Raw genomic sequence first — 43,957 nt, 5'->3', positions numbered from 1 at the left:
ACGCGGCGCAGACGAAAAGGGTCCTCATGGCTTCCGTACTCTCCCGCTCGGCGATCATCGCGCCGATGGACTTCAACCGCTGGCTGATGCCGCCGGCAGCACTGGCGATCCACCTGTGCATCGGCCAGGTCTACGCATTCAGCGTCTTCAAGATCCCGTTCATGTCGCGCTTCGACGCCGGTGAGATCTCGATCGGCTGGATCTTCTCGATCGCGATCCTCATGCTCGGCATCTCCTCGGCGATCTTCGGCACCTGGGTCGAGAAGGCCGGGCCCCGCGCCTCGATGGTCGCGGCCGGCTCCTGCTGGGTCGGCGGCTTCCTCATCGCCACCCTCGGCATCATGACCGGCCAGCTGTGGCTCGTCTACTTCGGCTACGGCTTCGTCGGCGGCATCGGACTGGGCATCGGCTACATCTCGCCGGTCTCGACGCTGATGAAGTGGTTCCCGGACCGCCCGGGCCTCGCCACGGGCCTGGCGATCATGGGCTTCGGCGGCGGTGCGCTCATCGCCAGCCCGATGTCGAACGCGCTCATGGCCTTCTACGGCGGCGGCTCCGAGCCGCAGAACCTCGTCGCCGGCCTCGCACCGACGTTCCTCACCCTCGCCGTCGTCTACGCCGTCGTCATCGCCGCCGGCGCCTACGTCATCCGCGTGCCGCACCCGGACTGGAAGCCCGAGGGATTCGACCCCTCGACGATCAAGGCGAAGCCCCTGCAGACGACGGGCAACGTCTCGGCGAAGAACGCGATCCGCACCCCGCAGTTCTGGCTGCTGTGGATCGTCCTCTTCCTCAACGTCACCGCCGGCATCGGCATCCTCGAGAACGCCGCCCCGATGATCCAGGCCTACTTCGGCATCACCGCGGCTGCGGCCGCCGGCTTCGTCGGCCTGCTCTCGATCGGCAACATGGCCGGTCGCTTCGTGTGGTCGACGACCTCGGACTACCTGGGCCGGAAGAACAACTACATGATCTACCTCGGCGGCGGTGCGCTCCTCTACCTCGTCGTCGCACTCTTCGGCGGCGGGTCGATCGTCCTCTTCGTCGTCGCCACCCTGCTCATCATCTCCTTCTACGGCGGCGGCTTCGCGACGATCCCCGCCTACCTCCGCGACCTCTTCGGCGTCTACCAGGTCGGTGCGATCCACGGTCGCCTGCTCACCGCCTGGTCGGCCGCCGGTGTGGCCGGACCGCTCATCGTCAACTCGGTCGTCGAGGCCGGTGACAAGGCCGGCAGGACCGGACCCGAGCTCTACACGCCGGGCATGTTCATCATGGTCGGGGCCCTGGCGATCGGCTTCGTCGCGAACCTCCTCGTCCGCCCGGTCAACGACAAGTACCTCGAACCGGAGTCGAGCGGCGCGAACCCGTCGACGGCAACCGCCCCGAAGAACGACTGACCGACTCAAGGAAGGAGACAGACTCATGAGCGCATCAGAATCGTGGTCATCGGTTCCCGCTGAGGGCTCCCCGCAGTCGCCCACCGGCGGCGCGTACAAGGTCATCGGCACCGGCCTCACCGTCGTCGTCGTCGGCGGCCTCGCCTGGGGGCTGACCCTCACCGTCATCAGGGCGGTCGCGATCTTCACCGGCTGACGCCGGGCCCGCACCGAACCGCACAGCACCGAACCACACAGCCCCACCTCACAGGCGGCCCCGCCCCGGATCCGGCATCCGCGGCGGGGCCGCTGTCGCATTCCGTGAGCCCATCGAGTGGACCCCCTTGCGAGCCATTAACTTAAGTGCTTAACTTAGTGCCATGGACCTCGCCTTCGAACTCCACGATCTCGTCCGCACCCTCGACCGGTCGGCCGAGCGGATCCTCGCGCCCGAGGGCCTCACCTACAACCAGTACGTCGCCCTCGTCATCCTCGGTCAGCATCCCGGCATCACCGGACGGACCCTGGCGACGGCGCTCGGCGTCACCGAGGCGGCCGGATCGGGCATCGTCAAGGCCCTCCTTCGCGCCGGCTTCGTCGACAACCAGGCAGCCAAGGGCTCGGGCAATCGACGCGAACTCCACCTCACCGAGGCGGGAGCGGCCAAGGCCGACCATTGCGGTCGCCTGCTCGGGACCTCCCTCGACGACAACGCCCGCGCGATCGGCCTCGATCCGCAGGACCTCGCGCGCACGATCCGCGACCTCCATGACGAGGTCCGCACCATCCGCCACCCCGACGGCTGACCGGCCGCGCCTCCCGCCGGCTGACCAGCTGCGCCTCCCGCACCCCGCCCCCACACCGATCCTCAGGAGCACCCATGGCACTGACCCTTGCCCTTCTCGCGCTCGTCTTCGGCCTCGCCCGCCTCGGCGTCTTCATCGCCCTGCACCTCGTGCCGAGCGACTACACGATCGTCGGCCATGCCGTCAGCGACTACGCGGTCGGTCCGACCAGGCGGCTGAGCAGCGTGATGACGTGGCTGACCGCGATCTTCTGGGCACTGCTCGCCGCCGCGGTGGCCACCGGCGTCCCCGACTGGCCGGACGCCACGGGCATCGTCGTCGCCCTCATCGTCCTCGCCGTGATCTTCGCCGTCCTCCCGTTCGCCCCGACGACCCTCGAGGGTGAGGCGCCGACGCTCATCGGCCGCCTCCACTACGTACTGGCGATCGCATGGTTCGCCATCAGCTACGCGTGCATGGGCAACTTCTCGCGCTTCTTCACCGCCGCCGGACCCGCGTGGCTCGGCACCGCACTCACCGTCATCGGCTGGATCGCGGCGCTCTCCCTGGCTATCAGCGTCCTCGTCCTCATCGTCACGGTCCTGCGGCCGAAGGTCTTCGGCATCTCCGAGCGGATCTTCATCCTCTCCGTCAGCGTCTTCTACTCCCTCGTCGCCGTCGGCCTCGCACTCCTGGCCGTGTGAGCCGAGGCGGGACCGCCCGGGACCGAGGCGTACACTCGACCCGTGCCGCTGACGAATCCCGGACCCGCCAGGCGCGGTCGCCCGCGCCTTCCCTGGGGCTCGATCCTGCGCAATCTCGCTCTCGCGCTCGTCATCCTCGCCGGGCTGTGGCTCGTCCTCAACGTCCACCTTCCCGGACCCGGTGACCTCCGGGAGGACATCGCCGAGGCGGGGGTCTGGGGCGCCGGCTTCTTCGTCCTGCTCTACACCGTCGTCGCGGCGACCCCGATCCCGGTGACGATCGTCGCCGTCGCCGGCGGCCTCGCGTTCGGCCTGCCGCTGGGCACGCTGCTGTCGATGATCGGCGTCGTCCTCGGCGGGTGGGCCGGATACTGGATCGCCCGGGTGCTCGGGCGGCAGACGGCTGCCAAGATGCTCGGCTCCCACGCCGAGGCGGTCGAATCCCAGCTCCACGGCGGTGGCCTCTACGCCGTCGCCACACTCCGGCTCATGCCGGGCTTCCCGTACTGGCCGGTCAACTACGGCAGCGGGGCGTTCGGGATCGACAATCGCACGTTCGTCATCGCCACCGTCATCTCATCCCTGCCCGGCCAGCTCTCCCTCGTCGCGATCGGGGCGTTCATCGGCGACCCGACGATCCCCAACGGCATCGCCGTGGGCGTGGCGTGGCTCCTCGTCGGGGGCCTGACGATCGTGTCCTTCCGGCGCTGGCGCGGCACCCGGCACCCCGACCCCGCGCCACCGCCCGAGGGACCGGACCCGGGCAGCGCCTCGCCGCAGTGACGGCTCAGCCGAAGTTCGGGGTGCGACGCTCCTGGAAGGCGCGGAATCCCTCGACGTAGTCCGGTGTCTGCCGGGCCGCTTCCTGCAGCTTCGCCTCGGCCTCGAGCACCTCGGCGATGCGCGGGCGGTCGTCGACGAGCTTCTGCACGAAGCTCTTCTCCATCGCATACGCCTCGGCGGGTCCGGCGACGATGCGCTGAAGCTTCTCAGCGACGAAGTCACTGAGCTCGGCCGCGGGCACCGCACGGGAGACGATCCCCGTGGCGGCCGCCTCGGCGCCGGTCATGAAGTCACCGGTGACGATGAGATCCATGGTCCGGTGGTAGCCGACGCGGTCGAGGAACACGTGGTGGGCGCCGGAGTCGAGCATCGCGCCGATCGCGGCGAACGGCGAGCCGAACTTCGCATCATCGGCAGCGTAGATGATGTCGGCGGCCGCGGCGATGCCGAAGCCGAGCCCGAGCGCGGCCCCCTGGACCTGCGCCACGACGGGGATCGGCAGGCGGCGGATCGCGCGGAACACCGGGGTGAACGACTCCTCGAGGAACGCATACGCATCGTCGGTGGCGACGTCGACGGCGGAGATGTCGCGTCCGGAGGAGAAGACCTTCCCCTCCCCGCGCAGCAGCAGGGCGCGCATGCCCGGCGTCGCCTCGGCGACCTTGCCGACGGCTGCGGCCAGCTCACCGAGGTTGTCGGCGCTCAGCGCATTGCGGGAGTCGGGTCCGTCGAGGACGATCTCGGCGAGCGGTCCGCGGACATTGAGTCTGATCTCGGTCATCGGCTGTTCCTCCAGGTCACCATTCGTAGAAGCCCTTGCCGGTCTTGCGTCCGAGCTCCCCGGCCGCGACCTTGTCGCGCAGCAGCTGGGGCGGGGCGAAGCGGGGTCCGAGTTCGCGTTCGAGGTGCTCGGCGATGCCGAGGCGCACGTCGAGGCCGACGATGTCCGTCGTCTTCAGCGGGCCCGCCGGATGCCGGTAGCCCAGCGTCATCGCGGTGTCGATGTCGGCGGCGCTCGCGACACCCTCCTCGACCATGCGGATCGCCTCGAGGGCGAGTGCCACGCCGAGGCGGGAGGAGGCGAACCCGGGCGAGTCGGTCACCGTGATCGGGGTCTTCCCGAGGGCCGCGACCCAGTTCGTCGCCGCGGCGACGAGTTCGGGTGAGGTCTGGGAGCCGACGACGATCTCGACGAGGTCGGACACGGGCACGGGATTGAAGAAGTGGAGGCCGATGAGCGCCTGCGGGCGCGGCAGGGCGGAGGCGAGCTCGTCGATCGACAGAGCGCTCGTGTTCGTGCCGATGCTCGCCGCCGGGGCGTACCTCGCGATCGCGGCGAGGATCGTGCGCTTGAGCTCGGCGTCCTCGGGCACGGCCTCGACGACGAGGAGCGCCTCGTCGAGGAGGGTCGGGTCGCGGACGACGTCGACCCGGCCGGGCACGGCGATGCCCTTGGCCTCGGACTTCGCGATCGAGGCGTCGACGCGCTCACGGGCCGCGGCCGCGGTGTCCTCGGTGCTCTCGATGACGATGACGCGGGCCCCGGCGGTGGCGAAGGCGTGAGCGATGCCCGCCCCCATCCGTCCTCCGCCGTAGACGCCGACAGTGTCGGGCACCTGGGCGCGGTCATTCGCCGAGGCGGTCGCCGGCACGGTCCCAGCGACTGCGGTTCCGGGTCCGGCGGGGGTCGTCGTCTCGTCGCTCACTCGTCTGCAGCCTCTCTCTTCGCCTGCTTCTTCGCGTCGCGGCGGGCGAGGAACGCATCCATCCGCGCGTACTTCTCGTCGGTTTCGAACAGCACCGCCTGGGCGATGTTGTCGATGAGGGGGTGGGCCTCACGGGGGGCGTGGAACGCCGACTTCGTCAGCCGCACGGCCAGGGGCGCGAAGCTCGCGATCCGCTCGGCGAGCGCCTCCCCGGCGACCTCGAGCTCATCGGGGTCGACGACGTCGTTGAGGAGACCGATGGCCCTGGCCTCATCGGCGTTGAGGGTGCGTCCGGCGAGGAGGATCTCCTTGGCCCGCGGCTCCCCGACGAGCTCCCGCAGGCGCCAGGCGGCACCGGCGGCGGCGAGGATGCCGAGGCCGGGTTCGGGGTTGCCGATCTTCGTGCTCGGGGTGCCGATGCGGAAGTCGGCGGCGAACGCGAGTTCGGCCCCGCCGCCGAGGGCGTAGCCGTCGACGAGCGCGATGACGGGCATCGGCAGGTCGAGGATGCGGCTGAAGATCTTCGAGTTGATCCCGGCCAGGGCGTCGTCGCGGCGGCGTTCGCGCAGCTGTCCGATGTCGGCCCCGGCGGCGAACGTCCCGCCGGTGCCGGTGAGGATCGCGACCTGCGGGTGTGCTTCGAGCTCGGCGCACACCTCGTGGAGGGCCTCGACCATCGTCAGGTCGATGGCGTTCTTCACCTCGGGGCGGTTGAGCCGGACGATCATCCGGTTCTCCCCGCGCTCGATGAGCAGCGGAGAGTCCCCGCCCGCGGCGGACTCTGCGCCCGTGTGCGCCGCGGACCCTTCGCCAGGGTGCGCCGTGGACCCTGCGCCCGCGCCGGTCGTCTCGCTCATGCGCGTTCCAGGAGGACGGCCGAGCCCTGCCCGACGCCCACGCACATCGTCGCGAGTCCGCGCTTCTCCTCGCCCTGCTCGAGGCGGTTGAGGAGGGTGAGGGTGATGCGGGTGCCCGAGGCGCCGAGCGGGTGGCCGAGCGCGATCGCCCCGCCGAACTCGTTGACGATCTCCGGGTTGAGGTGGAGGTCGCGGATGCAGGCGAGCGACTGGGAGGCGAAGGCCTCGTTGAGCTCGACGGCGTCGAGGTCGTCGACGCTCCAGCCGACGCGCGCAAGCGCCTTCTCCGAGGCGGGCACGGGACCGATGCCCATGATCTCCGGCGGCACTCCGGCGCTGGCGCCGGCGACGACGCGGGCGCGCGGGTCGAGGCCGTGCTTCTCCGCGTAGCGGTCGGAGACGAGGATCGTCACGGCCGCACCGTCGTTGAGCGACGACGAGTTGCCGGCGGTGATGACGCTGTCGGGGCCGTGCAGGGTGCGCAGCTTCGCGAGCTTCTCCGGGGTCGTGTCGGCGCGCGGGCCCTCATCGGCGGTGACGTCGCCTACGGGCATGATCTCCGGGTCGAACTTCCCCGCAGCCTGTGCCGCGAGCGCCTTCTGGTGGGAGGCGTAGGCGAAGGCGTCGAGCTCTTCGCGGGTGAGGTTCCAGCGCTGTGCGACGCGTTCGGCCGTCTCCGGCATCGACAGCGTCGTGTCCGCGTCGAACTGCGGGTTGGGGAAGCGCCAGCCGATCGACGTGTCGAAGGTCTTGCCGGGCTTCGCCCAGGCCCGCGAGGGCTTCTCGGTCACCCACGGGGCGCGGGTCATCGATTCGACACCGCCGGCCACGACGACGTCGGCATCGCCGGCGGCGATCATCGCCCGCCCCTGGATGATCGAGGTCAGGCCCGAGGCGCAGAGGCGGTTGACGGTGAAGCCGGGCACGGAGACGGGCAGTCCGGCGAGCAGCACGGCCATGCGGGCGACGTTGCGGTTGTCCTCACCGGCCTGGTTCGCGGCCCCCATGATCACCTCGTCGATGTCCGCCGGGTCGATCCCGGTGCGGTCGACGACGGCCTTGAGCGTCGTGGCGAGGAGATCGTCGGGCCGCTGATCAGCGAGCACTCCGCCGTAGCGGCCGATGGGGGTGCGCAGTCCGTCAAGGATGAAAGCCTCAGGCATGGTGCTCCTTATTCTCGGGTCAGACGTGATGATCGTAGCGCGGTGCCCGTCCGGACGTCCGGACGGGTCACTCTGCGGAATCGGGCTCAGGAGTCGAAGTCGATGGTGACGTCGTCGCTGACGGGGAACGTCTGGCAGGTGAGCACGAAGTTCGCGGCCACCTCGGCGTCCTCGAGGGCGTAGTTGCGGACCATGTCGACCTCACCGGCGCACACCTTGGCCCGGCAGGTTCCGCACACGCCGCCCTTGCATGCGAACGGCAGGTCCGACCGCGATTCCTGTGCGGAGTCGAGGATCGTCTTGCCCTGCGACATCGCCGAGGTGGTCCGTCGTCCGTCGAGGATGACCGTGACCTCGGAGGTCGCCCCCTCGAGGACCTTGTCGGCGTGGACGACCTCGGGTGGGGGCTCGTCGACGTAGAAGAGCTCGAAGTGGACCTTCTCCTTCGGCACCCCGAGTTCATCGAGGACAGCACGGGAGTCGCTGAGCATGCCGAAGGGCCCGCACAGCCACACGTGGTCGACGTCGTCGATGGGCACGAGCATGGTCAGCAGCTGCCGCAGCTTGTCGGCGTCGAGGCGGCCGGAGAAGAGGTCGACCTCGCGGGGTTCGCGGGAGAGGACGTGGACGAGGTCGAGCTGCTGGTTGCGCGCGTCCTTGAGGTCGGCGAGCTCCTCGGCGAACATCACGGTGTTCGTCGACCGGTTGCCGTAGAGCAGGGTCACCGACGCCTCGGGGTTCGCCAGCACGGTCGTGGCGATCGAGAGCATCGGGGTGATCCCGGAGCCGGCGGCGATGCACAGGTGCTTCCCGCCGAGGCTGGGATCGGCCTGGAAGCTGCCGCTGGGCGGTTGGACGTCGATCGTCTCACCGGGGCGGACGTCGCGCACGAGCCACCGGGAGAAGAGTCCGTCGGGGATCTCGCGCACGCCGATGCGCGGGGCGGTGCCCGCCGGGGCGCAGATCGAGTACGTGCGGCGGTGTTCGACGCCGTCGATGATCCGGCGCAGGGTGAGCGACTGGCCGGCGGCGAAGTCGAAGAGATCGGCGAGGTCGGCGGGCACGTCGAAGGTCACGGCCGCGGAGTCCTCGGTGAGGTGGTCGACGGAGGCGACCGTGAGCGGATGGAAGCCCGTGCGGTCACCGGACTGAGAGGCGGCGGAGGTCGGCGCGTTCGCACCGAGCGTGTCGGTCATCTCAGATCTCCTTGACGTGTTCGAAGGGTTCGAGGCAGGTGCGGCACTGGTACATCGCCTTGCACGCGGTGGGCCCGAACTCCGAGGTCAGTGCCACATCGTCGGATCCGCACAGGGTGCAGACGATGGCGCGGCGGGTCGGCATGAGGGTGAGGGCGACCGGACCCTGGCGACGGGGAGCCTGCCCGGGCGGGGAGATCCCGGCACCGGCGAGGGCGGCCCGTCCCTCCTCGGTGATCCAGTCGCTCGACCATGCAGGGGTGAGCGAGACGCGGATCTCCGCATCGGGGAAGCCGGCGTCCTGGAGTTCGCGCTGGAGGTCATCGCGCATCGTCGCCATCGCCGGGCAGCCCGAGTAGGTCGGGGTGATCGTCGCGACGACGTGATCGTCCTCGACGGTGACGTCCCGGAGCACGCCGAGGTCGACGAGCGTGAGCATCGGCATCTCCGGGTCGGTGACGCGAGCGGCGGCGGCACGGGCGCGGTCGACCGCCTCGGCGCCGTCGGTGAGCGGGGTCAGGGGCATCGCGGTCACCACTGCCCCTCCGGGTGGGCGCGAGCGACGACCTGCATCTCGGCGAGCATGCGCGAGAGCGCCTCGGTGTGGAGGCCGTCGCGGCCCTTCTTGCCGCGCACGCCGGCGAGCGCCCCGCGGTCGGGACGGTCGATGCCGGCGGCGGCGAAGACCTGGTCGAGGATGACCCCGGCCTCGTCCTCGACCGCGGCGGGGTCGACGCCGATGCCGGCCGCGGCGACGGCCGCTTCGGTCGGGTGCGTCTCGAAGAGCTCGGCCCACAGCGGCCAGAGGCCGGAGAGGGCGGCCAGCAGCCGGGTCCGGGACTCCTCGGTGCCGCGGGCCAGGGTGAGGACCCAGCGGGCGGAGAAGTCGCGGTGGTAGGACATCTCCTTGACGCCCTTGGCCGCGATCGCCGCGAGCACGGAGTCGCGGCTGTCCGTCAGGCGCTCGAAGATCGCCAGGCGCCAGGTCGAGTAGATGAGGATCTTCGCGACCGCCTCGGCGAAGTCACCGTTGGGCACCTCCGCGAGCCGGACGTTGCGGAAGGCCATGTCGTCGCGGAAGTAGGCGAGTCGGTCCTCGTCGGGCACCGGCGAGGAGGCCGGGAGCGCGGGCACGAGGCTCGGGTCGGCAGCGGCGGCGCGGGCGAGGAGGAGACGGGCCTGACCGAGGAGGTCGAGGGAGATGTTCGCGAGCGCGATGTCCTCCTCGAGGTCGGGGGCGTTCGAGCACCACTCGGAGATGCGCTGGGAGAAGACGAGGGCGTCGTCGCCGAGCATGAGGCAGTACGCGGCGAGCGCGGCCGGGTCGACGCCCTCGGGCACGGTCGTGTCGACGCCGGCCAGCGGGTCCTCGAAGTCGGTGCCGAAGGCCCAGTGGGCGTCGTTGACGAGCAGGCCGGAGTAAGCGCTCTCGTGCGAGTCGTGGTCGACGGTGGTGCCGGCCTCGTCGTGTTCGACGTGGACCTTGGGGGCGTTGGGTTCGTTCGTCATCTGCTCGTCACTCACATGTGCGGGACATCGTCGGGGATGTCGTAGAAGGTCGGGTGACGGTAGACCTTGTCGCCGCTGGGGGCGAACATCGGGTCCTTCTCGTCGGGGCTCGACGCGGTGATGTCGGCCGAGCGCACGACCCAGATGCTCACGCCTTCGTTGCGGCGGGTGTAGACGTCGCGGGCATGGCGGAGCGCGAGCTGGTCGTCGGGGGCGTGGAGGGAGCCGACGTGGACGTGGTTGAGGCCGCGCTTGCCGCGGACGAAGACCTCGTAGAGGGGCCATTCTCCGCGGGCGCTGGGGGTGTTCGCCGAGGTGGTGTCGGTCATTTCGCGGTCTCCTCGGTCATCGTGCCGGCGGCGGGGGTCTCAGTGCCGGACGGGGCTGAGGCGGCGGTCGCCTCGGCGGACTGCTCAGCGAAGGCGAGCGCGGCGTCGCGGACCCACTTGCCCTCGTCCCACGCGCGCTTGCGGTGGGCGATGCGCTGGTCGTTGCAGGGACCGTTGCCCTTGACGACGGACCAGAACTCGTCCCAGTCCGGCGTCGAGAAGTCGTAGTGGCCGCGCTCCTCGTTCCACTTGAGGTTCTCGTCGGGGAACGTCACGCCGAGGGCCTCGGCCTGCGGGATCGACATGTCGACGAACTTCTGGCGCAGCTCGTCGTTCGTGTGGGTCTTGATGCCCCACTCCATCGACTGCGCGGTGTTCGGGGAGTCGTCGTCGGGAGGTCCGAACATCATCAGCGCCGGCCACCAGAAGCGGTTGACAGATTCCTGGACCATCTCCCGCTGCTCGTCGGTGCCGCGCATCATCGTCATGAGCAGCTCGTAGCCCTGGCGCTGGTGGAAGGACTCCTCCTTGCACACGCGGATCATCGCGCGACCGTAGGGGCCGAAGGAGGTCCGGCACAGGGGCACCTGGTTGCAGATCGCGGCGCCGTCGACGAGCCAGCCGATCGTGCCGACATCGGTGTACGACAGGGTCGGGTAGTTGAAGATCGACGAGTACTTCTGCTTGCCGGCGATGAGCTTCTCGGTGAGCTCGTTGCGGCTGGCGCCGAGGGTCTCGGCGGCGGAGTAGAGGTAGAGGCCGTGGCCGGCTTCGTCCTGGACCTTGGCCAGCAGGATCGCCTTGCGGCGCAGCGAGGGGGCGCGGGTGATCCAGTTGCCCTCGGGCTGCATGCCGATGATCTCCGAGTGCGCGTGCTGCGCGACCTGCCGGATGAGCGTCTTGCGGTAGGCCTCGGGCATCCAGTCGCGCGGTTCGATGCGATCCTTGGCTTCGATCGTGTCGGCGAACTGCGCCTCGAGCTGTGCTTCAGTTGTCATGACCACTCCATCGGACCATTTACTGACCATTTGTTCTGTAAAGTTCTCCACCAGTGTGGCATACCCCACGCCCGCACGCAATAGGGCACCCTGCGCCCAGGATGCCCGCCGAGGTGGATCCCGCTCGATTCCGTGCCGAATATCGAGCGGGATCCACCTCGGGGAGCATGGGCAGCCGCCAGCAGTCGGCAAGTATTGCTGCTTTCCGGCCCTTCCTGTCGGACTACAGCTCTGACTCCGACTATTCCTGTGATCCACTACATCTGATTTGCCCGTGTCAATCCGCGGTGCAAAGATGACTTCGCATTAAATTGAAAGTGACGTGACAATGACCTGCGGAGGTACTGCCAGTGAACAGTCGTCGTAAAGCGATGAGAATCCTCGCTCGGCGGACTCGCAGGAAGGCGATCGATCTCCTCAGCAATGACCAGAAGCTGTGGTTGTCGGAGGTCCGTCACGGCGAGAAGGACTGGCAGCAGCGGATCCGCACCACGCTCCGGCCGAGTCTGGCGCATCAACCACAGGTCGTCGCCACCGAAGTCCACAACAGCGTCGCCGCTCAGCAGCGCAACCTCGATGCCGTGCGATCGGCCTTCAGAGCGGCCGGCGTCGACTTCGTCGAGCTTCCGCGGCGCGCGCGGGATCGCGCGCGGTTGGTCATTCCGCAGTCACAGACCCGGCACGCACTCGAGGCGCTCACCTCGCTGCGGGCATCGGAGGGCTGGACGCAGTACCGCCGATACTATTCGTGGGCGTCGGCGAGTCCGCGCAAACAGCGCCGCGACCCCTTCGCCGTGGCGACGATGATTCTCCACCGCCGCGTCGTCGCGCCGAACGGACGCGTGCTGAGCACCGGATTCGAAGGCGTCATCGTCGAAGCATGGACCGACCTCGGGCCCCGACGCCGACGCGTGGACGGGTCGACGCACATTCCGGGGACCCTGCACCGAGTGGCGAAGCAGCCGCGCACCCTCGTCGAATACTTCACTCCCGAGGTCTGGGCTGCGTCCCTGGCCAACGACAACCACACGATCCTGCCGGATGCCCCCGATCTCTACGGCGTTCCGGACCCCGTCGATCTCGTCTACACCTGGGTCGACGGCTCCGACCCCGAATGGCGAGCGAAGAAGCTGCGCGCCCAAGGCGACCTCAGCGAGGGACAGATCAACGAGACGGCGGTCTCGGAATCGCGCTTCGCCGATCGGCAGGAGCTTCTCTACTCACTGCGGTCGGTCGAGGCCTACGCGAGCTGGGTCAACCACATCTATCTCATCACCGACGCCCAGGTCCCTGACTGGCTCGACACCGATCACCCCAAGATCACGGTCATCGACCACAAGGACATCTTCTCCGACCAGGGCAACCTCCCGGTCTTCAATTCGCACGCGATCGAATCGCAGATGCACCACATTCCGGGGCTGAGCGAGAAGTACATCTACATGAATGACGACCTGTTCTTCATGCGCCCCACCAGCCCAGAGCTCTTCTTCACCGGCAACGGACTGTCCCGCTTCTTCCCGTCGACGGCCCCACTCGACCTCTCCGAGGCGAGCGCACGGGACATGCCGGTGCTGTCGGCGGCCAAACACGGGCGTGACTTCATGCTCAACGAGCACGGTCGGCGGGTCGGCAACAAGTTCAAGCACACACCCCACCCGCAGCTGAAGTCGGTGATGTCCGACTTCGAAGCCGAGTATCAACAGCTGTTCGACCATGTCGCCCAGTCGAAGTTCCGGCATCCCGATGACTACTCGATCTCCTCGGCGCTCTATCACTTCCACGCCTACGCACGGGGCAAGGCGATCGATTCGCCCATTCGCTACGCTTACATGGACATCTCGCGGCCCGACGCCGAGCTCTACATGCGTCGACTGCTGCGGCGGAGAAACCTCGATGTCCTCTGCCTCAATGACACGGATTCCACCCCTGAGGCCCAGGAGCACCTCGATGAGATCATGCACTGGTTCCTCTCGGAGAAGTTCCCGCTGCCGAGCTCATTCGAGAAGCAGAGTTCTCAGGCATCGGGGTCTCAGCAGCAGAGCTCCGTCGCGAACCAGTGACAGCGTCGTCCGTCAGCGATACTCGGGGTGCAGCCACCTCCTCGCTGACTTGACAGAGACGCCGATCACAACGATATTTATTGACCAGATGGTCGTTTATTCTCATGCCGCCGTGCGGCACCTCTGAGACGGCGACCCTGCCCGCGCCTCGCAGCGCAGCGACTCGAGGAGGAGCCCGACATGGCACATGCCGACATCGACGCGACGAACACCGCCCGCACCAACACGGCCGCTCCCCCGGCTCCGGCTGCCTCGGCGAGCACAGCCGGCTCACCCGAGCGCACCGCGCCCGGCATCGGCAATGAAGCGCACACGGGAGCGGCGGCGATGTACGCCAACGATCGCGCCTCCCAGCACCTCGGGATCACTCTCGACGATCACGGACCCGGATGGGCGCAGTGCTCGATGACGGTCACCGACATCATGGCCAACGGGCACGAGATCACCCATGGCGGCTACATCTTCCTCTTCGCCGACACGACGTTCGCGATGGCCTGCAACTACCCCGGATCGGTCACCGTCGCCTCGGGCGGAGACATCACCTTCCTCAAGCCCACCCGCGTCGGCGACGAACTCGTCGCCCACGGCCGCGAGGTCGTCCGGCAGGGCCGCTCCGGCATCTACGACGTCGAGGTCAAGCGCGGCGACGAGACGATCGCCGTCTACCGCGGCCGCTCCCGCACCCTTCCTGCCCCGAAGCCCGACGCCGCCCCCTGACCCTCACCCCGCGGACCGCGCTCACCCGGTGCCGCCCGCGACGCGCCGCCACCTCGGCGCTCCAGGACATCCACACGCCATTCGACACACCCGCCAGGAGACCACGATGACCGCCACCGCCAGCGACGCCGGTGAGACGATGAGCCTCGATGAGCTGCGCGCTCATCAGCTGGCCACCCTCACGACCACGGTGTCCACCGTCTACGAGAAGGTCCCCTTCTACCGGAAGGCCTTCGACGAGCTCGGCATCACTCCCGCGGACATCACCAGTCTCGACGACATCGCGAAGCTGCCGTTCACGAGCAAGCAGGACCTGCGGGAGAACTACCCGTTCGGGCTCTTCGCCGTCCCCCGCGACAACGTCGCCCGCATCCACGCCTCCTCGGGCACCACCGGACTGCCGACCGTCGTCGGATACACGCAGAACGACCTCGACGTGTGGAGCGACCTCATCCGCCGCTCGATCATCGGCGCCGGCGGACGCCCCGGCCAGATGCTCCACAACGCGTACGGATACGGACTCTTCACCGGCGGACTCGGCGTCCACGGGGCCGAACGCCACGGCTTCACCGTCGTCCCCATCTCCGGCGGACAGACCGAGCGCCAGGTCCAGCTCATCCAGGACTTCCAGCCCGACATCATCACCGCCACCCCGACCTACCTGCTCACGATCCTCGACGAATTCCACCGGCAGGGCATCGACCCGACCTCGACGAGCCTCAAGGTCGCGATCTGCGGCGCCGAACCGTGGACGGACGAGATGCGCCGCGAGATCGAGAAGTCCTTCGACATCGACGCCGTCGACATCTACGGCCTCTCCGAGGTCATGGGCCCCGGCGTCGCCTGCGAATCCGCGGTGACCAAGGACGGCCCGACGATCTGGGAGGACCACTTCTACCCCGAGATCGTCGACCCCTTCACCGGCGAGGTGCTGCCCGACGGCGAGGAGGGCGAACTCGTCTTCACCTCCCTGACGAAGGAGGCGCTGCCGATCATCCGCTACCGCACGCACGATCTCGCGAGCCTGCTGCCGGGCACCGCCCACCCGAACTTCCGCCGCATCTCCCGCATCACCGGCCGCTCCGACGACCTCATCATCATCCGCGGCGTCAACGTCTACCCCGCCAACGTCGAGTCCGTGCTCTTCGAGTTCGAGCACCTCAGCCCGCACTTCCAGCTCGTCCTCACCCGCCCGGGCCGGATGGACGAGGTGACCGTCGAGGTCGAGTGCCGCGAGGGCGTCGACGCGACCCAACGTGAGGGGCTCGGCAGCCGCGTGGCGCGGCGGATCAAGGAGCGCCTCGGCGTCTCCTCGACCGTCGACGTCAAGGATCCCGGGTCACTGCCGCGCTCGGTCGGCAAGCTCAAGCGCATCATCGACCGCCGCGAGAACATCCGCTGAGGCGGATGTGACCCGTGTCGCGGCAGCGGCCTCGCCTCGCTGATTAGACTGGTGCGCATGTCCAAGAGCCCGTCACCTGCACAGACTCAGCCGACCTCGGCTGAGGAGGCCGTCGTGCCTCCGGCTGCCCGCAGGGGTCCTGTCGATGAGGCCGCCGGCGGGGCTGGTGCCGGTGGGAGTGCCGCTGGCGGGGCTGGTGCCGGTGGCATCGTCGCCGAGGCGGCCACACAGTCGCGTCCGCGCCGTGGCCGTCCCGGCTACGACCGGGAGACGCTCATCAACAAGGCCACCGAGGTGTTCGTCCTCCGCGGCTACGACGGGACGTCGATGGACACCGTGGCCCGCGAGCTCGGGATCACGAAGTCGGCGATCTACCACCATGTGAAGTCGAAGGAGGAGCTGCTGCGGCTGGCGATCAACCGCGGCATCAGCGCCCTCGACTCGGCGGTCGAGACCGAGAGCCGGCGCACCGACACCGACGCCCTCGAGCGCTTGCGGCTCGCCGTCCACGCCAGCGTCCTCATTCTCATCGAATACCACCACTCCGTCACCCTCCTCCTGCGGGTGCGCGGCAACTCCGAGGTCGAACGCGAAGCCCTCGAACAGCGGCGCGGCATCGACGACAAGATCCGGGCGCTGGTCGCCGAGGCGATCGCCGAGGGCGGCATCCGCGCGGACTTCCCGCCCGGCCTCGTCACCCGCCTGCTCTTCGGCATGGTCAACTCGATCACCGAGTGGTACCGCCCCGGCTACCCCGTGGACCCCGAGACCATCGCCGAGGCAGTGACGGCGATGGCGTTCACCGGCCTGGAGGCCCCGCCCCCGAAGTGAGGCAGCCGCGAATCCGCCGTCTTCAGGTCGCAGAGTGTCGATGGCGGGCAGAAAAATCGACACTCTGCGACCTGAAGTCCGGGGTGCGAGTCGCACCACGTCACGCGCCACGACAGAACTCAAACAGCCTTGCCTCAGGGCGTACTCTGACAGGGTGACTTCTCGCATCCTGTGGATCGCCGTGCTCGCCTCGTTCGTGGCGTTCCTCGACGGCACGATCGTCAACGTCGCCCTGCCCGCGATCGACCGTGAACTCGGCGGCGGGCTCGTCACCCAGCAGTGGGTCGTCGACGGCTACTTCATCACGCTCGGGGCCATCATGCTCGTCGCCGGCTCCATCAGCGACGCCTACGGGCGCAGCCGGGTGATGGTCATCGGCCTCATCGGGTTCGGCATCGCCTCGGTGATCATCACGCTCGCCCCCGACCCGCTCATCCTCATCATCGCACGGATGCTCCAGGGTGCCGCCGGGGCCTTCCTCGTGCCGAGCTCGCTCGCACTCATCAGCGCCCACTTCTCCGGTGCTGCCCGCGCGAAGGCCATCGGCACGTGGACCGCGCTGACCACCGGCGCGATGATCGTCGGCCCGCTCATCGGCGGTGTCCTCGTCGACTTCGCGAGCTGGCGGTTCGCGTTCCTCATCAACGTCGTCCCGATCGCCATCACGCTGTGGCTGCTGCGCAAGGTGCCCGATCCGCCCCACCGCCCGGACGCCCGCATCGACATCCTCGGGGCGATCCTCTCCATCCTCGGACTCGGCGGCCTCGTCTTCGGCCTCATCGAACAGCCCCGGCTGGGGTGGGGCAATCCGCTCATTCCGATCACCCTCCTCGGCGGGGCCGCCCTCTTCCTTTTGTTCCTGCTGCGCCAACGGCGGGTGACCGATCCGATCCTGCCGCTCGATCTCTTCCGAGCCAGGAACTTCTGGGTCGGCAACATCACGACGACGCTCATGTACGGAGCCCTGTCGCTCAACGGCTTCGTCGTCGCCATCTACCTCCAGGAGGAGGCCGGGCTGACGGCCACGGCCGCCGGTCTCGCGAGCCTGCCGACGACGATCATGATGATCCTCTTCAGCTCCACGAGCGGCCGCCTGGCCGGACGCTTCGGTCCGCGCCTGTTCATGGCGCTCGGTCCGATCCTCATGGGCGTCGGGTCGCTCATGCTGCTCCTCGTCCGCGAGGACTTCAACTACTGGTGGCAGGTGCTGCCGGCGATGATCGTCTTCGGCCTCGGACTCGCCGCCACCGTCTCCCCGCTGACCTCGACAGTCCTCGGGGCGATCCCGGAGGAGCGCAGCGGCATCGCCAGTGCCGTGAACAATGCGATCTCGCGCGTGGCCGGCCTCATCACCATCGCCATCGTCGGCGTCATCGTCGGCGGGGCCATCGATCTCACCGGCTTCCACCGCGCGGCCGTCTTCGTGGCGGTCCTCCTCATCGCCGGCGGGCTCGTGTCCCTGGCCGGCATCCGCAATCCCGAGGTCCCCGCCGAGGACGAAGCGCGGGCCTGAGCACCCGCGCCTGCCCTCACTCCTTCGCGACGAGGGTGAGGACGTCGTAGTTCGCGACGGGCTCGTTGTCCTGGTTGACGACCTCGGCGTCCCAGCGGACCTCACCGTATTCGTCGGTCTCGCGCGGGGTGATGCGCTTGGCCGTGAGCGTCACCTTGAGCTTGTCACCTGGGGAGACGGGGGTGACGAAGCGCAGGCCCTCGAGTCCGTAGTTCGCGAGCACCGGGCCGGGATCCGGCTGGACGAAGAGGCCGGCGGCGAAGGAGACGATGAGGTAGCCGTGGGCGACGCGACCCGGGAAGAACGGGTTGGCCGCTGCGGCCTCCTCGTCGGTGTGCGCGTAGAAGGTGTCCCCGGTGAACTCCGCGAAGTGCGCGATGTCCTCGAGCGTGACCTCCCGCCACTCCGATTCGAGGGCGTCGCCGATGCGCAGGTCCGCCAGCGACTTCGTGAACGGATGGTCGCCGAGGCGGCGCTCCGCTCCCGTCACCCACTCCCCGCCGATCGCGGTGAGCATGTCCGGGGAGGCCTGGACGGCGGTGCGCTGCATGAAGTGCGTGACGCCGCGCAGACCGCCCATCTCCTCGCCGCCGCCGGCGCGGCCGGGCCCGCCGTGGACGAGGGTGGGCAGCGGGGACCCGTGTCCCGTCGACTCCTCGGCGTCATCGCGGTCGAGGACGAGGATGCGACCATGCCACGGCGCGACGGCGCGCACGAACTCCGCGGCGAACGCGGGATCGTGGGTGACGACCGAACCGACGAGGGACCCGCGCCCGCGCGCGGCGAGGTCGACCGCCTCGGCGAGGGTCGAGTACGTGATGAGCGTCGTCACCGGACCGAAGGCCTCGATGTCGTGGACGGCGTCGACCCAGGAGTCGTCGGCCTGGAGGACGGTCGGGGCGATGAACGATCCGCCGAGCTCGGCGGCGAGGGCATCGGAGGCCTCGCGGCCGCCGGTGAGGAGGTGGGCGCCGCCGGCGACGATCTCATCGACGGCGTCGAGGACGTCACCGCGCTGCTTGTCGGAGATGACGGGGCCGAGCTTCGTCGACCTCTCCCGCGGATCGCCCGCGGTGACGGTGGCGAGCTTCGCCGTCAGGGCCTCCCCGACCGCCTCGGCGTGCTCGGCGGGAACGAAGGTGCGGCGGATCGCGGTGCACTTCTGCCCGGCCTTGACGGTCATCTCGGCGACGACGCCGTCGACGAAGAGATCGAACTCCGGGGTGCCGGGAGCGGCATCGGGACCGAGCAGGGAGAAGTTGAGCGAGTCCGCCTCGGCGAAGAAGCGGGTGCCGCGCTCGGTGACGCAGTTCAGCGACGCGAGGCGACGGGCGGTGCCGGCCGAGCCGGTGAACGCGATCGTGTCCTGTTCGGCGAGCTCGTCGAAGAGCGGGGAGATGTCGCCGGTGACGAGCTGAACCGCCCCTTCGGGCAGGAGTCCGGAGGCGATGATGTCGGCGACGACGGCGCGGGTGAGGTGCGCGGAATCGGTCGCGGGTTTGACGACGACGGGGACACCTGCGACGAACATCGGGGCGAACTTCTCGAGCATGCCCCACACGGGGAAGTTGAACGCGTTGATCTGCAGCGCCAGGCCCTGACGGGAGGTGAGGATGTGGCGGCCGACGAAGGTGCCGTTCTTCGACAGGCGCTCGACATCGCCGTCGAGGAGGACCGTCGTGTTCGGCATCTGACGGCGTGCGACGCCCGAGTAGGTGAAGAGCGTGCCGATGCCGCCCTCGATGTCGACGAACGCGTCGCGCTTCGTCGTGCCCGTGGTGAACGAGATCTCGTGGTAGTCCTTCGCGCGCTCCATGAGGTATGCGCCGAGCTGCTTGAGGATGACGCCGCGCTGGTGGAACGTCAGCTTCTGCAGGGCGGGGAGGCCGACGAGGCGCGCATGGTCGGCGACGGCGGTGAAGTCGATGCCGTCGGAGGACACGCGGTGGAGCAGCTGCCCGTTCGTCGCATCGCGGACATCGCGCGCCCCGGCGTCGTCGGCCGGGGTGTGCCAGGTGCCGGCGGCAAAGGAGCTCAGGGTCTCGGTCATGGGGTCTCCCGCATTCTCGACGCTCGGGGCCGCTCGTGCCCCGTCGCCGCTGTCGACTGTTCAGCGCCCGGATCCGCACCCGAACGCGGCCCGGACGTGATGGTTTCCGAACCTGGCCCGGAATGTGTGTCCGAGCTCACCGATCAGTCCATATACTAACCAATCGGTCGGTAATTGTCATCGGGGTTAACGCGGGTGGTGCGGGTCACCTCGGTGGACTATGATCATCCGTATTAACTGACCAAACAGTCACCAAAGGTCGCCTCCTCGCCGCTCACCGGAGACCGGCAGGGACCCTGCGACCTGCGGGCCCCGGATTTCAACGGAGAGATCACCCATGTCCACCACGACACCATCGGCGACGCCGATCACCCGCGAGGAGCGCAAAGTCCTCGCCGGCACCCTCGTCGGCACCACCATCGAGTGGTACGACTTCTTCATCTACGCGCAGGCCGCGGGCCTCATCCTCTCGGTGCAGTACTTCGGTCCGCTCGCCGCCGACAATCCGGCGCTCGGCCAGATCATGGCGTGGGCGTCCCTGGGGATCTCGTTCCTCTTCCGCCCGCTCGGCGCGATCATCGCCGGCCACCTCGGTGACCGGATCGGACGCAAGCGGATGCTCGTCCTCACACTCATCCTCATGGGCGCGGCGACCTCGCTCATCGGTCTGCTGCCGACGTACGCGGCGATCGGCGTCGCCGCCCCCATCCTGCTCACCCTCCTGCGGATCCTCCAGGGATTCTCCGCCGGCGGCGAATGGGGCGGGGCGGCGCTGCTCTCCGTCGAGCACGCCCCCGATGCCAAGCGCGGCATCTTCGGGGCCTACCCGCAGATCGGCGTGCCCGTGGGCATGATCCTCGCGACCGGCGTCATCTGGATCCTCACCACGGTCCTCACGCCCGAGCAGTTCGCGAGCTTCGGCTGGCGGATCCCGTTCCTCTTCTCCGTCGTCCTCGTCCTCGTCGGCTACTACATCCGCAAACAGGTCGAGGAGAGCCCCGTCTTCGCCGAACTCGCCGAGCGCCGCGCCGAATCCTCGGCCCCGCTGGGCACCCTGTTCAGGAAGAACACGAAGGAGGTCGTGCTCTCGGCGATCATCTTCATCGGCAACAACGCCGTGGGCTACATGATCATCGCGTTCTTCGCCGCCTACGCCTCACGCCCCATCGCCGAGGGCGGCACCGTCGGCCTCGACCGCGCGCCGGTGCTGCTGGCGACGACGCTCGCGAGCTTCGGCTGGCTGATCTTCACGATGTGGGGCGGGGCGCTGTCGGACCGGCTCGGGCGCGTGCGCACCTTCCAGATCGGCTACATCCTCCTCATCCTCTGGCTCATCCCGACGTTCCTCATGATCGACGCTGCGAACATCTGGATGTACGGCATCGGCATCTTCGTCCTCACCGTCGGCATGGGTCTGAGCTACGGCCCGATGTCGGCGATGTACGCGGAGATGTTCCCGCCCCAGGTGAGGTACTCGGGCGTGTCGATCGGCTACGCGCTCGGCGCGATCCTCGGCGGCGCGTTCGCCCCGACCATCGCAGAGACCCTGCTCGCGCGGACCGGCAACTCCCTGTCGATCGCGATCTACCTCACCATCGTCTGCGTCATCTCGCTCATCGGCGTCAGCCTCGTCAAGGAGACGAAGGGCACCCCGCTGCGCGTGCCCAAGCACCACTGACGCGGGATCGTCCACAGCGGGATCCTCGCCCACAGCGTGATCTGCGCCGAGGCGGCCGACCGTAGCCGTGCCACCTCAGCACCCGGCCCGATCCGCGATTCGATCCCGTGCGTCTAGGGTGGAGAGACACGTCAGTGACGATCACCGAGGAGGCGCCCATGACCGAGCCCACCCGCACCCGGCTCGACTATCCCGACATCGAAGCGGCCGCCGAGCGGATCACCGGTCGCGTGCGCGCGGTGTCCGTGGCCGCCGCGCAGCACGGCCGTCGCCCCGAGGCCGAGACCGACACCGGGGCGACGTGGGTGGCGCTGCCGACCGCCGACCCCGCGGCCGCCGGGCTCTACTTCGCGCTCGAGTTCATGCAGTACACGGGGACCTTCAAGGCCCGCGGTGCGCAGAACTTCATCCGTGCCCACCTCGACGATGGCTCGTTCCCCGCCGCCGGGGTGACGATCGCCTCCGGTGGGAACGCCGGCCTCGCGTGCGCGTGGGCCGCCCGGGAGGCCGGGGTGCGGGCGACCGTCTTCGTGCCCGAGACCGCCCCGGCCGTCAAGGTCGACCGGCTGCGGTCCTACGGCGCCGATGTCCGGCTCGTCGGATCGGAGTACGCCGAGGCGGCCGCGGCCTGCGCGGAGTTCGCTGAGTCGTCGGGAGCGCTGGCGTCCCATGCGTACGACGATCCGCTCATCGCCGCGGGCGCCGGCACGGTGTTCACGGAGATCCTCGCCCAGGTGCCCGATCTCGACACCGTCGTCGTCTCGGTCGGCGGGGGCGGACTCTTCGCCGGGGTCGCGACGGCGGCGACGTTCCACGGGGTGCGCACGGTTGCGGTCGAACCGCAGGGGTCGCGCGCCTTCAATGCCGCGCTCGAGGCCGGTGCTCCCGTCGACGTCACCGTCGATTCCGTCGCCGCCGATTCCCTCGGCGCACGGTGCGCGACGCCGCTCGCACTCGCGGCGGCGCAGACCGACCTCGTCACCTCGGTGCTCGTCAGCGATCCGGACATCATCGCGGCCCGCCGTCATCTGTGGGCCGAGCACCGACTCGTCGTCGAGCACGCGGCGGCGACCGCGCTCGCCGGGGTCCACAGCTCGGGCGGGTACACGCCGGAACCCGGCGAGAAGGTCGCGGTCGTCCTCTGCGGAGCGAACACCGGCCTCGGCGATCTCACCTAGGGTCGAAGACCCGCGCCCGACGCAGATAACCGGCGAGGTCATCGGTGAGGTCGAGGGCGTCGAGTTCGGCGTTGGTGAACCAGCGGGCGTCGGCGGCGTCGTCACCGGCCTGAAGAACGCCGCCGATGACGGTGGCCGCGAAGTCGTGGACGTCGTATTCGCGGCCGTCTGCCGCGGGGATCGTCAGCGACCAGAGCTCGCGGTCGACGCGCACGTCGAGACCGGTCTCTTCGCGCGCTTCCCGGGCGGCCGCCTCGGCGAAGGTCTCCCCGGCCTCGCACTTGCCGCCGGGCACCGACCATTTTCCGCGGCCGGGATCCCGGCCGCGCTGGACGAGCAGCACACGAGCATGCTCGTCGACGATGACGACGCTGGCCGCGCGAATGGTCTCCACGGGTGCCGGGGTGCGGCTACTGCCGGTCCTTCGCGCGGAATGCGCCCTTGAGGAAGGCGTAGACGACGGTCGCGACCGCGACGACGATGAGGGCTTTGACGAGGAACCAGGCGATCGAGAACACGGCATTGACGAGCCACCAGGCAATGATGATCGCGAGAACCGCGCCGACGACGCTCCAGACTGTGCTCATCTTCATGAGTCCAGCCTAGGTCGCCGCGGCAGCCGGCCGCAATGCGCTGCGGGGTGACCCGCCCCGAGGTGACCCACCCCGGGGCGGACGTCAGTCACTCCTCTGCCGGCAGCCCCTCCTTGCGGCGCTCATCCTGCGAACCCGAGTCGTCGACGTCGCCGTCCGTCTCGGCGAAGACCTCGTCGCGCAGATCCTGGCGGTGCTGCTCCTGCTCGAAGCGCTCTTCGCGGAGTTCGTCGTTGTTCTTGTGGTGTCCCATGGCGTCCTCACTTCCCTTGCGTGTCGGGCTGAGCATGCCCGTGCCCACAGTCTGCCCGTCCGCGGCCGGCTTGGCCAGACCCCTTGTCGGATCGCCGCGGGTCGTGCCGAGAGGTGAGCCGCGTCGTCAGGCAGGGAGCGTCGTCACACTCGCGCCCGCACCGTTCGCGCCGACCAGCGTCCGTCGGCGTGCCCGACCGCGATCGGGTGCTCGAACGCCGTCGAGACCGCCTCGGTGGTGAGCACCGCGTCGATCGGTCCAGCGGCCGTGAGCCTGCCGCGGGAGATGAGCACGGCGTGCGAGGTCGTCTCGGGGATCTCCTCAAGATGATGGGTGACGAGCAGCGTGGTGAGCTCCGGCGAGGTCACCGACAGGGCATCGATCGTCTCGAGCAGCTGCTCGCGGGCGGCGACATCGAGTCCGGTGGTCGGCTCGTCGAAGAGGAGGAGCTCGGGGTCGGCGATGAGCGCCCGGGCGACGAGAGCGCGACCCCGCTCCCCCTGGGACAGCACCTGCCACCCGGCGTCGGCACGGGAGGTCAGCCCCACCTCGGCGAGCATCGCAGCGGCGCGCGCGAGGTCGGAGGCGGTCGGCTCCCAGCGCAGAGGTCGCTCGATCGTCCCGGTCAGACCGGTGAGGACGACGTCGCGGACGGGCAGGTTCGACCGCAGCGGATGGCGCGGATTGACGTGGCCGATGTGCCGGCGCAGGGCCGCGAGCTCGACCCGGCCCATCCGCTGCCCGAGGACGTCGACGGTCCCCGAGGTCGGGAACACCTGGGCGCCGGCGAACGAGAGGATCGTCGACTTCCCTGCCCCGTTCGGCCCGAGCAGCACCCAGTGCTCGCCGCGCTCGATCCGCAGGTCGATGCCGTGGAGGATCTTCGTCGCCCCGCGCCGGAACGTCACTGCGCGCAGATCGAGGACTGCTTCGGCCACGGCGCCGCCTTTCATCGTCCGGTCACGGTCGGTTCGAGTCTAGGACCGACGATCGCCGAGGCGGTCGACCGTTTCCGCGATCGTGTTCCGCATCGTGGATGGAAGGCTCGGCGGGCGGCACCGACCCCGCCCGCGACCTTACGGTCCGGGGAGGTACCCAGCCCGCATCGCCTCGAGCACCGCGCGCGTCCGATCCTGCGTGCCGAGCTTCGCGAACGCGCGCACGAGATGGGTCTTCACCGTCGCCTCGGTGATGTGGAGGCGCCTGCCGATCTCGGCATTGCTCAATCCCTCGCCGACCCCGCCGAGGACCTCGATCTCCCGCGGTGACAGCGCCGGCCCGGACGGCGCGCGCAGATGGTTCATCAGGGTCGTCGCCATCCGCGGCGCGAGCACCGTCTCCCCGCGCGCGGCAGCCCGCACCGCACGCACGATCTGGTCGGCACCGCTGTCCTTGAGGAGATAGCCGACCGCACCGGCCTCGACCGCGCGGACGATGTCGGCGTCCTCGTCGTACGTGGTGAGGACGACGACCTTCGTCGCCGGATGCGCCGAGGTGATCGCCGCGGTCGCCGCGGCCCCGTCGAGGCGGGGCATCCGCAGATCCATGAGCACGACGTCGGGGCTCAGGCGCGCCACCGCGGCGAGGCATTCCTGCCCGTCACCCGCCTCGGCGACGACGTCGATGCCGTCCTTCGCGGCCAGCAGCGCGACGAGGCCGCTGCGCACGACCGGATGATCGTCGGCGAGGATCACTCGCACATCAGGCATGTCCGTCCTCACTTCCGGTGCGCGCGACCGTGATGTCGAGGCGGGTGCCCTGCCCGGGCCGGGAGGCGATGGCGAGGTCCGCGCCGATCTCGGCGGCGCGCTGCCGCATCGAGGGCAGTCCGAAGTGGCCGTGTCCGTCGGTCGCGCCCCGGTCGGCGGCGGGATCGAAGCCGATGCCGTCGTCGCTGACGCTCAGGCGCGCTGTGTCCTCATCAGCGGTGAAGGTCACCGTCACCGAGGCGGCCTCGGCGTGCTTGAGGACGTTCGCCAGTGCCTCCTGGAGGCCGCGGAGGACCATGATCTTCTCATTGACGTCGAGTCCGGTCGCGGACTGGTCGATGACGGCCCGCACCTCCATCCGGCCGGGGCTCACCGTCTGCGCTCGGGCACATGTGCGCTCGAGCGCCCCGAGGAACGCGGAGTCGTCCCACCGCTGCTGGCCGGACTGGACGAGCGCTCGGGCCTCGCCGAGGTTGTCGTGGGCGACCCGACGGATCGCGCGCAGGGTTGCCTCCGCCTCGGCGGGCCGGCGCACCTGGTCGAGTCCGGCTTCGGAGAGGAGGACGATCGAGGTGAAGCCCTGCGCGAGGGTGTCGTGGATGTCGCGGGCGACCCTCTCCCGCTCCGCCGCCGCCCCGGCGAGGTGATGGGCGCGGGCGAGCTCGTCCTGGGTGCGCCGCAGCGTCCGCAGCAGCTCGGCACGGTCCTCGCTCTGCCTGATGATCCGATCGATCCACAGCCCCATGGCGAAGCTCGCCGCGCACGGGACCACCACTTGGAGGAAGACATCGACGGGATCGAGACCTCCGGTGCGGATGCCGATCCCCGCGGTGAGTCCCGCGGCGAGGACGATGAAGGCGATGACCACTTCGCGCAGTCCGCCGGAGAACATCCAGATGTGGCCGAGGGCGAAGAAGTACATGAAGGCGCCGTAGGGAGTCAGCATCGTGGCGACGACGAAGCAGACGATGACGATGAGGACATAGGCGCGCCCGCGGTTCGGCGGCGGCCAGTCGGGAATGACGAGCACCGAGTAGGCGACGACGATGACGGCCAAGGGGGCGAGCGCCAGCAGCGCCTCAGGCCAGGGGATGACGACGGCGTAGAAGACCGCGGTGCCCGCGAAGCAGAGATAGAACGCCAGGTGCCACCAGCGCGCAGAGGTCTCGACGACCGAGGCACCGCCCACGGCGTGCAGGTCGGCCCGCGCCGGGAGATCCTCTGCGCTGTCCATACCACTGAGCTTATGAGCCATTCTGCTTCCATTTGAAGGTTTTCATCGCGAGGATCAGTCCGAGCACGAACCACGCGGCGATGATGCCGACGCCCAGCCACGGGTCGGCGGTCTTCATCTCCGGGGCGTCGAACGCCCACTCGGGCAGGAACGCGTATTGGAGTCCCACGGCCGTCCATCGCAGCGGGAAGACCGCGGAGATGCCGAGCAGCCAGTCCGGCAGGAGGCTCGGCAGCATGTAGACGCCGGAGATGAATGAGAGCACCATCGTCGGGACGACGGCGAGGGTGGCACCGGCCTGCTCGGTTCTTGCGACCGAGGCGAGAGCGATCCCGAGCACGGCCCCGGCCGCCGTCGACAGCAGCATGACGCCGACGATGACGGCCCAGCGCAGCGGGTCCGTCGGCAGTGACGCATCGAAGACGAGCGTGGCGACGAGCAGGAGGAGGATGCTCTGGATGATGACGAGGATGAGGGTCATGCCGATCTTGCCGAGGAAGTAGCTGACCTCCGGCAGCGGGGTGGCCGAGAGCCGGCGGATGGTGCCGTTGAAGCGGTCGACGGCGACGTAGCCCGTGAGGTTCTGGAAGCCGCTGAGCGCGGCGCCGACGGCGAGGAGTCCGGGCAGGTAGGTCTGGGCCACGGACAGAGTCTGTCCGTCGGGGCCGGGCAGCGGCGGCATATCGTCGAAGATCGCGCCGAAGAGGAGCATGAGCAGGGCGGGGAAGAAGAGGACGAGGAAGAGGGAGAGATAGTCCTGAGCGAGGACGGCGATCTCGATCTTCGTCCGCTGCCAGCCGAGCGCGAACACCGGCGGACGCCACTGGGGACTGATCGTGGTCGCGGACGGTCGGTCGACCTCGGCGGTGTGCTGTCCGTTCATCGTCGGCTCCTTGCCTCGGTGGTCTCGGGTGATCGTTTGGGAAATGCCGCCGAGGCGGTGCCGGCAGTGCCGCTCGCAGGGCTGTCGACAGCGTCAGCAGCACCGTCGTCGGCGCCGCCGATGAGCTCGACGTAGACGTCTTCGAGGCTCGGCCGCACCACCCGCAGACCGGGGATCTCCGCCGTGTTCGGCGAGGTCAGCGACGCGACGAGAGCCGTCGGGGTCGCTGTGCGCTCGACGCGGTCGACGCCGGTCTCGTCGACCCAGTGCACGCGGGGCACTCGGGCGAGCGGTCCGCCGATGTCGTCAGGGGCACCCTCATCGATGAGCACTCCGTGGTTGATGATGCCGATGCGGTCGGCGAGCGCCTCCGCCTCGTCGAGGTAGTGCGTCGTGAGCACGATCGTCGTGCCGTCGCCGTGGAGTCTGCGGATGAGGTCCCAGAACTGCCGTCTCGAGACCGGATCGAATCCGGTCGTCGGCTCGTCGAGGAAGAGGATCTCCGGGCGACCGACGAGCCCCAGAGCGACGTCGAGGCGGCGGCGCTGCCCACCGGAGAGGCGGGTGACCTTGTCGTTCGCCTTCTCGGTCAGGCCGACGGCGGCGATGAGCTCGTCGACATCGGCCGGGTGCGGGTAGATGTGCGCGAGCTGGCCCATGGTCTGGGCCACGGTGAAGTGGGAGCCGTCGGTGGCCTCCTGGAGGACGACGCCGATGCGGGATCGGAACGCGGCGGGCGCGTCGTAGGGGACGAATCCGAGGACGGAGATCTCCCCGGAGGTCGGCTTCAGGGCCCCGTCGAGCATGTCGACCGTCGTCGACTTCCCTGCCCCATTGGGTCCGAGGAGGCAGTAGCACTCGCCGACGCCGATCGTGAGGTCGATCCCGTCGACGGCGTTGAACGGGTCCTGCTTGGGTCTCCGGTAGGTCCGGACGAGGTCTCGGGCGGTGATTGCGTGAGCCATGGTTCCATCCTCGGCGCACCGGGATCCGTCCGAAACGCCCGAGCAGTGGACGACCGCTGTCCCCCGATCGGTGGACACAAGCGTTCAGGACCGCGCCGAGGCGGCTCGCCCTCCCGCTGTCAGTGCAGGTGAACCAGCCAGTGCAGGTGAGACGCTCAGTGCAGGTGGGGCCGGTAGATGAGCTCCTGGGTGCGTCCGTCGAGGGTGCGGCAGTAGAGGAGTTCGAGGTCGAAGTCCTCGGCGCCGTCGAAGATCGGTTCGGTTCCGGTGCGGCCGGTCAGGGCGGGGAAGATCGTCACCTGCAGGCGGTCGACGAGGCCGGCGTCCATGAGTGCGCGGTTCATCGCGAGACTGCCGTGGGAGCGCAGCGGCACATCGGAGCTCTCCTTGAGCCGGGTGACGACCTCGACGGCATCGCCGCGCACCAATGTCGCGTCGGGCCAGTCGAGCGGTTCGCTCAGCGTGTTCGAGATGACCGTGGTCGGGAGGTTGCGCATCTCGGTCACCCACGGGTCGAAGACCTCGGAGTCCTCGCCGGCCGCGGCGATCATCGCGGCGAACGCCCGGTACGTGTTCGCCCCGAGGACGAGCCGCTGGTCACCGGAGTACTCGCCGAGGCGCTCCTCGAGGAGTTCGGGACCCTGCTTGCCCCAGTAGCCGCCCCAGTCGGATTCCTCGGAGACGGTGGCGCGCGAGTTGAGGCTGCTGAACACGTCGAACGTGTAGGTGGCGGTCATGGCGGTCCTCCCAATGCAGCGGTGCATGTGGTTGTCGAGTGGTTCGAGACTAGCCCCCGATCCGCCTCGGCGATAGGGGTGCGGGGCAGGACGGCGAGCAGTGTCCGCTCTGCCGTCGCCGAGGTTCCACATCATGGATCTTCCGTGGTGGGGCCGCCTCGGCGCGCGATAATCGGATCATGGTCACTGGCGTGGATCCCGAGGACATCGGTCGGATGAAGATGCGGGGGAAGATCCTGCGCCGGTCCGCCTCGTTCAACGTCGCCCACGCCGTCGACGACCTCGAGCCGGGCACCGGGGCGCAGAGCATCCAGCGGGCGCTGTCGCTCCTGGGGCTCGTCGGTCTGCTGGCCAGCGACGGGAAGAACGGGGCGAGCCTGTCGGAGATCGCCTCGATCAGCGGCCGGCCGAAGGCGAGCGTCCACCGGATGCTCCAGGCGCTCATCGCGATGGGCTATGTCGAGCGCCTCGATGAGGGCGGGTACCGCCTCGGCGTGCAGTCGCAGATCCTCGGGCAGCTCGCGCAGAAGTCCGTCGACCCCCTCGTCATCGAGTCCGAATCGAGTCTGCTCCGGCTCGCCGAGATCACCCAGGACACCGCGTTCCTCACCCTGCGCACCGGCAGCTATTCGATCTGCGCGCGGCGCGAGGAGGGCTTCGGGGAGATCTTCAACAACGCCCTCGCCGTCGGCGACCGGCATCCGCTGGGCATCGGAGCCGGCAGTCTCGCGATCATGGCGGAGCTTCCCGGCGCCGAGGTGGACGCCCTGTTCGCGGCGAACGAGCAGATCCTCGCGCAGCGGTATCCGAAGGTCCGCATCGACCAGCTCCGCGACATCATCGACCAGGCCCGCATCGACGGCTTCGTCCACAACCCCGGACTGTTCGCGCAGGGGTCGTGGGCCGTGGGAGTCGCGCTCAAGGTCCGCGGGGAGCGCCCGCGCGCTGCTCTGTCGATCGCCTCGATCGCCGATCGCGTCACCGGTCAGCGGGTCGAGCACCTCGTCGCCCTGCTCCGTCGGGAGGCGAAGATCATCGCCGAGGCGCTCGCCGCCGACGCGGAGCCGGGGAGCTCGTCCTCGTCTGCCGAGACGGACAGTTAGCGCCGAGACGGACAGTCAGAAGTGTCGGTCTCGGCGCTGAGTGGCGGTCTCAGTGCGGACTTCAGAGCAGGGCGAGGTCCTTGAGCTTGGTCTCGACCTCGGGGTTGGTCGGCTCGACCTGGTGGGAACCGTCCGGGTAGACGACGACCGGGATGTTCGTCCGGCCCGAGATCGCCTTCGCATCGTCGGCCCGCTCCGGTTCGGCGACGAGATCGATGTAGTCGAAGTCGATGCCGAGTTCGGTCAGCTGCTTCTTCGTGCGCCGGCAGTCGCCGCACCATTCCGCTCCGTACATCGTGATGGTGTTCTCAGCCATGCTCAACCTTTCGTGTGAGGCGCTCCCGCCGGAGTCGACCGGCGCATTCATGCGAACCGCAGCCGCGGCCAGACTATTCCGCCCGCCGGGCTTGAGCGCCGCAGTCGCCTGCGACCCCGCCCCTACCGGAGGACGACGGTGCGCTTCCCGTTGAGGAACACCCGGCCCTCGCAGTGCCAGCGCACCGCGTTCGACAGTGCCTTGCATTCGGTGTCGCGGCCGGCGGCGACGAGATCCTGCGGACCGAAGGCGTGGTCGACCTCGGTGACGGCCTGGGCGATGATCGGCCCCTCATCCAGCTCGCTGTTGACGAAGTGGGCGGTCGCGCCCACGGTCTTCACTCCCCGCTCGTACGCCTGGTGGTAGGGCTTCGCCCCCTTGAACGAGGGGAGGAACGAGTGGTGGATGTTGATCGCCCGCCCCGTGAGCTCACGGGCCAGATCGTCGGAGAGGACCTGCATGTACCGGGCGAGGACGACGAGGTCGATCTCGAACCGGTCGACGAGGTCGAGCAGCTTGGCCTCGGCCTCCGGTTTCGTCTCCGCGGTCACCGGGATCCGGAAGAACGGCACGTGATGCCATTCGACGAGCTCCCGATGGTCAGGATGGTTCGACACGACCGCGGCGATCTCGACGGGCAGCTCCCCGATCCGGGCGCGGAAGAGGAGATCGTTGAGGCAGTGCTCGAACTTCGAGACCATGATGAGGACTCGGCGCTTCTCCCCCTTCGGCCAGAGGTTCCACGAGGCATCGAGGTCCCCGGCGACCGCCTCGATCTCACTGCGCAGGTCCTCGAGCGCCTCAGTCTCGAGCTCGAACTCGACGCGGAGGAAGAACCGCCTGCTCAGCGCGTCGTCGAACTGCTTGAGCTCCCTGATGTCACCGCCGTGTTCGAGCAGCGCCCCGGTGAGTGAGTGGACGATTCCCCGACGCTCATCGCATTCGAGGGAGAGGACGTATTCCGGCATGCTCAGCCCTTCCGATCGTGGTTCGCGGCCCCGGTGACCCCAGCGGCCCCAGACGCTCCGGAAGCCCCGGAGCCCCCGGTGAACTCGGCCATCCCGTCGAGCAGCCACCGCACCATGAAGTCGGCGAAGCTCGAGCGCGGCAGCACGCGGAACTCCTCCTCCCCCGACCGGTGGAGGAGGACGGGCACCGGCCCGAGCTGCGTGACGATCGCCGTCCCGACAGGAAACGCCCGCGGGTGGAGGTCGGCGCGGCAGCTCTTCTCGAGCACGGTCCGGGCCCGTGGCCCCGTGAGCTCGAGGATCGTCCGGTTCGCCGAGAGCTCGACGACCTGCCCGGGCAGTCCCTCGAGCGCGGCCTCGGCGGCGTCGGTCTCCCCCGGGCGCTGCGTGGCCGCGACGTCGACGGTGAGGAATTCGTCGGGGCTCAGCCACAGCGTGTGCCGCCCGGCCGCCTCCCCGGTCACCTCCCCGACGGCCTCAGGCAGAGTGATCCCCAGCGCGGATCCGATCGCCCGCGCCGAGGCGGTCCCCGGCACTGCGCGCACGCCGATCTGGACGGCGAAAGGACGTTCCCGCAGCCCCACCTCGGCGGTGCTCGCCTCAGCCATCGCCTCGGCGAGGTGGGCGGCCGGGGACACCCGCAGGTCATCGAGGACGGTGTCGGTGGTCTCAGCCATCGCGCCGGTCTCCTTCCGGATCGTAGAACACAGGTGAGGTGATCTCGACGTCGATGACCGTGTCACCGAGCGGTGACCGGACGATCTCGCCGAGGCGGTTGCGACCGTTCTCCACGAGCGCGAGCCCGAACGGCCTGTCCAGGGTCGGGGACAGATATGACGAGGTGACGTGCCCGATCATCGGCACCGGGCCGTCCTCAGGGGTGATCGGGGTGTCCGCGGCGACGAGCTGCGCGCCCTCGATCAGCCGGGTCTCTCCGTCGACGGGGAGCACCCCGACGAGGTGCTTGCGGTCCTCCCGCGCGGTGTCGACGCGGGTGTACGAGCGTTTGCCGATGAAGTCCTTGACCTTCGAGACGATCCACTCCATCCCCGCATCGGCCGGGGTGACGGTCCCGTCGGTGTCCTGCCCGACGATGATGAACCCCTTCTCCGCGCGCAGCACGTGCATCGTCTCCGTGCCGTACGGGGTGATGTCGAACTCGGCTCCCGCCTCGGCGACCATCTCCCACACGGCCAGCCCGTAGAAGGCTTCGACGTTGATCTCGAACGCGAGCTCACCGGAGAACGAGATCCGGCAGATCCGCGCCGGGATCCCGTTCGCCAGCGTCGTGTGCCGGAACTCCATGAAGCCGAACGCCTCATTGGACACGTCGAGGTCGGGGGCGACCTGGGCGATGACCTCCCGCGACTTCGGTCCGGCGACGGCGACGGTCGCCCATTCCTCCGTCACCGAGGTGAAGACGACGTCGAGCTCGGGCCATTCCGTCTGGTGCCATTCCTCAAGCCAGTCGAGGACCTTCGCCGCCCCGCCGGTCGTCGTCGTCATGTAGTACCGGTCCTCGGCCACGCGCAGGGTCACCCCGTCGTCGAAGATCATCCCGTCCGGGGTGCACATGAGCCCATAGCGGGCCTTGCCGACCCCGAGCTTGGCGAACCCGTTCGTGTAGATCCGCCCGAGGAACCTCCCGGCATCGGTGCCGCGGATCTCGATCTTGCCGAGCGTCGACGCGTCCTGGAACCCGACGGACTCCCGCACCGCCCGGCATTCGCGCAGCACCGCGGCGTCCATGTCCTCCCCCGGCTGCGGGTAATACCACGGCCGCTTCCACTGCCCGACGTCCTCGAACTCCGCCCCGTGGGCGACATGCCACGGATGGATCGACGTGACCCGAGCGGGATCGAAGAGCTCCCCCTTGCGCCGCCCGGCCAGCGCCGCGAACGCGACCGGGGTGAAGGGGGCGCGGAACGTCGTGTGGCCGACCTCGCCGAGGTTGTCCTCCCCGAGCACCGAGGCGATCGTTCCGATCGTGTTGACCGCCGAGGTCTTGCCCTGGTCGTTGGCCGTCGAGATCGACGTGTACCGCTTGATGTGCTCGACCGAGCGCATGCCGGCGTTCATCGCCCGGAGGATGTCGGCGACGCTCTGGTCGCGCTGGAAATCGACGAAGTGCGTGGTCAGCGCGCCGGGATCGTCCTCGGCCGAGGTGACCGCCCACAGGGGTCGATGAGGTGCGGGGGCCGTGTCGGGCGTGTCGGGGCGCGGGATGGTCAGCTCGGCGTCGAAGCCGGTGGCCGCCGCGGCGGCGTGGCCTGCCTCCGCGCCCTGCCGCAGCGCCGAGGCGAGCGCATAGTCCCCGGTCATCGCCCCGACCGTGGCCTGGTCGCGGACGGGGGCGGTGGGCACGAAGGCGGCGATGTCGGCGTCCCAGGCGATAGGGCCGCGCCGCTGACCGTGGAGGTGGATGACCGGCGAGTGGCCGCCGGAGACGGCGAGGAGGTCGACGGCGATGTCCTCGCCGCCGGGTGCGGCGACCGCGTCGTCATCGAGCGCGGAGACGGTGATCCCCGAGATCCGTCCGGCCGGGCCCTCTCCTGCCGTGCCGGTGACCGCGGCGCCGAGGATGAGGCGCACACCGGTGTCGGCGGCGACCTGGGAGGCCCGCGCCGAGGCGGTGGCGCGGGAGTCGATGACGGCGACGACCTCGACTCCGACGGCGGTGAGGTCACCGACGAGGTCGTAGGCGGAGTCGTTCGTCGTCGCGATCGCCACCCGCTGCCCGGCGACGACGCCGTAGCGACCCAGGTAGGTCCGCACGGCGGAGGCGAGCATGATGCCGGGACGGTCGTTGTCGGCGAAGACGATGGGACGTTCGTGCGCTCCGGTGGCGAGGACGACCTGACCGGCACGGATGTGCCACACGCGCTGCCGGGGCCCCGCCTCGGCGCCGGTGCGGTCCTCGAGGGCGACGAAGTAGTTCGAGTCGTAGCTGCCGAAGACGGTCGTGCGGGGAACGTAGGTGAACTCCTCGGCGGCGGTCGCCTCGGCGAGGGTCGAGGTGATCCACTCCGGGGCCGGCACCCCGTCGATGGCCTCGGCGGGAGCGACGAGGAGCGCCCCGCCGGGGACGGGTTCGTCGTCGAGGAGGAGGACGCGGGCCCCTGACTTCGCGGCCTCCCGGGCGGCGGCGAGCCCGGCGGGACCGGCACCGACGACGAGGACGTCGGTGTGGGTGTGCGTGTGCTCGTAGACGGCGTCGTCGCGGCCGGGGTCGAGGATGCCGAGCCCGGAGAGGTAGTCGGCCTCCATGCCCTCGCGGATGAGGACGCGGGTTGCCGGGAGCATCGATTCGGCCACCTCGGCGCTGTCGGGGGCGTGGACGCGGACGAGGGCGTTGGGCTCCTCGACCCCGGCGCCCAGGATTCCCCGCGGCCGGTCGAGATACGTCGAGTTCCCGCAGTCGAGGCGGCCGGCGGCGATGAGGGCACTGGCGATCGTGTCCCCGGCGAACCCGGTGAAGGTCCGGCCGTCGACGCGGAAGGTCAGCGGCCGGGTGCGGTCGATGCCGGTCGCGTGCGGGAGACGCTCGCGCTGCCCGGTCGCTGACGCGCTGGTCGCGGCGTCCGAGCCGGTGCCGGTCGCAGCGTCCGAGCCTGCGGGCGACCCAGCGTGAGAGTCGGTGTGCGTCGAGGTCATCGCTTGAGGCCTCCTTCGAATTCGGCGGGCCGCGGCTGTCCCATCGGGTAGACGGCGGCGAAGTCATAGGTCACGGTGTCGCGGATCGCGTTGAACCACTTCCGGCAGCCGAGGCTGTGGCACCAGCGTTCGGCGAAGAGCCCGCGGTCGTTGTCGCGGTAGAAGAGGTATTCGGCCCATTCGCGGTCGGTGAGCGCGTACGGATCCTCCGGGTAGGGCACGTGCGCCTGACCTCCGTAGGCGAATTCGGATTCGTCGCGGGCCCCGCAGTTCGGGCAGGTGATGAGCAGCATGGCAGTCCCTCTCCCTCAGTGGGCCACGGCGGCGGCGCCGTGTTCGTCGATGAGATGGCCGGTCTCGAACCGGTCGAGTGCGAACGGGGCGTTGAGCGCGTGCGGCTCGTCATTGGCGATGGTGTGGGCGAACGTGAAGCCCGCCCCCGGGGTGCCCTTGAACCCGCCGGTCCCCCATCCGCAGTTGACGTAGAGGCCGTCGACTTCCGTCTTCGACACGATCGGGGACGCGTCGAGGGTGACGTCGACGATTCCGCCCCACGTCCGCAGGACATGCGCGCGGGCGAAGATCGGGAAGAGCTCGACGGCGGCGGCGAGCTGCTCCTCGATGATGTGGAAGCCGCCGCGCTGCCCGTAGCCTTTGTACGAGTCGACGCCGGCGCCCATGACGAGTTCGCCCTTGTGGGCCTGGGAGACGTAGACGTGGACGTGGTTGGACATGACGACCGTCGGGTGGACGGGCTCGAAGAGCTCGGAGACGAGCGCCTGCAGCGGGTGGGATTGGATGGGCACGCGGATGCCGGCCATGGCGGCGACCACCGAGGTGTGGCCGGCGACGGCGATCGCGACCTTCTCCGTGGCGATCCGCCCGAGGTTCGTCTCGACGCCGATGACCTGGTCGCCGTCGCGGTAGACGTCGGTGACCTCGCAGTTCTGGATGATGTCGACGCCCATCGCGTCGGCCTTGCGGGCGAACGCCCAGGCGACGTGGTCGTGCTTGGCGATGCCCGCCCGCGGCTGGTACGTCGCCCCCATGACGGGGTAGCGCAGGTCGTCGCCGATGTTGATGATCGGGCAGACCTCCTTGACCTGGCTCGGGTCGAGCCATTCGGCATCGATGCCGTTGAGGACGTTGGCACCGACGCGGCGCTGCGACTCCCGGACGTCGCCGAGCGTGTGGGCGAGGTTGAGCACGCCGCGCTGGGAGAAGAGGAAGTCGTAGTCGAGCTCCTCGGGCAGCTGCTCCCAGAGACGGAGCGAGTGCTCGTAGATCGCCGCGGACTCGTCCCACAGGTAGTTCGAACGGATGATCGTCGTGTTCCGGGCCATGTTGCCCCCGGCCAGCCACCCGCGCTCGAGGATCGCGATGTTCGTCATCCCGTGGTTCTTCGCGAGGTAGTACGCGGTCGCGAGTCCGTGTCCCCCGCCGCCGACGATGACGGCGTCGTAGGAGGCCTTCGGCTCGGGATTGCGCCACAGGAAGTCGGGGTGTTCGGGCAGGTGGTCGGCCATCAGCGTGCTCCGATCGGGGTGAGGTGCGGGTAGAGCGGGTGGTCGGCGGCGAGGCGGGAGACCCGGGCGCCGAGGTCGTCGATCGTCTCCTGGCTCGGTCCGTCTTCGTCGGTGCCGGCGGTGAGGACCTCGGCGATGATGTCGGCCACCTCGGCGAAGGCGGCGGACCCGAAACCGCGGCTGGCGAGCGCAGGCGTGCCGATGCGCAGCCCCGAGGTGACCATGGGCGGACGCGGATCGTTCGGCACGGCGTTGCGGTTGACGGTGATCCCGATCCGCGCGAGGAGATCCTCGGCCTGCGCCCCGTCGAGGACGGAGTCGCGGAGGTCGACGAGGACGAGGTGGACGTCGGTGCCGCCGGTGACGATCGTGATGCCGCGCTCCGCCACGTCATCCTCGCCGAGGCGGCGGGCGAGTTCGGCGGCGCCGGCGAGGGTCCGGCGCTGTTTGTCGGCGAACTCCTCGGTCGCGGCCAGCCCGAAGGCCACGGCCTTGCCGGCGATGACATGTTCGAGCGGTCCGCCCTGCTGACCGGGGAAGACGGCCGAATTCACCTTCTTCGCCACCTCGGCGTCATTGGTCAGGATGATACCGCCGCGGGGACCGCCGAGGGTCTTGTGCGTCGTCGAGGTGACGACGTGGGCGTGCGGCACCGGGGAGGGGTGGAGGCCCGCGGCGACGAGGCCGGCGAAGTGGGCCATGTCGACCATGAGGTAGGCGCCGACCTCGTCGGCGATGCGCCGGAACTCGGCGAAGTCGAGCTGCCGCGAGTACGCCGACCACCCGGCGACGATGAGCTTCGGCTGGTGCTCGCGGGCCAGACGGGCGACCTCGGCCATGTCGACGCGGTGGGTGTCGTCGTCGACGCCGTAGGCGACGATGTCGTAGAGGCGACCGGAGAAGTTGAGCTTCATCCCGTGGGTGAGGTGGCCGCCGTGGGCGAGGTCGAGGCCGAGGACGGTGTCGCCGGGACGGATGAGGGCGTGCATCACCGAGGCGTTGGCCTGGGCACCGGAGTGCGGCTGGACGTTCGCGAAGGCCGCCCCGAAGAGGTCCTTGACCCGGGCGATCGCGAGACGCTCGACCTCGTCGACGAATTCGCAGCCGCCGTAGTAGCGCCGGCCCGGGTAACCCTCGGCGTACTTGTTCGTCAGCACCGAGCCCTGCGCCTCCATGACGGCGGTGGCAGTGTGGTTCTCCGAGGCGATCATCTCCAGGCCCTCGCGCTGACGGCCGAGTTCGGCGTCGATGAAGCCGGCGATCTCCGGGTCGAGCTGCGCGAGCGGAGTGCTCAGCTCCTCGGGGGCGCGACTGGGGAAGTCGGTGGGCAGGGCCGCTGTCGTTCCGGCACCCGGGGGCTGCGGCGTCCCGGACTCGGTCCCAGGCGTTCCAGGCGTCCCGGACTGCGCGTCCGCGGTTCCTGCGAGCTGCTCGGTCATGCGATCTCCCTCGATCGTTAATCGTCAACTAATATATCAGCTGTGTTCCTGTAGTCTAGGCGCAGAATTTCAGCCGTGGCAATGGGTGTGGGAGAACTTTTCCCCGACCTGGCCACCCGGCCTGTCCACCCGCCCGGGCCGCACCGCCCGGGCCGGCTCGACGACGCATGGAGGAGTGGGATGACAACGACGGCGGACACCTCGGCGAGCAGCTCGTCTCTGGCCGACCGCGCGTACGAGGCGCTGCGTCATCGGCTCGTCATGCTCGACATCGCTCCCGGTGACGTCATCAACGAGGCGGCGCTGAGCGCCGAACTCGAGGTCGGGCGCACCCCGATCCGCGAGGCCCTCAAACGCCTCGAGGGGGCCCACCTCGTCGTGTCCTACCCGCGACGCGGGACGTTCGCGGCCAATGTCGACATCACGGACCTCGCGGCGATCACGGAGATGCGCCAGGCGCTCGAGCCCATTGCCGCCACGCGTGCCGCCCGGAACATCACGCCGGAGCTGCGCGAGGAGTTCGCGGCGACGATCGCCGAACTCGGCGAGCTCAGGGCCGGCCTCGACGCACGCACCCTCATCGAACGCGACCTCGAGGTCCACCGCCTCATCTACCGCGCCGTCGACAACATCCACCTCCAGGAGACGCTCGTGCGCCTCGACGACCTCGCCACCCGGATCTGGTGCCTCGTCCTGCCGAAGATCCCCGACCTGCTCGGCCACATCCGCGAGCACATCTCCCTGCTCGAGGGCATCCTCGCCGGCGACGAACTCGCCGTCAGCGCGCTGGCCGGCGAACACGTCCGCGAATTCGAGGCCACCGTCCGCAAGGCCCTCGCATAGAGGCGCTCACATCCCCGGGGTGAGCACTCCCATCGCCCGATCGAGGTCGTCGGCGATGCCCTCGGCGCCGGTGGCGCGCGCCTGCCGCATCGCGACCGTCAGCGCTGCCCCGCATGCTCGGGCGAGCATCTGCGCCCTCACCTCGGCGACTCCGCGGGAGACGAGAACGGCGGAGAGCGCCTCGGCGAGGATGTCGACCTTCGCGACGAATGCCGCGCGCAGGGACGGCGTGGAATCGACGACCTCGTCGAGGGCATAGCTGTCGGTGCGCCGCGCAGGATCGGCGTAGTGGTCGACGACGCCAGTCAGCGACGCGCGCAGCGAGGTCCACGGCTCCTCGTCGGCGGGACGCTCCATGAGCGCGACGACGATCCCCTCGCCCATCGCCGTCCACTTCCCCGCGAGGACGTCCTCCTTCGACGGGAAGTAGCGGAAGAACGTGCGCCGCGACATCCCCGAGGCGGCGGCGAGGTCGTCGACGGTCGTCGCCTCGTAGCCGCGCTCGCGGAACAGTCGGAGGGCGACCGCCATGATGTCCTCCTGGATGAGGAGGCGCTTGCGATCGCGCAGGGAGGGCAGGTCCATTCCAGCATTGTACGCACGGGCCAGTATTGACACTCAGTGTCATTTCTGTCGTAAGGTGTTGTCATCGTCGACGTGAGGACACGCATGGCAAGCGCAGCGCTCTATCAGAATCAGCAGGCGTGGCAGGACCTCCAGGAGTTCCTGCCCGAGCGATTGCGACTCGACGAGACCTCCGCTCCCGACGAGGAGTTCTGGGGGTGGCGGGGGCACTGGATCCATCTTGATCGCTATCGCCGACCCGATGCGAAGGCCCGTGTCATCCTCCACCACGGCGTCGGGACGAACGGTCGCCAGATGTCGCTCATCCTCGGTGCTCCGCTGGCCCGGCAGGGCTATGACGTCGTCGCGCTCGACAATCTCGGCTACGGGATGACGCGGGTCGAGTCCGGGTACACGCCGTCGTATGCCGACTGGGTCGACATGGTCATCGACTTCCTCGCCGCCGAGCAGGCGCGGGACCCGAAGCCCACGGTGCTCTACGGCCTGTCGGCCGGCGGCATGCTCGCCTACCATGTCGCCGCGAAGGCCGCACCGGGTGCTCTGAGGGGCATCGTCGGCATGACATTCCTCGATCAGCGCCATCAGGAGGTCGTCGATTGGACGGCGCGCAGCCTCATCACCGCCCGTCTCGGCATGCCCTGGGTGCGCCTCATGGCGAGGACTCCGCTGAAGAGCATCCGCTACCCGATGCGTCTGGCGTCGAAGATGTCGGCGTTAGCCAACGACCCGGGCGCGATGAAGGTCTTCCTCGCCGATGCGACCTCGGCGGGCAATGCGATGTGGCTGCGCTTCCTCGCCGACTACGCCACGTACGTCCCGGCCGTCGAGCCGGCGGACTTCGATGCGTGCCCCGTCCTCCTCACCCAGCCCGGCGAGGACCGGTGGACCCCGCGGGATCTGTCGACGCCGGTCGTGTCCCGACTCGATCCGGAGCTGTTCTCCGAGGTCATCCTCGACCGCGCAGGTCACTTCCCTCTCGAGGAGCCCGGACTGCAGCAGCTCGAGGAGGCCGTCGTCGAGTTCGTCGAGCGCGTGCGCATCCCCGCCTGACTGCCAGCGCCCTGGAATTCTGCGCCAGGTTCATGGCGCCCCTGGGATTCCGCGCCAGGTTCATGGCGAAATTCGCGTCGAGATCGCCATGGACCTGGCGCACAATCGCAGTGGAGGCGGCGCAGACCGAATTTTCCCGCAGAAACACGAGTGCCCCGAGTGACGTGATCTCACTCGGGGCCCTCTGACATGTGTCCTACCTGCTCGACACCCTGCCGAAGAGGTTCGCGATCGGTGCGAGCACAAGCGGTCTGGCGGCGAACCATGCGCCGACGACGACGGCCACCGCCACGAGGAACCAGATGACGCCCGCCCAGCCCAGGACGTTCGTCCCGGCGAACATGTAGCCGAGGTTCTGCCGCAGTCCGGTCGTGAAGACCAGGAACACGTGGACGGCGATGAAGAACACGAAGAAGATCATCGTCGGGAAGTGGATCGCCCGCGCCAGCGGGGCCGGGTAGATCTTATTCAGCGTCGTCGCGTTCTTCGGCCACCACTCGCTCATGCGCACACCTGTGATCGCGGCCAGGGGGGCGGCGATGAAGACGACGATGAAGTACATGAGCTGCTGGAGCGAGTTGTAGTTGACCCACGCGTCCTCCATCGGCCATTCCAGGGTCATGTACTGCAGCATTGCCGAGAGGGCATTCGGGAAGACCTCCCAGCTGGTCGGCACGATGCGCGCCCAGTGGCCGGACACGAAGAGGAGGACGACGAAGACGACGCCGTTGAGCAGCCAGAGAACGTCGAGGCTCGTGTGCAGCCACAGGTTGATGCTGATCTTCTTCCCGCCGTTCTTCGGCGTGTAGAACGCCGGAGGCTTCTGCTGGTGACGCACCTGCAGACCCGTGCGGATGATGAGCACCATGAAGAAGAAGTTGAGGAAGTGCGTCCACCGCGCCCACGCCGGGAAGCCCGGTTCGACGAAGTCGGGCAGGTGGTATTCGCCCGGGTAGCGCTCGAGGAATCCCGGCACACCGGGCAGAGTCGTGACTCCGCGTGCGGCGAGGATGAGGATGCCTGCGGCGACGATGAGCCCACCGAGTCCGAGCGACCCGAGACCGATCCACTGTCCCAGCGACTTCGACCCGATCATGATCGGATCGCGCTTGGCGGGTGCGGCGGAGGCGGGCTTGTCGGAGGCGGGTTTCGCCGAGGTGGTCGACTTCGCGGCCGTGGACCCCCCGGTCGACTTCGCGGCCGTCGAGTCCGCGGTGGACTTCGCCGCTGTTCCCGCCGAGGCGGTCGCTGCGGCCGCCGTCGACCCTGCGGCTGCCGGTTTCGCACCGGTTGCCGCGGCGGGGGTCTTCGCCGCCGGCTTCTCGGCCGGTTTCGTCGCCGGTCCGCCGGTCTTCGGCAGTCCGGTCCGTCCCGCGGGCTTGTCGCCGGGCTTGCCGGTGTCGGGGCCGGTGGACTTCGGCAGGCCCGTCCTGGTCTTCGGCAGACCTGTGCGGCCCGCAGGCTTGGCGGGTTCGTCCGCCGCCGCCTCCGTGTCGGCGCTGCCCTTCTCCGCGGTGTCTCCACTCGCCGAGGCGGCAGCACCGGCGGCCACGGCGCCGGCAACCCCAGCACCGGCAGCTGCGGCAGGGACTCCCGCGGTGCTTGCTGCGTCGGTGGTGTCCGCTGCACCGGTGGCATCGGCCGCTGGTGCAGTCTTCGGCTGCGCATCGGTGGGCGCGGTGGCCGTTGCCGGGGCGAAGCCTTCGGGCGGCCAGGGGTCGCCGCCGGCGGTGCGCGGCAGACCGCGGCGCAGCGGAACATCGCTGAGCTCGGCGGCCGACGCAGTTGTCGCCCCACCGGCGGCAGGTGCCGCGGCAGCGGGAGCAGCTCCACCAGCACCTGCCGAGGCAGCGGAAGTGGTCTCTGTCGCGGTCACAGTGTCCGCAGGCACACCGTCCGCGGCGGCAGAGTCAGCAGCCTGGTCACCGGCAACGGGTGTTCCGGACTCAGCGGTCGCGGCAGGAGGCGTTGCACTCGCCGAGGGTCCCTTGACCCCCGCAGGGGCGAGGCCCTCCGGCGGCCATGCGTCCCCACCTGACCGGCGAGGCAGCCCACGGCGCAACGGCACCGATGCGGCGTCTTCTCCGGCAGAGGCAGCGGCGACGCCGGCTCCGGCAACGCCTGCCCCGGCGGCAGCGCCCGCGCCTGCCACAACAGCAGCGGCGTCGGTCTCCTCTGCGCCGGAGGTGGTCTCGGTCGGCTCTGCACCCGCAGCAACGCCCTGGCCTGACGCTTCCTCGGCGGACGTTTCATCGGTGCTGGAGGTCTGCTCGACGACGGCTTCTCCGCCACCGGTTTCCGACGCACCAGGTTCGATCGGCGCACCGGGCTCGGCCGGCGCGGCACCAGCGGCAGCAGCACCACCGGCCTGCCTCGGCGCCTTGACTCCGGCGGGGGCAAACCCTTCCGGCGGCCATGCCTCTCCACCGCTCACGCGGGGAAGTCCACGGCGCAGGGGCACCTCGGCCGCGGGGGCCGAATCCGCCGCGCCTGCTCCAACAGCTGCACCGGCACCCGCGCCGGCAGCGACATCCTGTGCGCCGGCATCGCTCGAGGCACCTGCGTCGCTCAAGGCACCAGCGTCGGTCGACGCACCGGCAGGCACCTCGACGTCGGCCCCACCGTCGGCCTCAACGGCGACGGTCTCGTCGACTCCGGAGTCAAGACCAGGTTCGACACCGGTCGCATCCGGTTCGACGGAGCCCACGGTCGAGGTCTCGGCAGCAGTCACCTCGGTGACGGCACCCGAATCGACGGCAACCCCAGATTCGACGGCGCCCGCAGAATCGACGGGAGCGCCAGCATCAACGCCACCCGCAGAATCAACCGCACCCGCAGGCTCAGCAGCGCCCGCCTCGGCGCTCACCCATTCCCGGGATTCCCACTCGACAGCCTGACCCACCGTGCCCTCCGGCGGCCACGGATCGCCGCCGGAGACCCGGGGCAGACCCGAGCGCAGCGTGTTGGAGAAGGTGGCCATATCAGCCCTGTTTCGCTTTCAGGGTCTCGACGGCCTGGGGGACGACCTTGAAGAGGTCGCCGACGACGCCGAAGTCGGCGATGTCGAAGATCGGCGCTTCGCCGTCCTTGTTGACCGCGACGATCGTCTTCGAGGTCTGCATGCCCGCCTTGTGCTGGATCGCCCCGGAGATGCCGAGCGCGACGTAGAGCTGCGGGGACACGGACACACCGGTCTGGCCGACCTGGTGGGACTGCGCGATGTAGCCGGCGTCGACCGCGGCGCGCGAGGCGCCGACAGCG

Annotated in this window: 44 protein-coding genes; 15 read left to right on the top strand and 29 right to left on the bottom strand. The window is 69.4% G+C overall.

The features are described from left to right. Nucleotides 1-26 precede the first annotated feature (26 nt). The 5 genes from ABD154_RS03690 (at nucleotide 27) to ABD154_RS03670 (ending at nucleotide 3,651) form a co-directional block, all read left to right on the top strand. On the top strand, nucleotides 27-1,400 hold the full coding sequence (locus ABD154_RS03690) for an OFA family MFS transporter (protein ID WP_211978416.1): 1,374 nt from the start codon (nucleotides 27-29) through the stop codon (nucleotides 1,398-1,400). A 25-nt stretch (nucleotides 1,401-1,425) separates the two neighbouring features. After that, entirely contained in the window at nucleotides 1,426-1,596 is a 171-nt protein-coding gene (locus ABD154_RS03685; protein ID WP_198500212.1) for a hypothetical protein, read from the top strand. A 163-nt stretch (nucleotides 1,597-1,759) separates the two neighbouring features. After that, nucleotides 1,760-2,185 (top strand): MarR family winged helix-turn-helix transcriptional regulator, encoded by a 426-nt coding sequence (locus ABD154_RS03680; protein WP_211978417.1) that lies wholly within the window; start codon nucleotides 1,760-1,762, stop codon nucleotides 2,183-2,185. A gap of 74 nt (nucleotides 2,186-2,259) precedes the next feature. Continuing rightward, nucleotides 2,260-2,868, top strand: coding sequence for a DUF998 domain-containing protein (locus tag ABD154_RS03675; RefSeq protein WP_211978418.1), 609 nt, complete (start codon nucleotides 2,260-2,262; stop codon nucleotides 2,866-2,868). 42 nt (nucleotides 2,869-2,910) lie between these two features. Beyond that, on the top strand, nucleotides 2,911-3,651 hold the full coding sequence (locus ABD154_RS03670) for a TVP38/TMEM64 family protein (RefSeq protein ID WP_249120953.1): 741 nt from the start codon (nucleotides 2,911-2,913) through the stop codon (nucleotides 3,649-3,651). A 4-nt stretch (nucleotides 3,652-3,655) separates the two neighbouring features. Here the strand turns inward: ABD154_RS03670 and ABD154_RS03665 are convergent, their stop codons facing one another. The 9 genes from ABD154_RS03665 to paaA all read right to left on the bottom strand — a co-directional run bounded on the left by ABD154_RS03665 (nucleotide 3,656) and on the right by paaA (nucleotide 11,409). After that, a complete protein-coding gene (locus ABD154_RS03665) occupies nucleotides 3,656-4,432 on the bottom strand; it encodes an enoyl-CoA hydratase/isomerase family protein (RefSeq protein WP_211978419.1) in 777 nt (258 codons plus the stop codon). Between the two features lie 16 nt (nucleotides 4,433-4,448). Continuing rightward, complete coding sequence (locus tag ABD154_RS03660; RefSeq protein ID WP_282959881.1) at nucleotides 4,449-5,303, bottom strand: 3-hydroxyacyl-CoA dehydrogenase family protein; 855 nt, start codon at nucleotides 5,301-5,303, stop codon at nucleotides 4,449-4,451. Nucleotides 5,304-5,353: 50 nt separating this feature from the next. Continuing rightward, nucleotides 5,354-6,085, bottom strand: a complete 732-nt coding sequence (locus ABD154_RS03655) for an enoyl-CoA hydratase/isomerase family protein (protein ID WP_249121093.1) — start codon at nucleotides 6,083-6,085, stop codon at nucleotides 5,354-5,356. A 125-nt stretch (nucleotides 6,086-6,210) separates the two neighbouring features. Continuing rightward, the gene (locus tag ABD154_RS03650) at nucleotides 6,211-7,377 is read right to left on the bottom strand and encodes a thiolase family protein (RefSeq protein ID WP_211978422.1); all 1,167 of its coding nucleotides are present in this window, start codon (nucleotides 7,375-7,377) and stop codon (nucleotides 6,211-6,213) included. An 86-nt stretch (nucleotides 7,378-7,463) separates the two neighbouring features. Further along, entirely contained in the window at nucleotides 7,464-8,573 is a 1,110-nt protein-coding gene (paaE, locus tag ABD154_RS03645) for a 1,2-phenylacetyl-CoA epoxidase subunit PaaE (RefSeq protein WP_211978423.1), read from the bottom strand. A 1-nt stretch (nucleotide 8,574) separates the two neighbouring features. Then, the gene (paaD, locus tag ABD154_RS03640; protein WP_198500204.1) at nucleotides 8,575-9,099 is read right to left on the bottom strand and encodes a 1,2-phenylacetyl-CoA epoxidase subunit PaaD; all 525 of its coding nucleotides are present in this window, start codon (nucleotides 9,097-9,099) and stop codon (nucleotides 8,575-8,577) included. 5 nt (nucleotides 9,100-9,104) lie between these two features. Next, nucleotides 9,105-10,082: a 1,2-phenylacetyl-CoA epoxidase subunit PaaC gene (gene paaC, locus ABD154_RS03635; protein WP_198500203.1), complete on the bottom strand. Its 978-nt coding sequence runs from the start codon at nucleotides 10,080-10,082 to the stop codon at nucleotides 9,105-9,107. A gap of 11 nt (nucleotides 10,083-10,093) precedes the next feature. After that, entirely contained in the window at nucleotides 10,094-10,411 is a 318-nt protein-coding gene (paaB, locus tag ABD154_RS03630) for a 1,2-phenylacetyl-CoA epoxidase subunit PaaB (RefSeq protein WP_211978424.1), read from the bottom strand. Further along, a complete protein-coding gene (gene paaA / locus ABD154_RS03625) occupies nucleotides 10,408-11,409 on the bottom strand; it encodes a 1,2-phenylacetyl-CoA epoxidase subunit PaaA (RefSeq protein WP_344250127.1) in 1,002 nt (333 codons plus the stop codon). The genes paaB and paaA overlap by 4 nt, the downstream gene beginning before the upstream one ends. Before the next feature lie 371 nt (nucleotides 11,410-11,780). Here paaA and ABD154_RS03620 point away from each other — a divergent pair, with 371 nt between their 5' ends. The 5 genes from ABD154_RS03620 to ABD154_RS03600 all read left to right on the top strand — a co-directional run bounded on the left by ABD154_RS03620 (nucleotide 11,781) and on the right by ABD154_RS03600 (nucleotide 17,932). Beyond that, nucleotides 11,781-13,469, top strand: a complete 1,689-nt coding sequence (locus ABD154_RS03620) for a stealth family protein (protein ID WP_211978426.1) — start codon at nucleotides 11,781-11,783, stop codon at nucleotides 13,467-13,469. A 180-nt stretch (nucleotides 13,470-13,649) separates the two neighbouring features. Beyond that, a complete protein-coding gene (gene paaI, locus ABD154_RS03615) occupies nucleotides 13,650-14,186 on the top strand; it encodes a hydroxyphenylacetyl-CoA thioesterase PaaI (protein ID WP_249120954.1) in 537 nt (178 codons plus the stop codon). Between the two features lie 106 nt (nucleotides 14,187-14,292). Beyond that, nucleotides 14,293-15,588 carry a phenylacetate--CoA ligase PaaK gene (paaK, locus tag ABD154_RS03610; RefSeq protein WP_211978427.1) on the top strand — a complete coding sequence of 432 codons (1,296 nt, stop codon included), beginning with the start codon at nucleotides 14,293-14,295 and terminating at the stop codon, nucleotides 15,586-15,588. Between the two features lie 57 nt (nucleotides 15,589-15,645). Next, nucleotides 15,646-16,419 carry a TetR/AcrR family transcriptional regulator gene (locus tag ABD154_RS03605; RefSeq protein ID WP_211978428.1) on the top strand — a complete coding sequence of 258 codons (774 nt, stop codon included), beginning with the start codon at nucleotides 15,646-15,648 and terminating at the stop codon, nucleotides 16,417-16,419. Between the two features lie 154 nt (nucleotides 16,420-16,573). Next, the gene (locus ABD154_RS03600) at nucleotides 16,574-17,932 is read left to right on the top strand and encodes an MFS transporter (RefSeq protein ID WP_249120955.1); all 1,359 of its coding nucleotides are present in this window, start codon (nucleotides 16,574-16,576) and stop codon (nucleotides 17,930-17,932) included. 16 nt (nucleotides 17,933-17,948) lie between these two features. On the opposite strand, the gene paaZ is transcribed toward ABD154_RS03600, so the two are convergent. Next, the gene (gene paaZ / locus ABD154_RS03595; RefSeq protein ID WP_211978430.1) at nucleotides 17,949-19,982 is read right to left on the bottom strand and encodes a phenylacetic acid degradation bifunctional protein PaaZ; all 2,034 of its coding nucleotides are present in this window, start codon (nucleotides 19,980-19,982) and stop codon (nucleotides 17,949-17,951) included. A 337-nt stretch (nucleotides 19,983-20,319) separates the two neighbouring features. Here paaZ and ABD154_RS03590 point away from each other — a divergent pair, with 337 nt between their 5' ends. Then, on the top strand, nucleotides 20,320-21,660 hold the full coding sequence (locus ABD154_RS03590; protein WP_211978431.1) for an MFS transporter: 1,341 nt from the start codon (nucleotides 20,320-20,322) through the stop codon (nucleotides 21,658-21,660). 158 nt (nucleotides 21,661-21,818) lie between these two features. After that, entirely contained in the window at nucleotides 21,819-22,838 is a 1,020-nt protein-coding gene (locus ABD154_RS03585) for a serine/threonine dehydratase (RefSeq protein WP_211978432.1), read from the top strand. Here ABD154_RS03585 and ABD154_RS03580 read toward each other — a convergent pair. The 9 genes from ABD154_RS03580 to ABD154_RS03540 all read right to left on the bottom strand — a co-directional run bounded on the left by ABD154_RS03580 (nucleotide 22,831) and on the right by ABD154_RS03540 (nucleotide 29,212). Next, the gene (locus tag ABD154_RS03580; protein WP_211978433.1) at nucleotides 22,831-23,232 is read right to left on the bottom strand and encodes an NUDIX domain-containing protein; all 402 of its coding nucleotides are present in this window, start codon (nucleotides 23,230-23,232) and stop codon (nucleotides 22,831-22,833) included. The two genes, ABD154_RS03585 and ABD154_RS03580, sit on opposite strands and share 8 nt — an antisense overlap. A gap of 16 nt (nucleotides 23,233-23,248) precedes the next feature. Beyond that, on the bottom strand, nucleotides 23,249-23,431 hold the full coding sequence (locus ABD154_RS03575; protein ID WP_211978434.1) for a hypothetical protein: 183 nt from the start codon (nucleotides 23,429-23,431) through the stop codon (nucleotides 23,249-23,251). An 88-nt stretch (nucleotides 23,432-23,519) separates the two neighbouring features. After that, the gene (locus ABD154_RS03570) at nucleotides 23,520-23,684 is read right to left on the bottom strand and encodes a hypothetical protein (protein ID WP_171006963.1); all 165 of its coding nucleotides are present in this window, start codon (nucleotides 23,682-23,684) and stop codon (nucleotides 23,520-23,522) included. A gap of 143 nt (nucleotides 23,685-23,827) precedes the next feature. Beyond that, nucleotides 23,828-24,622, bottom strand: coding sequence for an ABC transporter ATP-binding protein (locus ABD154_RS03565; RefSeq protein ID WP_249120956.1), 795 nt, complete (start codon nucleotides 24,620-24,622; stop codon nucleotides 23,828-23,830). 138 nt (nucleotides 24,623-24,760) lie between these two features. Next, complete coding sequence (locus tag ABD154_RS03560; protein ID WP_198500187.1) at nucleotides 24,761-25,393, bottom strand: response regulator; 633 nt, start codon at nucleotides 25,391-25,393, stop codon at nucleotides 24,761-24,763. Next, nucleotides 25,386-26,627, bottom strand: coding sequence for a sensor histidine kinase (locus tag ABD154_RS03555; RefSeq protein ID WP_198500186.1), 1,242 nt, complete (start codon nucleotides 26,625-26,627; stop codon nucleotides 25,386-25,388). Before ABD154_RS03555 ends, ABD154_RS03560 begins: the two co-directional genes overlap by 8 nt. Nucleotides 26,628-26,637: 10 nt before the next feature. Beyond that, nucleotides 26,638-27,510 (bottom strand): ABC transporter permease, encoded by an 873-nt coding sequence (locus tag ABD154_RS03550; protein WP_198500185.1) that lies wholly within the window; start codon nucleotides 27,508-27,510, stop codon nucleotides 26,638-26,640. Continuing rightward, nucleotides 27,507-28,475, bottom strand: a complete 969-nt coding sequence (locus ABD154_RS03545; RefSeq protein WP_344250113.1) for an ABC transporter ATP-binding protein — start codon at nucleotides 28,473-28,475, stop codon at nucleotides 27,507-27,509. The genes ABD154_RS03550 and ABD154_RS03545 overlap by 4 nt, the downstream gene beginning before the upstream one ends. 155 nt (nucleotides 28,476-28,630) lie before the next feature. Further along, a complete protein-coding gene (locus ABD154_RS03540) occupies nucleotides 28,631-29,212 on the bottom strand; it encodes a dihydrofolate reductase family protein (RefSeq protein WP_198500183.1) in 582 nt (193 codons plus the stop codon). Nucleotides 29,213-29,391: 179 nt separating this feature from the next. Between ABD154_RS03540 and ABD154_RS03535 the strand changes: the two genes are divergently transcribed. Continuing rightward, nucleotides 29,392-30,315, top strand: coding sequence for an IclR family transcriptional regulator (locus ABD154_RS03535; RefSeq protein WP_198500182.1), 924 nt, complete (start codon nucleotides 29,392-29,394; stop codon nucleotides 30,313-30,315). 61 nt (nucleotides 30,316-30,376) lie between these two features. Here ABD154_RS03535 and ABD154_RS03530 read toward each other — a convergent pair whose 3' ends face one another. The 7 genes from ABD154_RS03530 to glyA form a co-directional block, all read right to left on the bottom strand. Next, nucleotides 30,377-30,631: a glutaredoxin family protein gene (locus ABD154_RS03530; RefSeq protein ID WP_198500181.1), complete on the bottom strand. Its 255-nt coding sequence runs from the start codon at nucleotides 30,629-30,631 to the stop codon at nucleotides 30,377-30,379. A 122-nt stretch (nucleotides 30,632-30,753) separates the two neighbouring features. Next, nucleotides 30,754-31,599 carry a formyltetrahydrofolate deformylase gene (gene purU, locus ABD154_RS03525; protein ID WP_198500180.1) on the bottom strand — a complete coding sequence of 282 codons (846 nt, stop codon included), beginning with the start codon at nucleotides 31,597-31,599 and terminating at the stop codon, nucleotides 30,754-30,756. A gap of 2 nt (nucleotides 31,600-31,601) precedes the next feature. Continuing rightward, a complete protein-coding gene (locus tag ABD154_RS03520; protein WP_198500179.1) occupies nucleotides 31,602-32,276 on the bottom strand; it encodes a sarcosine oxidase subunit gamma in 675 nt (224 codons plus the stop codon). Then, a complete protein-coding gene (locus tag ABD154_RS03515) occupies nucleotides 32,269-35,253 on the bottom strand; it encodes a 2Fe-2S iron-sulfur cluster-binding protein (protein ID WP_344250109.1) in 2,985 nt (994 codons plus the stop codon). Before ABD154_RS03515 ends, ABD154_RS03520 begins: the two co-directional genes overlap by 8 nt. Further along, nucleotides 35,250-35,546, bottom strand: a complete 297-nt coding sequence (locus ABD154_RS03510; RefSeq protein ID WP_198500177.1) for a sarcosine oxidase subunit delta — start codon at nucleotides 35,544-35,546, stop codon at nucleotides 35,250-35,252. The genes ABD154_RS03515 and ABD154_RS03510 overlap by 4 nt, the downstream gene beginning before the upstream one ends. A gap of 15 nt (nucleotides 35,547-35,561) precedes the next feature. Continuing rightward, entirely contained in the window at nucleotides 35,562-36,779 is a 1,218-nt protein-coding gene (locus ABD154_RS03505; RefSeq protein WP_344250106.1) for a sarcosine oxidase subunit beta family protein, read from the bottom strand. Beyond that, nucleotides 36,779-38,218 (bottom strand): serine hydroxymethyltransferase, encoded by a 1,440-nt coding sequence (gene glyA, locus ABD154_RS03500; protein WP_269780031.1) that lies wholly within the window; start codon nucleotides 38,216-38,218, stop codon nucleotides 36,779-36,781. Before glyA ends, ABD154_RS03505 begins: the two co-directional genes overlap by 1 nt. Nucleotides 38,219-38,398: 180 nt before the next feature. Here glyA and ABD154_RS03495 point away from each other — a divergent pair, with 180 nt between their 5' ends. Continuing rightward, nucleotides 38,399-39,061 (top strand): GntR family transcriptional regulator, encoded by a 663-nt coding sequence (locus tag ABD154_RS03495; protein WP_198500175.1) that lies wholly within the window; start codon nucleotides 38,399-38,401, stop codon nucleotides 39,059-39,061. Between the two features lie 6 nt (nucleotides 39,062-39,067). On the opposite strand, the gene ABD154_RS03490 is transcribed toward ABD154_RS03495, so the two are convergent. Then, complete coding sequence (locus ABD154_RS03490; protein WP_198500174.1) at nucleotides 39,068-39,646, bottom strand: TetR family transcriptional regulator; 579 nt, start codon at nucleotides 39,644-39,646, stop codon at nucleotides 39,068-39,070. 84 nt (nucleotides 39,647-39,730) lie between these two features. Between ABD154_RS03490 and ABD154_RS03485 the strand changes: the two genes are divergently transcribed. Then, the gene (locus ABD154_RS03485; RefSeq protein ID WP_198500173.1) at nucleotides 39,731-40,696 is read left to right on the top strand and encodes an alpha/beta hydrolase; all 966 of its coding nucleotides are present in this window, start codon (nucleotides 39,731-39,733) and stop codon (nucleotides 40,694-40,696) included. A gap of 196 nt (nucleotides 40,697-40,892) precedes the next feature. On the opposite strand, the gene ABD154_RS03480 is transcribed toward ABD154_RS03485, so the two are convergent. Next, the gene (locus tag ABD154_RS03480; protein WP_198500172.1) at nucleotides 40,893-43,676 is read right to left on the bottom strand and encodes a cytochrome b/b6 domain-containing protein; all 2,784 of its coding nucleotides are present in this window, start codon (nucleotides 43,674-43,676) and stop codon (nucleotides 40,893-40,895) included. A 1-nt stretch (nucleotide 43,677) separates the two neighbouring features. After that, on the bottom strand, nucleotides 43,678-43,957 hold a 280-nt coding region (locus ABD154_RS03475), incomplete at its 5' end, for an electron transfer flavoprotein subunit alpha/FixB family protein (protein ID WP_344250100.1).

Source organism: Brevibacterium sanguinis, assembly GCF_039528855.1.
Lineage (GTDB): Bacteria > Actinomycetota > Actinomycetes > Actinomycetales > Brevibacteriaceae > Brevibacterium > Brevibacterium sanguinis.
This window is presented reverse-complemented; position numbering and strand designations above follow the sequence as displayed.

What these genes read in the sequence shown, in the direction of transcription:
- ABD154_RS03480 (WP_198500172.1), bottom strand. Translation starts at nt 43,676, where the DNA reads ATGGCCACCTTCTCCAACACGCTGCGCTCGGGTCTGCCCCGGGTCTCC.
- ABD154_RS03690 (WP_211978416.1), top strand. Translation starts at nt 27, where the DNA reads ATGGCTTCCGTACTCTCCCGCTCGGCGATCATCGCGCCGATGGACTTC.
- ABD154_RS03515 (WP_344250109.1), bottom strand. Translation starts at nt 35,253, where the DNA reads ATGACCTCGACGCACACCGACTCTCACGCTGGGTCGCCCGCAGGCTCG.
- paaB (WP_211978424.1), bottom strand. Translation starts at nt 10,411, where the DNA reads ATGACCGACACCACCTCGGCGAACACCCCCAGCGCCCGCGGAGAATGG.
- ABD154_RS03605 (WP_211978428.1), top strand. Translation starts at nt 15,646, where the DNA reads ATGTCCAAGAGCCCGTCACCTGCACAGACTCAGCCGACCTCGGCTGAG.
- ABD154_RS03560 (WP_198500187.1), bottom strand. Translation starts at nt 25,393, where the DNA reads ATGCCTGATGTGCGAGTGATCCTCGCCGACGATCATCCGGTCGTGCGC.
- ABD154_RS03655 (WP_249121093.1), bottom strand. Translation starts at nt 6,085, where the DNA reads ATGATCGTCCGGCTCAACCGCCCCGAGGTGAAGAACGCCATCGACCTG.
- paaE (WP_211978423.1), bottom strand. Translation starts at nt 8,573, where the DNA reads ATGACCGACACGCTCGGTGCGAACGCGCCGACCTCCGCCGCCTCTCAG.
- ABD154_RS03540 (WP_198500183.1), bottom strand. Translation starts at nt 29,212, where the DNA reads ATGACCGCCACCTACACGTTCGACGTGTTCAGCAGCCTCAACTCGCGC.
- ABD154_RS03495 (WP_198500175.1), top strand. Translation starts at nt 38,399, where the DNA reads ATGACAACGACGGCGGACACCTCGGCGAGCAGCTCGTCTCTGGCCGAC.
- ABD154_RS03485 (WP_198500173.1), top strand. Translation starts at nt 39,731, where the DNA reads ATGGCAAGCGCAGCGCTCTATCAGAATCAGCAGGCGTGGCAGGACCTC.
- paaD (WP_198500204.1), bottom strand. Translation starts at nt 9,099, where the DNA reads ATGCCCCTGACCCCGCTCACCGACGGCGCCGAGGCGGTCGACCGCGCC.
- ABD154_RS03575 (WP_211978434.1), bottom strand. Translation starts at nt 23,431, where the DNA reads ATGAAGATGAGCACAGTCTGGAGCGTCGTCGGCGCGGTTCTCGCGATC.
- glyA (WP_269780031.1), bottom strand. Translation starts at nt 38,218, where the DNA reads ATGACCGAGCAGCTCGCAGGAACCGCGGACGCGCAGTCCGGGACGCCT.
- paaZ (WP_211978430.1), bottom strand. Translation starts at nt 19,982, where the DNA reads ATGACCGAGACCCTGAGCTCCTTTGCCGCCGGCACCTGGCACACCCCG.
- ABD154_RS03685 (WP_198500212.1), top strand. Translation starts at nt 1,426, where the DNA reads ATGAGCGCATCAGAATCGTGGTCATCGGTTCCCGCTGAGGGCTCCCCG.
- purU (WP_198500180.1), bottom strand. Translation starts at nt 31,599, where the DNA reads ATGCCGGAATACGTCCTCTCCCTCGAATGCGATGAGCGTCGGGGAATC.
- ABD154_RS03530 (WP_198500181.1), bottom strand. Translation starts at nt 30,631, where the DNA reads ATGGCTGAGAACACCATCACGATGTACGGAGCGGAATGGTGCGGCGAC.
- ABD154_RS03490 (WP_198500174.1), bottom strand. Translation starts at nt 39,646, where the DNA reads ATGGACCTGCCCTCCCTGCGCGATCGCAAGCGCCTCCTCATCCAGGAG.
- ABD154_RS03550 (WP_198500185.1), bottom strand. Translation starts at nt 27,510, where the DNA reads ATGAACGGACAGCACACCGCCGAGGTCGACCGACCGTCCGCGACCACG.
- ABD154_RS03585 (WP_211978432.1), top strand. Translation starts at nt 21,819, where the DNA reads ATGACCGAGCCCACCCGCACCCGGCTCGACTATCCCGACATCGAAGCG.
- paaA (WP_344250127.1), bottom strand. Translation starts at nt 11,409, where the DNA reads ATGACAACTGAAGCACAGCTCGAGGCGCAGTTCGCCGACACGATCGAA.
- paaC (WP_198500203.1), bottom strand. Translation starts at nt 10,082, where the DNA reads ATGACGAACGAACCCAACGCCCCCAAGGTCCACGTCGAACACGACGAG.
- ABD154_RS03680 (WP_211978417.1), top strand. Translation starts at nt 1,760, where the DNA reads ATGGACCTCGCCTTCGAACTCCACGATCTCGTCCGCACCCTCGACCGG.
- ABD154_RS03570 (WP_171006963.1), bottom strand. Translation starts at nt 23,684, where the DNA reads ATGGGACACCACAAGAACAACGACGAACTCCGCGAAGAGCGCTTCGAG.
- ABD154_RS03545 (WP_344250113.1), bottom strand. Translation starts at nt 28,475, where the DNA reads ATGGCTCACGCAATCACCGCCCGAGACCTCGTCCGGACCTACCGGAGA.
- paaI (WP_249120954.1), top strand. Translation starts at nt 13,650, where the DNA reads ATGGCACATGCCGACATCGACGCGACGAACACCGCCCGCACCAACACG.
- ABD154_RS03620 (WP_211978426.1), top strand. Translation starts at nt 11,781, where the DNA reads ATGAGAATCCTCGCTCGGCGGACTCGCAGGAAGGCGATCGATCTCCTC.
- ABD154_RS03665 (WP_211978419.1), bottom strand. Translation starts at nt 4,432, where the DNA reads ATGACCGAGATCAGACTCAATGTCCGCGGACCGCTCGCCGAGATCGTC.
- ABD154_RS03555 (WP_198500186.1), bottom strand. Translation starts at nt 26,627, where the DNA reads ATGGACAGCGCAGAGGATCTCCCGGCGCGGGCCGACCTGCACGCCGTG.
- ABD154_RS03675 (WP_211978418.1), top strand. Translation starts at nt 2,260, where the DNA reads ATGGCACTGACCCTTGCCCTTCTCGCGCTCGTCTTCGGCCTCGCCCGC.
- ABD154_RS03520 (WP_198500179.1), bottom strand. Translation starts at nt 32,276, where the DNA reads ATGGCTGAGACCACCGACACCGTCCTCGATGACCTGCGGGTGTCCCCG.
- ABD154_RS03650 (WP_211978422.1), bottom strand. Translation starts at nt 7,377, where the DNA reads ATGCCTGAGGCTTTCATCCTTGACGGACTGCGCACCCCCATCGGCCGC.
- paaK (WP_211978427.1), top strand. Translation starts at nt 14,293, where the DNA reads ATGACCGCCACCGCCAGCGACGCCGGTGAGACGATGAGCCTCGATGAG.
- ABD154_RS03505 (WP_344250106.1), bottom strand. Translation starts at nt 36,779, where the DNA reads ATGGCCGACCACCTGCCCGAACACCCCGACTTCCTGTGGCGCAATCCC.
- ABD154_RS03535 (WP_198500182.1), top strand. Translation starts at nt 29,392, where the DNA reads ATGGTCACTGGCGTGGATCCCGAGGACATCGGTCGGATGAAGATGCGG.
- ABD154_RS03590 (WP_211978431.1), top strand. Translation starts at nt 20,320, where the DNA reads ATGTCCACCACGACACCATCGGCGACGCCGATCACCCGCGAGGAGCGC.
- ABD154_RS03510 (WP_198500177.1), bottom strand. Translation starts at nt 35,546, where the DNA reads ATGCTGCTCATCACCTGCCCGAACTGCGGGGCCCGCGACGAATCCGAA.